This is a genomic window from Pseudomonas sp. IT-93MI4, from assembly GCF_949767635.1.
In the GTDB taxonomy this organism is placed as follows: Bacteria; Pseudomonadota; Gammaproteobacteria; order Pseudomonadales; family Pseudomonadaceae; genus Aquipseudomonas; species Aquipseudomonas putida_A.
This window is the reverse complement of record NZ_CATKPP010000022.1, coordinates 1-54,117: the sequence shown is the minus strand read 5'-3', so window position 1 is coordinate 54,117 and position 54,117 is coordinate 1. Positions and strand designations below refer to the sequence as shown.

Genomic DNA, 54,117 nt, shown 5'->3' with positions numbered 1-54,117 from the left:
TACCTGGAAGTAAGATTCCTGACTTTTTAATCGGCGCCGCTTGATCGCGGCGCCCGAACTGAGCAGTTTTTAACCATGTCTGTGTTCACCCCCCTGGCTCGGCCCGAGCTGGAAACCTTTCTCGCCCCTTACGGGCTCGGCCGTCTGCTTGATTTCCAGGGGATCGCCGCCGGCAGCGAAAACACCAATTTCTTTATCAGCCTGGAGCAGGGCGAATTCGTCCTGACCCTGGTCGAGCGCGGCCCGGTGCAGGAAATGCCGTTCTTCATCGACCTGCTCGACGTGCTGCACGAGGCCGATCTGCCGGTGCCCTACGCGCTGCGTACCACTGACGGCGTGGCCCTGCGTGAACTGAAGGGTAAACCGGCCTTGCTCCAGCCGCGGTTGTCCGGCAAGCACATCAAAGTCGCCAACGCTCAGCATTGCGCGCAGGTCGGTGAGTTGCAGGCGCATCTGCACCTGGCGACCCAGGGCGAGCGCATGATCAAGCGCAAGACTGATCGCGGCCTGGACTGGATGCTGGAGGAGGGCACGGAGTTTCTTTCGCATCTGGCGGACGAGCCGCGTGCGCTGCTGCGCAAGGCGCTGGATGAAATCACTGTGCAGAAAGAAAGAATTCTCGCGCTGCCACGAGCCAACATTCACGCCGATCTGTTCCGCGACAATGCGATGTTCGAAGGCACGCACCTGACCGGCTTGATCGACTTCTACAACGCCTGCTCGGGACCGATGCTCTATGACGTGGCGATTGCCTTGAACGACTGGTGTTCGGACGAGGAAGGCTTGATTGACGGGCCGCGTGCCCGCGCATTCCTCGGCGCCTATGCGGCGCTGCGTCCGTTCACTGCCGCTGAAGCGGAGCTATGGCCGACCCTGCTGCGTGTGGCGTGTGTGCGGTTCTGGCTGTCGCGGTTGATCGCCGCCGAGCAGTTTGCCGGGCAGGACGTGCTGATTCACGATCCGCGGGAGTTCGAGCAGCGCTTGGCGCAGCGGCAGCAGGTGCATACACCGCTGCCTTTCGCCCTTTAAAAGCTTCGCGAGCAGGCTCGCTCCCACAGGGTCTCGGCGATCCTGTGGGAGCGAGCCTGCTCGCGAATGGGGGCAACACCTATGCTGGGGATTACAGAGATTCCAGGCACCCGGCCAAATCGTTGCCCAGCTTCTCCAGCACCTGCTCATACCCCTGAGCTGTCGCCGGTGTATAGCCGCCCAACGCATCCAGCTCCGCCAGTTTCACCGGCAGGCCCGCCACCAGGGTTTCCGCCAGACGTGGACGCAGCGGCGGTTCGCTGAACACACAGGTCTTGCCCACTTCCTGCAGACGCTTGCGCATCGCAGCCACATGCTGCGCACCCGGCTGCACTTCGGCGGCAACGCTGAACACGCCAGTGTGTTTCAGGCCGTAAGCGTCTTCGAAGTAATCGAAGGCTTCGTGGAACACGAAGTAGGGTTTGCCTTCAATGCCGGCCAGACGGTTTTTCAGTCGTGCATCCAGCGCATCGAGGCGTTCGTCGAAGGCTTTTGCATTGCTCTGATAGCGTTCGGCGTTGGCTGGGTCGGCAGCGCTCAAATCAGTCGCCATTTTGGCGGCAATAACCCGCGCGTTGACCGGCGATAGCCACAAATGCGCATCGAGCGTGCCCGGGCGGTGATCGTGATCATGCTCGTCGGCGTCTTCGGCGTGGGAATGGCTGTCTTCGGCAAAGCGGCGCAGTTTCATGCCGGGCAGATCCTGCACGGCAACGCTTGGCAGCGTACGACCGTTGAGCACGCGCGGCAGGAAACCTTCCATGTCCGGGCCGATCCAGTACAGCAGGTCCACCGATTGCACCTTGCGCACGTCGGACGGGCGCAACGCGTAGTTGTGCGGCGACGCGCCCGGCGGCAGCAGCACTTCCGGGATGGCCACGCCGTCCTGCACCGCGGCGGCAATCAACTGCAGCGGTTTGATGCTGGTGAGAACCCTGACCTCGGCCTGAGCCGAACCGATCAGCAGAAAACTGGCGATAAACGCCACAAAAACAGAAAAAAGTCGGGACACGATGACCACTCAAGGAGGCGAGAACGGGTAACATAATAACGTCTCTATCAAAACGCGTCGCCGCCCATGCCTATTACACCGATTGCCAGCCGTCCCCACGACCACTCTCATTGCGTGCACAGCGCACTGACCGAGGCCGATACCTTGTGCGCCCAGAAAGGCCTGCGCCTGACTGCGTTGCGCCGGCGGGTGCTGGAACTGGTGTGGCAGAGCCACAAGCCACTGGGCGCCTACGACATTCTGGCGGTGCTCAGCGAGCAGGACGGCCGCCGCGCCGCGCCGCCGACCGTGTACCGTGCGCTGGATTTCCTTCTGGAAAACGGCTTGGTGCACCGCATCTCCTCGCTCAACGCTTTCGTCGGTTGTGTGCATCCCGAGCATGCGCATCAGGGCCAGTTCCTGATCTGCCGCGAGTGCCACGCCGCGATCGAGCTGGAACAGAAAGCCATCAGCGACGCGATCATCCACAGCGCCAGGGATGTCGGGTTCATCGTCGAAGCGCAGACCGTCGAAGTGGTCGGCCTGTGCTCCGGTTGCCAGGGGGCTTGATGAGCAACCCGTTGATCCGTCTTGAGCAGGTCGCCGTCACTTTTGCCGGGCAGACCGTGTTGGACAACATCGAGCTGAGCGTCGAACCGGGGCAGATCGTCACCCTGATCGGCCCCAACGGCGCCGGCAAGACCACCCTGGTGCGCGCCGTGCTTGGCCTGCTGAAGCCTGACAGCGGCAGCGTCTGGCGCAAGCCAAAACTGCGCGTCGGCTACATGCCGCAAAAGCTGCACGTCGATCCGACCTTGCCGCTGTCGGTACTGCGCTTCCTGCGCCTGGTGCCCGGCGTAGACCGTCCGCGTGCATTGGCGGCGCTCAAGGAAGTCGGCGCCGAACATGTCATCGACAGCCCGGTGCAAAGTGTTTCCGGCGGTGAAATGCAGCGCGTGCTGCTGGCTCGGGCGCTTTTGCGCGAGCCTGAGCTGCTGGTGCTGGATGAGCCGGTGCAGGGCGTCGACGTCGCCGGGCAGGCCGAGCTATACAGCCTGATTACCCGCCTGCGCGACCGTCACGGTTGCGGCGTGCTGATGGTGTCCCACGATTTGCATCTGGTGATGAGTACCACTGATCAGGTGGTTTGTCTGAATCGCCACGTCTGCTGCTCCGGGCACCCCGAGCAGGTCAGCGGCGATCCGGCGTTCGTCGAACTGTTCGGCAAGAATGCGCCGAGCCTGGCGATCTATCACCACCATCACGACCACGCCCACGACCTGCACGGTTCGGTGGTCAAGGCGCCCGGTGCGGGCCACACCCACGTTCACGGAGACCACTGCAAGCATGGCTGATTTTCTGTTGTATGCCCTGCTTGCAGGTCTGGCGCTGGCGCTGGTCGCCGGGCCGTTGGGTTCGTTCGTGGTCTGGCGGCGCATGGCCTACTTCGGCGACACCCTGTCCCACGCCGCGCTGCTCGGCGTGGCCCTGGGCTTTCTGCTGGATGTCAGCCCAACGGTCGCGGTGACCGTCGGCTGCCTGCTGCTGGCGGTGCTGCTGGTGACCTTGCAACAGCGTCAGCCGCTGGCCTCCGACACGCTTTTGGGAATTCTCGCACCGAGCACGCTCTCTCTCGGGCTGGTGGTACTAAGCTTCATGCATGAAGTGCGGATCGACCTGATGGCCTATCTGTTCGGCGACCTGCTGGCGATCAGCCCGACCGATCTGGCGTGGATCCTCGGCGGCAGCGCGGCGGTGCTGGTGTTGCTGGTGACGCTGTGGCGGCCGCTGCTGGCGATCACCGTGCATGAGGAATTGGCCAAGGTCGAAGGCCTGCCGGTGGCGGGCCTGCGCATGGCGCTGATGCTGTTGATTGCGGTGGTGATCGCGGTGGCGATGAAAATCGTCGGTGTGTTGCTGATTACTTCGCTGCTGATCATTCCGGCGGCTGCGGCACAGCGTCACGCCCGTTCGCCGGAGCAGATGGCCGTGGGCGCGAGCCTGCTGGGCATGTTTGCCGTGTGTGGCGGGCTGGCGCTGTCATGGTTCAAGGACACCCCGGCGGGGCCGTCGATCGTTGTGACGGCGGCCGCACTGTTTCTGCTGAGTTTTGTTCTGCCCCGTCGAGGGGTGTAGACTTGCTCGCTTTTTGCGCAATTAGAGAGTCGCAGGAATGAAGCCGTTCGCCTCCCGTTATCTGCTCCTTGTCGCATTTTCCGTGCTGCTGGGCGCCTGCCAAAGCACGCCGCCGGTGGCCGAAGCCCCCGACGCGCGGGCCACGGCCATCGCACAGCTGGAGCAAAGCCTGGCCAGCAGCGAACTGGCCACCGCCGAAGACCAACTGGCCGCCTTGCAGGCACAAATCCCCAACGATCAGTCCCTGGAGCAATACCAGCGCCAGTTGGCTGAGGCCTACCTGCGCCGCAGCCAGATCGTATTGCAAAAGGGTGATGTGAACGCCGCAGCCACTGCGCTGAGCCGTGCCCGTGCCCTGATGCCGAAAGCCCCGGCGCTGACCGGTGGCGTCAATGGTGCCATCACCGAAGCGCGCAAAGCCGAGCTGGAGAAAGCCGAAGCGGCGCTGCTGGCGGCCGAAGCCAAACCGAAAGCCAAGGTCATCGATCCGACTGCCGAAAGCACCACGGTGGCGCTGAACATCAACGATAGCCGCAAACTTCGCCGGCAACTCGACGCGATCGCCGCCGATGTGGTGAATTACAAGTGTGCCGTGAGCATCCAGGCGCCGCGCACCCAGGATTACCCATGGCTGGCGACGTTGCTGAGCAAGCGCGTGAAGAAACTCAATCCGGATTTTGAGCTGAAGATTGAAAAACAGATCCTGCGCACGGTGCCGGCGCAGATGGTTCTGATTCCAGCCAAACCCTAAAGCTTCGCGAGCAGGCTCGCTCCCACAGGTACAGCGTGAACCCGTGGGAGCGAGCCTGCTCGCGAAAGCGTCCTCTCAGCCAGCCAAGAACTTAAGCTGGAATGGCCTTGGCCTTAGGCTCCCGCGCCCAGACCCGATGCTGCCCGATCGCCGCGAAGAACGGCTTGGTCAACCCCGGCACATCCTTGCCCTGCAACAGTCCTGCATCCGCTTCCAGCTTAAGTAGATCCTGCAACTGCTTGGCCTCGCCGTGCAGCGCAATCGCCTTGAGGTGCTTGTAGGCTTCCAGCAGGTAATGCAGCGCCACGCCGTCGCCACTCAACGCCTTGATCGACGCCGCACCACCCGGCACGAACACCGCATCGAAGATCACTGAAGGCATACCTTCCATGGATGCGTCCACCGGCAGGGCTTTGCCGTCGGCAGTCTTCACTGGTGCCGAAGTCGGGCCGAGCAGCTTGGCGTGCGCACCTTCTGCTTCCAAGGCCTTTTTCATCGCGTCAATCGCTGCACCATCGACGCCGTTAGCGGCAAGAATCGCCACTTTGCGGGTTTTGATGTCCTCTGGCAGCAGATTCGCCTGACTCAGCGCTGGCGAATGATCGAACGAGGTTTTACGCACCTCGACCGTGCCTTTGCCTGGCGCTGGCAATCCGAGGTTGGCCGCCACACGTTTGGCCAATTCCAGGTCAATGTTGGCGAGAATCTCGTTCACCTGCCGTGCACGGATGAACTCGCGTTCGACCTTGCCCAGCTCGAAGCTGTAGGCAGCGATGATGTGCTCCTTCTCGTGCTCACTCATGCTGTTGAAGAACAGCCGCGCCTGCGAGAAGTGATCGCTGAACGACTCGCTGCGCTGGCGGATCTTGTTCGCATCGATGCGTTCCGGGTAGCTCTCGAAGCCGCCGTCCTGCGCGGCTGGCGGAGTCTCTTTCGGCCAGCCGCCATCAATCGAGTTCGGCTCGTAGGACGCGCGCCCCTTGTCGATCACTGTACGGTGCTGCGCGTCGCGCTGGCCGTTGTGGAACGGTGCGACCGGGCGGTTAATCGGCAGCTCATGAAAGTTCGGCCCACCCAGTCGGCTGATTTGCGTGTCGGTGTAGGAAAACAGCCGGCCTTGCAGCAGCGGGTCATTGGAGAAGTCGATGCCGGGCACGATGTGGCCGGGGCAGAATGCGACCTGCTCGGTCTCGGCAAAGAAGTTGTCCGGGTTGCGGTTCAGGGTCATCTTGCCCAGCGGGGTGATCGGCACGATTTCTTCGGGGATCAGCTTGGTCGGGTCGAGGATGTCGAAATCGAAGTCGTGTTCGTTTTCCTCCTCGATGATCTGCACACCCAGCTCCCATTCCGGGTAGTCGCCCATCTCGATGGCTTCCCAGAGATCGCGACGGTGGTAGTCGGTGTCTTTACCGGCGAGCTTCTGCGCTTCGTCCCACACCAGCGAACAGGTGCCGGCAGTCGGGCGCCAGTGGAATTTGACGAAGCGCGATTTGCCCTCGGCGTTGACCAGGCGGAAGGTGTGCACGCCAAAGCCCTGCATGCTGCGCAGGCTTTTCGGGATTGCCCGGTCGGACATCGCCCAGATCACCATGTGCGCCGATTCCGGCACCAGCGAGACGAAGTCCCAGAACGTGTCGTGGGCCGAGCCGCCGGTTGGGATCTCATTGTGCGGCTCGGGTTTCACCGCGTGGACAAAGTCGGGGAACTTGATCGCGTCCTGGATGAAGAACACTGGCATGTTGTTGCCGACCAGATCGAAGTTGCCCTCGTCGGTGAAGAACTTCACCGCGAAACCGCGCACGTCGCGCACGGTGTCACCGGAACCGCGCGGCCCCTGCACCGTGGAAAAACGTACGAACACCGGAGTCTTTTTCCCCGGATCCTGCAGGAAGCCGGCCTTGGTCAGCGTCGAATGGTTCTCATAGGCCTGGAAGAAACCATGCGCGCCAGTGCCGCGCGCGTGAACAATGCGCTCCGGAATGCGTTCGTGGTCAAAGTGCGTGATTTTCTCACGCATGATGAAGTCTTCCAGCAACGACGGCCCGCGTGGGCCGGCCTTGAGGGTGTTCTGGTTATCGGCGACCTTCACCCCTTGGTTGGTACGCAGGGCCTGGCCGGTAGCGTCGGAGCGAAATTTCTCCAGGCTGTCGAGTTTGGCGTTGGTGTTGGCGCGATCCTTGGTATCGGTTCCGGCCAGCTGGCTTTTGTCGGTCGTAGGTTTCTTGCTGCTCATCAGACGTAAACTCCTCGGTTGACCCCGTTTCAACGGGGACTCTTGAGCGTTTCCGGGCACGGTTACCCAGGGTTTCAAGTCGCTTAACTAGTGACCAATGAGCGGGAACGGGCGTTCCTTTTTTATGACCTTTGATCTTGTTATTGCCAAATCGAAGGTTAATTGCGAAATAAATGCTAAGAACCTCTATACGGACAGGCTAAAATGCGCGCCCGGCTAACCGCTGATCCTTTTCTAACGCGCCCCACAAGGTTCGCTACGTGATCGAGTTTCAAAACGTCCACAAAACTTACCGCGTCGCCGGTAAGGACATCCCCGCCCTGCACCCGACCAGTCTTTCGATTGAAAACGGTCAGGTCTTCGGCCTGATCGGCCATTCCGGTGCGGGAAAAAGTACCCTGCTGCGTCTGATCAATCGCCTGGAAGATTCCAGCGGCGGCAAGATCATCGTCGACGGCGAAGAAGTCACCGCGCTGGACGCCAACGGCCTGCGTCGTTTCCGCCAGCAGGTCGGGATGATCTTCCAGCACTTCAACCTGCTCGCCTCCAAGACCGTGGCCGACAACGTTGCGCTGCCGCTGACCCTGGCCGGCGAACTGTCGAGCAGTGAAATCAATCAACGCGTCGCCGAGTTGCTGGCCCGGGTCGGTCTGTCCGATCACGCCAAAAAGTACCCGGCACAATTGTCCGGCGGCCAGAAACAGCGCGTCGGCATCGCCCGCGCCCTGGCGACCAAGCCGAAAATTCTGCTGTGCGACGAGGCCACCAGCGCCCTCGACCCGCAGACCACCGCGTCGGTTCTGCAACTGCTGGCCGAGATCAATCGTGAACTGAAGCTGACCATCGTCCTGATCACCCACGAGATGGACGTGATCCGTCGCGTTTGCGATCAGGTGGCAGTGATGGATGCCGGGGTGATCGTCGAGCAAGGTTCGGTGGCCGATGTGTTCCTGCATCCGCAGCACCCGACCACCAAGCGTTTCGTTCAGGAAAGCGAGCAGATCGACGAAAGCGAACAGCGCGATGACTTCGCTCACGTACCGGGTCGCATCGTGCGTCTGACCTTCCAGGGCGAAGCGACCTACGCGCCGTTGCTCGGTACCGTGGCCCGGGAAACCGGGGTCGACTACAGCATCCTCGCCGGCCGCATCGACCGCATCAAAGACATTCCTTACGGGCAGTTGACCCTCGCCGTCACCGGTGGCGACATGGAAGCGGCCTTCGCCCGCTTCACCGCCGCTGACGTTCATATGGAGGTGCTGCGTTAATGGAAATGCTCAAGGCTTTCTTCGAAAACATCGATTGGCTGGAAATCTGGCTGGCCACTGGCGACACCATGTTGATGCTCGGTGGTTCGCTGCTGTTCACCGTATTGCTCGGCCTGCCGCTGGGTGTGCTGCTGTTCCTCTGCAGCCCGCGTCAGTTGCTGGAAAACCGTGGCCTCTACGCCTTCATGTCGTTGGCGGTGAACATCCTGCGTTCGTTGCCGTTCATCATTCTGCTGATCGTGATGATTCCGTTCACCGTGCTGATCACCGGCACCTCGCTGGGCGTGGCCGGTGCGATTCCGCCGTTGGTGGTGGGTGCGACGCCGTTCTTCGCGCGTCTGGTGGAAACCGCGCTGCGTGAAGTCGATCGCGGCATCATCGAAGCCACCCAGTCGATGGGCGCGACCACCCGGCAGATCATCATGAACGCCTTGCTGCCGGAGGCCCGTCCGGGCATCTTCGCAGCGATTACGGTGACCGCGATTACTCTGGTGTCCTACACGGCAATGGCCGGTGTGGTCGGCGCCGGTGGTCTGGGTGACCTGGCGATCCGTTTCGGCTACCAGCGTTTCCAGACTGACGTGATGATCGTCACCGTGGTGTTGCTGCTGATACTGGTACAAGTGCTGCAAATGGTGGGCGATCGACTGGTCGTGCATTTCTCGCGCAAATAACCGGTTTTTGTAATCAAGAGATGAGCCGGCCATTCGCTGGCAGGCGCCAGACGGGCGCCTCATAAGGAGTTAGCTGAATGAAAAAACTGATCGCTGCTTTCGCTGCCGTAGCCGCTTTTTCGGCCCACGCTGAAACCCTGACCGTTGCCGCTACCCCGGTGCCGCACGCGGAAATCCTCGAATTCGTGAAGCCGGCCCTGGCCAAAGAAGGCGTGGATCTGAAGGTCAAGGTCTTCACCGACTACATTCAGCCGAACGTGCAGGTGGCTGAAAAGCGCCTGGACGCCAACTTCTTCCAGCACCAGCCATACCTTGATGAGTTCAACAAGGCCAAGGGCACCAGCCTGGTGGCGGTGACCGGCGTGCATCTGGAGCCGCTGGGCGCCTACTCGAACAAGATCAAGGATCTGAAGGATCTGCCAAGCGGCGCCAACGTGGTGATCCCGAACGACGCCACCAACGGCGGCCGTGCGCTGTTGCTGCTGGCCAAGGCTGGCCTGATCACCCTGAAGGATCCGACCAACATTCTGTCGACCCCGAAAGACATCGCGCAGAACCCGAAAGACCTGAAAATCCGTGAACTGGAAGCCGCGACCATCCCGCGCGTGCTGACCCAGGTCGATCTGGCGCTGATCAACACCAACTACGCGCTGGAAGCCAAACTCGACCCGTCCAAGGATGCGCTGGTGATCGAAGGCAACGACTCGCCATACGTTAACATCCTGGTGTCCCGTGCGGACAACAAGGACAGCGCCGCGATGCAGAAACTGGCGGCTGCGCTGCACAGCCCGGAAGTGAAGAAATTCATTACCGAGAAGTACAAAGGCGCGGTATTGCCGGCGTTCTGATTTAGATTGCTGCAACGAAAAGGGGGCGCCATGAGCGCCCCCTTTTTTGTGCCCGGAACACCGTCCCTGTGGGAGCGGGCTTGCTCGCGAATGCGTTGTGTCAGCCAACATTTCTTTATCTGACCCATTGCATTCGCGAGCAAGCCCGCTCCCACAATGGTTCAGTGTTGTTGCTACTTGCGGTTAAGCATTACCGGGAGCTGCGCAACCAGTTTGGCGTTGTTCAGCGGCGCCCGGATGAACCCACGCTGCGTCCCGTCCGGGCCGATCACCGCCAGGTTGCCACTGTGATCCACCGTGTAATTCGGTTTGCTGGTATCGGCCGGAATGAACGGAATACTCACCGCATTCGCGACCTTCTGCAGTTCTTCGATCGACTTCGGCGTCAGGCCCACGAACTGTGGATCGAAGTAGCCCAGGTACTGCTTCAACTGCTGCGGATTATCGCGGTTCGGGTCGACGCTGACCAGCACGATCTGCAACTTATCCACCGCGTCTTTGGGCAATTCGCTCTTGATCTGGCGCAGTTGGGCGAGGGTGGTCGGGCAGATGTCCGGGCAGAAGGTGTAGCCGAAGAACAGCAGGCTCCACTTGCCTTTCAACTCGTCGATTGCGACCGGTTGGCCGTCCTGATTGGTCATGGTCACGCCCGGCAGGGTGCGGCTCTGCGGCAGCAGGATGATGCCGGCGTCGATCAGCGCGGTGGGGTCGCCCTGGCCTTTGCCACTCAGGACTTTGTTGACGGTCAGTCCCAGGATCAGCGCGATCACGGCGACGAGGATGAAGACGGTTTTCTGGGTTCGAGTCATAGGTTCAACAGTAAGTAGTGGTCTACGAGCAGGGCGATGAACAACAGGAACAAGTAATAAATAGAGTACTTGAAGGTGTTGATCGCCGCGTGCGGCCGAGTGCCACGGTACAGCACCACGGCCCATTGCAGAAACCTTGCGCCCAGCGCGAGGGCGCAGATCAGGTAGAGCACGCCGCTCATGTGGATCACGTACGGCAGCAGACTCACCGCGAGCAGGGCGAAGGTGTACAGCAGAATATGCACCTTGGTGTAGTGCTCGCCGTGGGTTACCGGCAGCATCGGGATGTCGGCCTTGGCGTATTCCTCCTTGCGATGGATCGCCAGCGCCCAGAAGTGCGGCGGGGTCCAGGCGAAGATGATCAGCACCAGCAGCAACGGTTCGGCGCTGACATGGCCGGTAGCGGCGGTCCAGCCGAGCAGCGGAGGGGCGGCGCCGGCAAGACCGCCGATGACGATGTTCTGTGGCGTCGCGCGTTTGAGGAAGCCGGTGTAGATCACCGCGTAGCCGAGTAACGAAGCGAGGGTCAGCCACGCGGTCAGCGCATTGGTGAACGTCAGCAGCATCGCCTGCCCGAGCAGCGCCAGCACCAGCGCAAAGGTCAGCGCCGCTGCCGGCGAAACCCGGCCCTCGGCCAATGGCCGTTTGTGCGTGCGCGCCATCACCGCGTCGATACGCCGATCCACCACATGATTGACCGCCGCCGCGCCGCCGGCACACAACGCAATCCCCAGATTGCCGAACACCAGTACCGTCCACGGCACCCCGGCGCGGGTCGCGAGGAACATGCCGACCAGCGAGGTGATCAGCATCAGCACCACCACTTTCGGCTTGGTCAGCTCCAGATAGTCACGCCACAGCGCTTGCGCGGGACGTTCGCCGATCAGAAGCGCCATGGCGTTTCTCCTTTTATCGTGATGGGCGCAGCCGAATGTTTACGCGGGCTCAGACGCCAGCGCGCCAGCATCGGCTGCTTGACCCGAACCAGACTGGTGCGCGCGTGGTAATTGACCAGCACCATGGTCAGCAGTAGCGCGGCGCCACCGGCGTTGTGGGCCACGGCCACCGGCAGCGGCAGATGGAACAACACGTTGCTGATGCCGAGGGTGATCTGTGCGCCGAGGGCAATGACGACTAGCCCGGCCAAACGCGCCATGCCGACAGCCCTGAGTTGCCAGGCCAGACCGAGCAGGACGATCGTCACCAACAGCGCGCCGATGCGATGAGTCAGGTGAATCGCCGTGCGCGCGTCGCTGTCGAGCTGACCGCCGAGGTAATTGGGGCCGATGTGTTGGGTCAGGTGAAAGCCGTTGGCAAAGTCCGCCGGTGGCAGCCATTGACCGTGGCAGGTCGGGAAGTCGATGCAGGCCACCGCCGCGTAGTTGGAACTGACCCAACCACCCAGTGCGATCTGGCCGATCACCAGCAACAGCCCCGCCGTCGCCCAATACTGCAAGCGCTTGGGCACGGTCAGTGCCGGCAGCACCCCGGACAATCTCAAGGTCAGCAAAAACAGCAGACTCAAGGTCGCAAAACCGCCGAGCAGATGCCCGGTGACCACTTGCGGCCAGAGCTTGAGCGTCACCGTCCACATGCCGAACGCCGCCTGGGCGAACACCACCGCCAGCAGAAACAGCGGCAACTTCAGTGGTTGACCCGGATGATGCCGGTTAACCCAGGCGCGCCCGGCCAGAAGCGAAATCAGCAGGCCGAGGGTGCCGGCGAAGTAACGGTGGATCATCTCGTTCCAGCCCTTGTGCGCCACCACCGGCGAGTCGGGGTAATGCAGTTCGGCATGGGCCAGTTGGGCTTCGCTTTTCGGCACGCTGATAAAGCCATAGCAGCCCGGCCAGTCCGGGCAGCCGAGACCGGCGTGGGTCAGGCGAGTGTAGGCGCCGAGCAGCACGACGAGCAGTGCCAGCAGGGTGGCAAACAGCGCGAGGCGAAATCCAGGTTTGGCCATGACGATGCCCTTATCCGATGTTCGACAGTTTCAGCAGGTGGCGCAGGTCGTTGAGCAGATCCTTGCCTTTGACACTCGGGTCGTAGCGCAGCACCAGGTTGCCGTGGGGGTCGATGATCCACAGCTGCGGCGTGGCCTTGTCGCCGGTGGCCTTGCTCAACGCTGCGCTGTCCAGCGGGTAGCGTTGCAGCTGCGGGTATTCGCGGCTCAGCTTGGCTTCGTAGTCGGCGCTCAGCGGCTGTGCAGCGGCGAGGGCGTGGCTGGCGCGCCCGGCATCGCGGCCGAGGCCGATCTGGATCTGCCGGGCGAGGTACACCAGTTGCTGACAGTCCACCGCGCAATCCTTCGGCGCGGTCACCAGCATCTGCCAGCGCTGTTCATCGGCTTTTACGCCGAGGTCGGCACGGGTCTGGCCGTTGCCGATCAGTTCGCCGTGGTAGCTGCGACCTTCCGGTACCCAGAACTGCAATTTGTACATGCCGGTGGCGAGAATCATCGGGCCGACTACGCCGAGCACAATCAGCAACAGCTGGATCCGCCCACGGCGGCGGGTGGCCGGGGTTTTCGCCTCAGACATGCTGGGTGGATTCATGGCCGTTCCCATGGTGTTTCTCCTTTGCGTTGTGCAATCCAAGGTAGAGGTAGAGGCCGAGCAGGGCGGTGGCCATGGCGAACCACTGCACGGCGTATCCAAGGTGTTTTTCCGGGCCCATGGCGACGACCGGCCAGTCGGCCTCATAGCTGGCGGGGCCGGGTTCGGCACGAAGTTCGTAGGCGAAGCCGTCGCGTTCGAGGGTTTTCCACAGCTTCGCCGGCTCGACGGCGGTGATCGTTTGCGGCCAGCTGCTGCTGGCCGGGTCGGCGTGCAACTGGAAGGTCGCGCCGGGGGCGACGTAGACCCAGGCATCCAGGTTGACCGCGTCGGTGGGGGTTGCGAATTGCGGCGTCACCCGGCGATCCGGCCATGGCAACCAGCCGCGATTGACCAGCAGCCACTGGCCGCTGGCCCGATCCTGAAACGGTTGCAGCAGCTCGATACCGACCTTGCCGTTGCGCTGGCGGTTGTCCAGCAGCAGGCTGTGGGCGCCATCGAACTGGCCGTACAGATGCACACGGCGAAAGGCCGGGTCGGCGCTGTGCAGCAATTCGCTGCTGGCCATCGGATCAGCCGCGCGGCGCTCGGCGTAAGTGGCGAGCAGGGCGGTTTTCTCCGCGCCCCGACCGAGCTGCCAGAAACCCAGCGACACCAGCAGCGGCAGCAACAGCGCCACCACCACGGTCGGTATCACGCCCGGCCGGAAGCGCTTCATGGCCGTGCCACAAAGTCAGTCGTCGCGATCGCTATACTCAACTGCATCGCCTGTCCCCCGGAGTCTTCCCATGCTCAAAGCAGCCATCGTCCTGCTGCTGATTGCCACGGTGATCAGCCTGTTCAGCGGCCTGTTTTTCCTGGTCAAGGACGACAGCAGCTCCAATCGCCTGGTGATCGCCTTGAGTGTTCGGGTGGCACTGGCCGCTGCCACCGTCGGCTTGATCGCCTGGGGCTTCTACAGCGGCCAACTGGTGTCGCACGCGCCTTGGTGATCAGTGCTCAGAGCACGTAAACGAAGATGAACAGGCCGATCCACACCACATCGACGAAGTGCCAGTACCAGCTCGCCGCTTCGAAGCCGAACTGATGCTCGGCATCGAAATGGCCCTTCATGATGCGCATCAGCATCACGAACAGAATGATCGTGCCGATGGTCACGTGGGCGCCGTGGAAACCGGTGAGCATGAAGAACGTCGCGCCGTAAATACCCGAACCCAGGGTCAGGCCCAGTTCGTGGTAGGCGTGCATGTATTCCTCGGCCTGCAAGGCGAGGAAGCCGCAGCCCAATAGAACGGTGATCGCCAGCCAGATTTTCAGTGCGCCGCGATGGCCCTTTTTCAAGGCGTGGTGGGCGATGGTGATGGTCACGCTGGAGCTGACCAGCAGGATCGTGTTGATCAGCGGCAGGCCCCACGGGCTGATGACTTCCTTGGGTGGCGGGAACAGTTTCGGGTCCGGGGTGTGCAGCAGCGGCCAGGTGAACTGGAAGTTCGGCCAGAGCATGTGGGCAATGCCTTTCGGGCCTTCGCCACCCAGCGCGGGCCCCGAGACGTGGCGCACGTAAAACAGCGCACCGAAGAAGGCGACGAAGAACATCACCTCGGAAAAGATGAACCAGCTCATGCCCCAGCGGAACGAGCGATCGAGCTGCGGGCTGTACAGCCCGGCGCGACTTTCCTTGATCACCGCCCCGAACCAGCCGAACAGCATGTACGCCAGCAACAGCCCACCGACGAAGAAGATGTACGGGCCGTGGGATTCCGGGCGCGCTGCCTTCAGATCGTTGAACCAGGTCGCCAGGCCGTACACGGTGATTGCCATGCCGAAGGTGGCGATGATCGGCCATTTGCTCTGGGCCGGGACGTAATAGTGCTCATGAGTTGCCATTTATTGTTCTCCTTATCGGGCACGCTTAACCGCCAGTGTTTGCAGCCACCGGAGGATGTCGGGCGGTGATATCGAACAGCGTGTAGGACAGCGTCAGGTGCTTCACGTCCTTGGGCATGTCGCGGTCAACGATGAAACGCACCGGCATCTCGATCTGCTGACCCGGCTGCAGCACCTGCTGGGTAAAGCAAAAGCATTCGGTCTTGTGGAAATACGCCGCCGCGTTGCTCGGCGCGATGCTCGGCACAGCTTGCGCACTCATCGGTTTGTCGGTGGGGTTGCGCGCCACGAAAATCATCTCGTTGACCGCGCCGGGGTTGGCGGTCAACTCGTCGTGTTTGGGGTAAAACTCCCAGGGCATGTCGATGTTGTTGGTCGAGAGAAACTGCACGCGCACCTGGCGCGAGCTGTCCACCATTTGCTCGCCCTCGTACTGCCCGGCGGTTTTGCCATTGATGCCGAAGGCCTTGCACATCACGTCGTAGATCGGCACCAGGGCAAAACCGAAGACAAACATTGCCACCACCACGCCGAGCAGGCGGGTGACCAGTTTTTTCAGCGAGATCGAGTCAGCCATGATTTTTGCCCTCGGCCGAGAACCCTGTGGGAGCTGGCTTGCCAGCGATGCAGCCGACGCGGTGTTTCAGGCAGGCCGCCATCGCGGGCAAGCCCGCTCCCACAGGAGTTTCCACAAGGCAGAAAGTGTTCATTTCACTTCCGGCGGCGTGGTAAAGGTGTGATACGGCGCCGGTGACGGCACGCTCCACTCCAGGCCTTCGGCGCCATCCCACGGTTTCGCCGGGGCTGGCGCGCCACCGCGAATGGTCTTGATCACGATGAACAGGAAGAAGATCTGCGTAGCGCCGAACATGAACGCGCCGATCGAGGAAACCATGTTGAAGTCGGCGAACTGCAGGTTGTAGTCCGGAATCCGCCGCGGCATTCCCGCCAGCCCCACAAAGTGCATCGGGAAGAAGGTCAGGTTCATGCCGACGAACGACAGCCAGAAGTGCAGCTTGCCGAGGGTTTCGTCGTACATGTGCCCGGTCCACTTCGGCAGCCAGTAATAGGCCGAAGCGAAGATCCCGAAGATCGCCCCCGGCACCAGCACGTAGTGGAAGTGCGCGACCACGAAGTAGGTGTCCTGGTATTGGAAGTCCGCCGGGGCGATGGCCAGCATCAGCCCGGAGAAACCGCCGATCGAGAACAGAATCACGAACGCCACGGCGAACAGCATCGGTGTTTCGAAAGTCAGCGAGCCTTGCCACATGGTGCTGGCCCAGTTGAACACCTTCACCCCGGTCGGCACTGCGATGAGCATGGTTGCGTACATGAAGAACAACTCGCCCACCAGCGGGATGCCGACCACGAACATGTGGTGCGCCCAGACGATGAACGACAGGAACGCGATGCTCGCCGTGGCGTAGACCATCGAGGTGTAGCCGAACAGCGGCTTGCGCGAGAAGGTCGGGATGATCTGGCTGACGGCGCCGAAGGCCGGCAGGATCATGATATACACCTCGGGGTGGCCGAAGAACCAGAATACGTGCTGGAACAGCACCGGGTCACCGCCACCGGCGGCACTGAAGAAACTGGTGCCGAAGTGGATGTCCATCAGCATCATCGTCACGCACCCGGCCAGCACCGGCATCACCGCGATCAGCAGGAACGCGGTGATCAGCCAGGTCCAGACGAACAGCGGCATTTTCATCAGGGTCATGCCGGGGGCGCGCAGGTTGAGGATGGTCGCGACCACGTTGATCGCGCCCATGATCGAACTGATCCCCATCAAGTGGATGGCGAAGATGAAGTAGGTGACGCTTTCCGGTGCGTAGGTGGTGGACAGCGGGGCGTAGAACGTCCAGCCGAAGTTCGGCCCGCCACCGGCGGTGAACAGGGTCGAGACCAGCAGCAGGAACGCCGCCGGCAGCAGCCAGAAGCTGAAATTGTTCATCCGTGGCAGGGCCATGTCCGGCGCGCCGATCATCAACGGGATCATCCAGTTGGCGAGGCCGACGAACGCCGGCATCACCGCGCCGAAGACCATCACCAGGCCGTGCATGGTGGTCATCTGGTTGAAGAACGCCGGTTCGACGATCTGCAGCCCGGGCTGGAACAGCTCGGCACGGATCACCATGGCGAACGTGCCGCCGAGCAGGAACATGCAGAACGCGAACCACAGGTACAGCGTGCCGATGTCCTTGTGGTTGGTGGTCAGCACCCAGCGCATCAGGCCTTTGGCGGGGCCGTGGGCGTGGTCGGCATGACCGTGGTCATCGATTACAGCGCTCATGGCCGGTCTCCTTTACGTGAGTGGACGGGGCTGGCCGGGGCGCGCTGCCCCGGCCGGTTCACGAAGTACGCGATACACCGGCTCATTTGCTTTCCGCCTGTTTGAGCTCAAGCACTTCTTTTGGCGTGACCATGTCGCCCTTGTTGTTGCCCCAGGCGTTACGTTCGTAGGTCACCACCGCTGCGATATCGACTTCCGACAACTGCTTGCCGAACGCTGCCATGGCGGTGCCGGGTTTGCCGAAGTACACGCGGTGCAGGTGGTCGGCTTTCGGCCCGGTGGCAATCGGAGAGCCCTTGAGCGCCGGGAACATCGGCGGCAGGCCCTGGCCTTCGGCCTGGTGACAGGCCACGCAAGTGGTGTGATAAATCTTGTCGCCGCGTTCCTTGAGTTCGTCGAGGGTCCATTCCTTGCTGGTCAGCTCCTTGAGCTGCGCGGCTTCGGCTTTGCGGTCGGCAAGCCACTTGTCGTAGTCGGCCTTCTCTTTGACGTCGACCACGATCGGCATGAAGCCGTGATCCTTGCCGCACAACTCGGCGCACTGGCCACGGTAGAGGCCGGGCTTGTCGATGCGCGTCCAGGCTTCGTTGACGAACCCGGGGATCGCATCGCGCTTGACCGCGAAGGCCGGCACCCACCAGGAGTGGATAACGTCGGCGGAGGTCACGAGGAAGCGCACCTTGGCGCCGACCGGCAGCACCAGCGGCTTGTCGACTTCGAGCAGGTAGTGCTCGCCCTTGGCTTCCTTGTTGTGGATCTGTTCGGCGGGGGTGGCCAGGTTGCTGAAGAACTCGACATCCTGACCCAGGTATTTGTAGTGCCACTTCCACTGATAGCCGGTGATCTGGATATCGATATCCGGCTCACTGGTGTCGTACATGCGGATCAGGGTGGCGGTCGCCGGAACCGCCATCGCCACCAGGATCAGCAGCGGCACGACCGTCCAGAGAATCTCGACGGTGGTACTTTCGTGGAATTTTGCGGCGACCTGCCCGGTCGAGCGGCGATGCACGATCATCGACCAGAACATGGCGCCGAAGACGATGATCCCGATCACCACACAGATCCAGAAAATGGTCATGTGCAGGTCGAATACTGCGTGACTGATTTCAGTCGCTCCAGGCGCCATATTCACAGTCCAGGCCGCTTGAGCCGGGCTGAAAATCGACCACAACAGGAGGCCCATCCAGACGTGTGGATGTCGCATCATTGCGGGTTCCCCTTATCGTTCTTGTTATCCCGTAGGCGCAACGCCTTCGGCAAGGGAGCGGCTGCATCAGACTACGAACTTGAATCGCCGGGCCTTGCTGCGTGGGCAGTCGGGCGTCATCAGCTAACTCCATTCAATGGCGAGTATAGACAGCCATCGGGAATTGCAATGTCGACGCGTAAATGATCTGAAACAGCCGGGGCTTGCGCTCAAGGGTACGAATGGAGAAGGATGCAGACGAGTGGTGGCGAACCGATATAACGCTGCTGCATCAAGGATGAAATAATTATGACAAATGCGTCTTAGCATTTTTCGTAAGCCAGCTAAGTTATGTCTTCCCTATTTCATTGCCTTGTTCCCTGGAGTTTTCATGAACACCGCCGCATTGCGCGAGCAGATCCAAAAAGCCCGACAGACCGAAAACGAAACCGGACGGCTCAAGCGTCAGCTGGAAGCCAAGTTGCCTCATCTGCATTCGGCCATTCAGTTGCCGGACGCTAACCGCGAAGACGCGTTGACGAGTTTTGTCACCGCCTATATCGATGAAGTACCAGACATGCTGGACGCAGCCAATGAAGTTGCCAGGGAAGCGGGAATCGAGTCGCAGATCAAGCCGGTGCTGAAAATCGCCGAGCAGTACTTCCTCCAGCCGCCGGTCGGTCTGGACAGCCTGCTGGACGAAGCCTATCTGGCGCACCGCTTTGTCGAAGAGGTCAACGACCTGTACATCAAACACCTCGGCCAGCCACTGATCCCCTTGGACATGACGGTCGCCAACCTGATTGCTCACCAATTGCTCGGTGAGGAATTTGCCAATCAACTGGACGAAGTGGTGCATCACACTATCGACGAGATGCTCGACGACGAGAGTTTTGCCCTGGAATCGGTAGAGGCCTACCGCGACAAACTGAGCAGCCCGGATACCGGTGCCGCGTGGAAGCGCTGGCCATGCATGGGCCGTCGCCTGGGTGTGGGACTGGAGCTGGACCAGCCTGCCGCGTAATCCTCATACGCCATAGATCCAATGTGGGAGCGAGCCTGCTCGCGAATGCGGTCGATCATTCAACATCTTCTGTTGGCTGATACATCGCTTTCGCGAGCAGGCTCGCTCCCACAGGGTTTGTATGCACAACGGGTTTTTTAGCCGGCCGCACCGATCCCGGTATTGGTCCGTACCCGCCCCTCCAACCGTCGCTTCAACCCACGCGACTCGATCAGCAGCTTCGAGCCCTTCGCCGCATTCGCCCGGCCCCATTCCTCCAGCAACTCCAGACACGAATGGTCTATGTAGCTCAGGTTATTGAGCGGCACATGCACCGTCGTGCCTTGCGGAATACTGCCCAGCACTTGCGTCAACGCCGGCACTTTGAGGAATGTCGCCGCACCGATCAGACGCAACTCCATCTCGCCGTCCTGCGGCAGGTCGATCAGGCTGATCTTCAGGCGCGATGCCTTGAACGCCAGTTTCAACATCGTCAGGCCGAAACCGATCAACACACCGGTCAGCAGGTCGGTGAAGATGATCGCCAGCGCCGTGGCGGCGTAGGTGAACATCGGCATCCGCCCGTAACGGCTCAGACCGCGAAACGCTTTGAGATCCACCAGTTTGAACCCGGTGTACACCAACACGCCTGCCAGACTCGCCACCGGAATGCTTTGCAGCACGCTCGACAGCAACAGCACGAACGCCAGCAGCCACAGACCATGGAAGATCGTCGAGCAACGGGTGGTTGCACCGGCCTGGACGTTGGCCGAGCTGCGCACGATCACCCCGGTCATCGGCAGCGCCCCGAGCAGACCGCAGAGCATGTTGCCGACACCTTGCGCCGACAGCTCACGGTCGAAGTCCGAGCGCACGCCGTTGTGCATGCGATCCACCGCTGCGGCGGACAGCAGCGTTTCGGCGCTGGCGATGAACGCCACGGCAAATGCCGCAATCAGCAGGGTTGGATCAGCGAGGCTGAGCAAGTCCGCCGGCTTCAGCCAGTCAATGGCTTCGGCCAGATTCTCCGGCACCTCGACCCGTTTAACCTGCAACGCCAACAGCAGGCTTGCGCCCGTAGCCAGACCGACGCCGAGCAGCGCACCGGGAATGAAGCGCAGCGAATGCGGGCGAAATTTCTCCCACAGCCACATCACCGCAATGGTCGCCAGGCCGAGCAAGCCGGCCTGCCAGCCGAACGACGGCAAGGCTTGCGCCACTGCGCCGGGGAAGGCCGTGAGGTTATCCAGCCCGGACGGTTGTGGCTTGGCATCGAGCATCACATGCACTTGCGAGAGCACGATCAGCACGCCGATCCCGGCGAGCATGCCGTAGACCACCGCTGGCGCCGTGACCCGAAACCAGCACCCGAGCTTCAGGCGCCCGGCCACCAGTTGCAGGAAACCCGCAAGCAACAGAATCGGCCCGAGCATCTCGATCCCGTGCTGGCGCACCAGCTCGAACACCAACACCGCCAGACCGGCCGCCGGCCCGCTGACCTGCAACGGCGAGCCTGCCAGCCAACCCACCACCAGACCGCCGATGATCCCGGTGATCAGACCTTTGGCCGGCGGCAACCCGGAAGCGATCGCAATGCCCATGCACAACGGCAGCGCGACCAGAAACACCACCACCGAAGCCAGCAGCTCCCGTGGCAACACCGCTTTCAATTGAGCAGCACGCATGATGACTCTCCCGAAGTTTTCTTCAGGCATGGCTTCGCCGAACCGCTGAAACAGCGGCCGGCATCAAACCACACAGATTTTTAGGAGGATTTAGAAGCGCGCTTTGGGCGTCGCCACCGGAATCGGATGGCTGCCGTCGAGCGGCAGGAAGCGTCCCTGATCCGCGTCGTAAGCCTTGATTTCGCTGGTTTCGATGTTGTAGACCCAGCCATGGATGAACAGTTGACCGTTCGCCATGCGTGAGGCTACCGAAGGATGGGTACGCAAGTGCTGCAGTTGGGCGATGACGTTCTCCTCGGTGAGGATCGGCATGCTTTCTTTTTCGTCGGTGCAATTACAGTTTTCGTGCACCATGGTTTTTGCCACTTCGGCGTGGCGCAACCAGGCTTTGACCGTCGGCATTTTTTCCAGGCTGTCCGGGTTGAGCACTGCGCGCATGGCACCGCAATCGGAGTGGCCGCAGATGATGATGTGTTGCACGCCCAGCGCCAGTACCGCGTATTCGATGGCAGTGGAAACGCCACCGTTCATCTGGCCGTAAGGCGGCACGACGTTGCCGACGTTACGGGTCACGAACAGATCGCCTGGCGAACTCTGGGTGATCAGCTCGGGCACGATGCGCGAGTCGGCGCAGGTGATGAACATTGCCCGTGGCGATTGCGCCGTGGCGAGTTTCTTGAAGAGTTCTTCCTGCTGCGGGAAGACCTCATGATGAAAATGCAAAAAGCCGTCAACGATCGTACGCAGCGCTGCATCGGCGGATTCCGCCCCAGAGACGGCTTGCGCCGACGCAGCCAACGGCTGTTTATCCTTGTCACTCATGATTCATCCTCTTTGGCGGATTCGGGGAGTCGTTCCCGTGTATTCCGGTATGAAGCCAGTGGCTGTTTAAAACATCCGGGCCATCCCGACCCGTCAGTCACTCGATGAACAAGGTAGCCGCCGAAACTTAACTCAAACTGAATCAAGCGCTCTAGAACGTGTGTTCCAGGTCACAAAAAACGTGACTGAGGTATTTCGACGGAAGGACTCCAACCCGGCAACCATAGGCAATTGTCGCTAAATCAACGACATCTGGCGACCCGGCGGACAGAAGGCCGTGCAGTCCAGGTTATAGCCCTCACGGTGGTTTAAACCGAGACGTTTAATGGCTTTGGCGAAACGTTGCGCGAGCAGGTCGGCGAACGGCCCCTCGCCGCGCATCCGCGCACCGAACCGGCTGTCGTAGAGCTCACCGCCTCGGCTCTGGCGGATCAGGCTCAGGACATGGGCCGCACGCTGCGGATAGTGCGCCTGTAACCACTCCTCGAACAACGGCGCCACTTCCAGCGGCAGGCGCAGCATCATATAGGCGGCACTTTGTGCACCGGCGGCATGCGCCTCGGTCAGCAGGCTTTCGATTTCGCTGTCGTTGATCATCGGGATCATCGGCGAACACAGCACCCCCACCGGAATGCCTGCTTCGCGCATCACCCGGATCGCCCGCAGCCGTGCTTTCGGTGCAGCGGCACGGGGTTCGAGGATGCGTTTGAGTTCATCGTCCAGCGTGGTCAGGCTGATCATGACCGCCACAAGCCGTTGCTGCGCCAGCTCGGTGAGCAGGTCGAGGTCGCGCAGAATTAGCGAACCTTTGGTGACAATGGTCACCGGGTGCCGGTAGCGCAGCAGCACTTCAAGGGTCTGCCGGGTGATCCTGTGCTCGCGCTCGATGGGCTGATACGGATCGGTGTTGGAGCCAAGATTGATCGGCGCGCATTGGTAACCGCGTTTGCTCAACTGTTCCTCAAGCACCTGGGCGGCGTTGGTCTTGGCGATCAGCCGAGTTTCGAAATCCAGCCCCGGCGACATGTCCCAATAGGCGTGGCTGGGTCGCGCGTAGCAATAGATGCAACCGTGCTCGCAGCCGCGATAGGGGTTGATTGAGCGATCGAAGGGCAGGTCTGGCGAGGTGTTGCGGGTGATGATGGTTTTCGCGGTCTCGATCATCACCTCGGTGTTCTGCGTTTCGGGCACTTCCTGATACCAGCCGTCGTCCTCGGCCACCGAACGGTTCGGCGCAAAGCGGTTGTGCGGGTTGGTCGCGGTGCCGCGGCCGCGCGGTGGCAATGGAGTAGACATGAAAACGCCCAGATACTGTGTGCATATACAGTATCTGGGCGTTGCTCATCTGGCTAGTGCCGTCGGGCGACTGGTCAGTTGTGTTGCGTGACCTGACCGAGGTCATCGCCGGAGGTGTGCTTCATATCCTCCTTACGCAACTCGGCGACGTCAGCGGCTTTCACCGGCGCACCTTTGTTGCCCCAGCTGCCACGGATGAAACTCACCACATCCGCCACTTCCTGATCCGACAACCGCCAGGCGAAACCCGGCATGGTGAAGGTCGAGGGTGCCGTGTGCGTCGCCGGCAAGGTACCGCCCTTGAGCACGATGTGGATCAGCGAGGTCGGGTCTTCCGATTGCAGCACCGGATTGCCCGCCAGCGCTGGGAACACCCGGGTGTAGCCATGGCCGTCGGTACGGTGGCAGGCCGCGCAGTTGTCGATGTACACCGCTGCGCCGCGCTGACTGTCGTCGCCGTTCCACAGGGCTTTGGCCGCTTTCTCATCGTACTGATGCGGCTGATCGTTTGGATCAACTGCCGGCAGCGACTTGAGGTAGCGGGCGATCGCGGTCAGGTCGGCATCGGTCATGTATTGCATGCTGTGGGTGACCACATCGCTCATGCCGCCGAACACTGCACTGCGGTCGCTGCGGCCGGTCTTGAGGAACTGCACCAGCTGCTCTTCGCTCCAGCTGCCCAGGCCATCCTTGTGATCACCGCGCAGACTTTTGGCGATCCAGCCTTCCAGCGGCGCACTGCCGGCGAGGAAGTTGTTGCCGTCCGCCGCGCTCAGGGATTTTTCCTGCATGGTCAGCGCCCGTGGCGTATGGCAGGCGCCGCAATGGCCGAGGCCTTCGACCAGATAGGCGCCGCGATCGATCACCGGATCATCCGAGGTGGTCTTGTAGTCCTCGACTTTCGGCGCAAACAGCCAGCGCCAGCCCATCAGCGGCCAGCGCATGCTCAGCGGCCATGGAATGTCGCTGGCCTTGTTCTCCTGCGCCACCGGTTCGACACCGTGCATGAAGTAGGCGTACAGCGCCTGCATGTCGGTTTCGCTGACACGGGCGTAGGACGGATACGGCATTGCCGGGTACAAGGTACTGCCGTTTTTCGCCACGCCATGGCGCACGGCTTTGTCGAAGTCCTCAAAGCTGTAATCGCCGACACCGGTTTTGTCCGGGGTGATGTTGGTCGAGTAGATCGTGCCGATCGGCGTTTCCATCGGCAGGCCGCCGGCGAACGGCTTGCCGCCCTTGGCGGTGTGGCAGGCCACGCAGTCACCGGCGCGGGCGAGGTATTCGCCTTGTTTGATCAACGCCTGATCAACGTCGGCGGCGTGTACAGCCGTGCTGCCGAGCAGGGCCAGGGTGGCGATAACGAGATTTTTCATGGTCATCGCTCCTTATGCCTGAACCAGCGGGCCGGGGTTTTTCAGGTATTGCTCACGAATCGCCTTGGCCGACCAGTAGGTCAACGCCGCCACCAGCCCGGTCGGGTTGTAACCCAAGCCTTGCGGAAACGCCGACGCACCTGGCACGAACACGTTGTGCACGTCCCAGCTCTGCAGGTAACGGTTCAGGGCGCTCTTCTTCGGATCGGTGCCCATGATTGCGCCACCGTTGAGGTGGGTGGTCTGGTAGGCCGCAGTGTTGAAATGATCACCGACCTGCTTGCCGATCACCGCGATGGCTTTCGGGCCCATGGCTTGAGCGACCTTGCCCATTTTCTCGACCATGAAGCGGTTCATTTTGATGTCGTTTTCCTGCCAGTCGAAGGTCATGCGCAGCAGCGGCAAGCCGTAGGCATCGCGGTACACCGGATCCAGATCGAGGTAGTTGCCACGGTAGGACTGATGCGCGCCGTGGGCATCCATCGACACCTGGTGGGTGTAGTAATCGGCGGTCGCGCGTTTCCACTGGCTGCCCCAGGCCGGAGTGCCGGGTGGGTTTGAGGTGCCGGCAATCGGGCGGCTGCCCGCCTGGTTGACCCACATTGGCGAGCCGCCGACGAAGCCATGCGGGCCGTGGTCGAAGTTGTCGGCGTTGAAATCATCCAGCGCCACACCGTTGCCGCCGGCACCGATGAAGTTGTTGGTGTGGGTGTCCTTGTCGAAGAACGCCTTGATGGTCGCCATGTTCTGGTAGGCGAAGTTACGCCCGACCACGCCTTCGCCGCTGATCGGGTCGTACGGCTTGCCGATGCCCGAGAGCAGCATCAGGCGCACGTTGTGCAGCTGGAAGGCGCCGAGGATCACCAGATCCGCCGGTTGCTCGATCTCGCGGCCCTGGCCGTCGATGTAAGTCACGCCGGTGGCCTTGGACTTGGTGCTGTCGAGGTTGACCCGCAGCACATGCGAGTTGGGCCGCAGCTCGAAATTCGGCAGGGGCTTGAGCGCCGGCAGAATGTTTACGTTCGGCGAGGCCTTGGAGTACATGTAGCAAACGTAACCGCTGCAGAACCCGCAGAAGTTGCACGGGCCCATCTGCGCGCCGTAGGGATTGGTGTACGGGCCTGAAGTATTTGCCGACGGCAGGTTGTAGGGTTTGTAACCAACTTCTGTCGCCGCTTTGCCGAACAGTTGTGCGGAAACGGTGTTCTTCTGCGCTTGCAGCGGGAACGGATTGGAGCGATCCGGTGCGTAAGGGTTACCGCCCTTGCCCTGACCGACCAGTTGGCCCTTCACGGTCCAGGCCTGGCCGGAGGTGCCGAAGACCTTTTCGGCGAAATCGAAGAACGGCTCCAGCTCTTCATAGCTGACGCCGAAGTCCTGGATGGTCATGTCCTTGGGGATAAAACTTTTGCCGTAACGCTCTTCGTAGTGGCTGCGCATGCGTAGCTCGATCGGATCGACGCGAAAGTGCACGCCCGACCAGTGCAGACCGGCGCCGCCGACGCCATTGCCCGGCAGGAACGCACCCAACTGGCGATTCGGCAGGGCGATGTCGTTGACGCTGTGGCGGATGGTGACGGTTTCTTTCGAGATGTCCTGAAAGAGTTTTTTCCGCACGCTGTAGGTGAGTTCGTCGATCACCTGTGGATAGTTGCCGTCGGGGTAGGTGTCCTGCATCGGCCCGCGCTCCAGCGCCAGCACGTTGAGCCCGGCTTCGGTCAGCTCCTTGGCCATGATCGCGCCAGTCCAGCCGAAACCGACGATCACTGCGTCGACCTTCTTCATTACGGTTGCCATGCTCAAGCCCTCTCGCCGCGAATCGAAACTGCCGGGAAGGGGTATTGCTCGTTGCGTTCCACCCAATCCATGAAATCGGCGCGGGCGCCGGGAAAGCCGATCATGGTCCAGCCGACCATGCCTTTATTGCCACCGTGGATCGGGTCGCAGAAGAACCCTTCCTTGGTGTTTTGCAGCAGCAGGCTGAAGAAAATCTTCGCTGGAACCGCATCGAACTGCGGTTTGCCGGCTTCGAGCTGCTTGAGCAAATCTTCTCGGGTAGCGCTGTCTTGCTCAGCAAATGTTTTACCGTTGAGGGATTTTGCCCACTGATCCGTGGCAGCGATGCCCAAGCGATAGATCTCTTTTGGCACCAGTTTGCTCTGCCAGCCCATCTCCGGCGCAGCGTCGGCGTTGAACGGGCCTTGCATGTACCAAAGGGCACCGGCGGCGTACGGGGTGTTCATCTGGCGGTCGATGTATTCCGGCACGCCGGCTTCCACGGCACCCGGGCCTTGCTCGTCGTTGGGGATCAGGTGCGCCACGGCGGCGTTGATGAAGGCCCATTCCTCGGCGGTGAAATAGCTCGGCTGATAAGCGCTGGCGTCAGCTTTGGCCGGTGTTGCTGCGGGCGTCGACGGGGCCGCTTCAGGCGCCGCTTGCAACACGCTGCTGCCCAGACCGCTACCGGCGAGGGTGACCACGGGAATCAGGGTCAGGGATTTGCGCAAGAACTCACGCCGCGGGTTGTCTCGATCTGCGTCAGACATGGGGGTGCACCTCATCAGGCATTGATGGTTGTCCGCCGTTTCTGCGAACGGCGTGAGCATTTTTTCGTCGCGGCGTGGCCCGGTGGTTGACCGGGAAAAGGGGGGACGCCTGCAACATCGTGTGACAAATGGTAGCAGGCTATGCATCGGGTTGAACCGATTCAGCGGAAAAAGCTGCGGTTTTTTTACCTGAGTGCTCAATGAAATCGCACGGATTCACGATTCTTTGACAAGTGCCTCACAGGGCTTTGACCGTCAGACGTGGAAGCTGCGAGGCCTTTCATTGATGAATTCCGATACGGTCAGCCCAGCATGTCTCGAGTGCGCCTTTTCCTTGCTTTGTGTTTGTCGCTTGTTGCCTTGTTGCACTTGATGCCGGCCCAGGCTGACGCCGCTGCAACATCGCGTCCCCCTGAATGGGCGCAACCGGTTGAAGTGCAGTACAACCTGTTCCAGATGTCGCCAACCCTCTACCGCAGCGCCTTGCCGGATGGCGGCGCAGTGCCGTTGCTGAAGAACCTGAAAGTGGCGACGGTGATCAACTTCCTGCCGGAAGCTGACAGCAGCTGGCTGTCTGAGCCGGGCATCAATCAAGTGCAACTGCCTTATCGCACCAACCATGTCGATGACGCCGATGTGCTCAAGACGCTGCGCGCGATTCAGGCTGCCGAAGCCAATGGCCCGGTGCTGATGCATTGCAAACATGGCTCCGACCGCACCGGCCTGATGGCGGCGATGTACCGGATCGTGGTGCAGGGCTGGAGCAAGGAAGACGCGCTGAATGAAATGACGCAGGGCGGTTTTGGTGAAAGCGGCCATTTCAAGGATGGCGTGCGCTACGTGATGCAGGCCGATGTCGACAAGCTGCGCACCGCGCTGGCCAACGGCGACTGCAGCACCAGTGCCTTTGCCACCTGCTCGATGAAGAGCTGGTTCCAGTCGGTCAACCTCAAGTAAGCCGCACCCTCCACGGCATTGCACCGTGGAGGGTCATGCGCCGGCTCAGTCTTCGGACTTTTTCTTCAGCTTCGGATTCGGAAAGAACTGCACGGCCTGGACGGTCTTGTCCGGCGCCGGCTTGAGCGCGCTGGTATTGACCCGCGTGCCCAGTTCCTTCGGAACCGACAGCCCTTGCTCGTTCAATGTATCCGAGTAACCGCAGGCCACACACTCACGGTGCGGCACGCTGTCCTCGTTCCACATCATCAGTTTGTCCGGCTCGCTGCACGCCGGGCAGACAGCCCCGGCGATAAAGCGCTTCTTGGTAATCACAGGTGCCTCACTCATGCTGCTGCGTCCTCACTCAGGCCGCTATGGCGCAAGAGTGCGTCAATCGATGGCTCACGGCCACGGAAGTCGACGAACAGCACCATCGGGGCCTGCGAACCGCCACGCGCGAGAATCGCTTCGCGGAAGGCGCGACCGGTTTCGGCGTTGAGCACGCCATCCTCTTCGAATTTGGAGAAGGCATCCGCCGACAGCACTTCCGCCCACTTGTAGCTGTAATAGCCCGCCGCGTAACCGCCGGCGAAGATGTGCGCGAAGCTGTTGGGGAAGCGGTTGTACGCCGGTGGACGCATCACCGACACCTCGTCGCGCACGCCTTCCAGCACTTGCGCCACGCTGCGGCCGTCACCATGGGTGGCGTGCAGTTCGAAGTCGAACAGCGAGAATTCCAGCTGCCGCACCATCATCAGGCCGGACTGGAAGTTCTTCGCTGCGAGCATTTTCTCCAACAGGTCTTGCGGCAGCGGCTCGCCGGTTTCGTAGTGACCGGAAATCAGCGCCAGGCCTTCCGGCTCCCAGCACCAGTTTTCCATGAACTGGCTTGGCAGCTCGACCGCATCCCACGCCACGCCGTTGATCCCGGAAACACCGGCGTGATCAACGCGGGTCAGCAGGTGATGCAGGCCGTGACCGAATTCGTGGAACAGGGTGGTCACTTCATCGTGGGTCAGCAGCGCAGGCTTGCCGCTGTCGGCCGGGATGAAGTTGCACACCAGGTTGGCGACCGGGCTTTGCAGCACGCCATCGATTGTGCGACGACGGTCGCGGGCGCCGTCCATCCACGCACCGCCACGCTTGTTGGCGCGGGCGTAGAGGTCGAAGAAGAAGCGCCCGACGTGCTGGCCGTTTTCCTTGATCTCGAACAGACGCACGTCCGGGTGCCAGGTGTCGAAGCCTTTCAGTTCGGCGATTTCGATGCCGTACAGACGCTGAACGATAGCGAACAGACCGCCGAGGACTTTATCGATCGGGAAGTAGGCGCGCAGGGTTTCCTGAGCGACGCTGTAGCGTTGCTCGCGCAGTTTTTCCCCGTAGAAACCACTGTCCCAGCTTTGCAGATCGGCGCAGCCCTGTTCGGCGGCGTAAGCGCGCAGCTGCTGCAGATCCTGCGCAGCGAACGGCTTGCTGCGTTTGGCCAGGTCGCGCAGGAAGCTCAGCACCTGATCGCTGGACTCGGCCATTTTCGTGGCCAGGCTCAGCTCGGCGAAACTGGCGAAGCCCAACAGCTTGGCCAGTTCCTGACGCAGGTCGAGGATCTCTTCCATGACCGGGCCGTTGTCGTTCTGCCCGGCGTTCGGACCTTGATCCGACGCACGGGTGCAGTAGGCGGCGTAGACTTCTTCGCGCAGCTTGCGGTCCTGGGCGTAGGTCATCACCGCGTAGTAGCTCGGGAATTCCAGGGTGATCAGCCAGCCATCAAGGCCTTTGGCCTGGGCGGCGGCGGCCATTTGCGCTTTGGCCGAATCGGTCAGGCCGGCGAGGGCGGCTTCGTCGGTGATGTGCTTGGTCCAGGCTTGCGTGGCGTCGAGCAACTGGTTGGAGAAGCGGCTGCCCAGCTCGGACAGTTTGCTCTGCACTTCGGCGTAGCGCTTCTGTTCGGCTTCCGGCAGGTCGATACCCGACAGACGGAAATCGCGCAGGGCGTGTTCCAGAATGGTTTTTTGCGCCACGTCGAAACCGGCGGCTTCCGGGCTGTTGGCCAGCGCTTCATAGGCCTGGAACAGCTCGCGGTTCTGGCCCATCTCGGTGGAGTAGGCGCTCAGGGCCGGCAGGCACGACTCGTAGGCTTCGCGCAGTTCGGCGCTGTTGCACACGGCGTTGAGGTGGCTGACCGGGCTCCAGGCAGCACCGAGGCGATCGTTGAGTTCGTCCATCGCCAGCACCAGGCCGGCCCAGGTCGGGTTTTGAACCTGGGTCTTGAGGATTTCGGCGATGGCGGCGCGGTTGTCGGCCAGGATCGTTTCGATGGCTGGCAGCACGTGTTCGGCACGGATCGTGGAGAACGGCGGCAGGTCGTAGGACTGCAGAAGAGGGTTGTTCACGCTCACGGTTGGCACCTTGGCTGGAAGAAACATGCGCCCATCTTAATTACAATCGACACTCACCGCAGCTATCGGCGACAGAGAGAGAACTTATCGTGCCCGTTCGCAAGTACCAGAATCACACCCCGCAACTCGGCAAGGGCGCGTTTGTCGACGCCTCCGCGGTGGTGATCGGCGACGTCGAAATCGGCGAAGACAGCTCCGTGTGGCCGCTGACCGTGATCCGTGGCGACATGCACCGCATCCGTATCGGCGCGCGCACCAGCGTGCAGGACGGCTGCGTGCTGCACATCACCCACGCCGGCCCGTTCAACCCCGATGGTTTCCCGCTGCTGATCGGCGATGACGTGACCATCGCCCACAAGGTCATGCTGCATGGCTGCAGCGTTGGCAGTCGCGTGTTGATCGGCATGGGCAGCATCGTCATGGACGGCGCGGTGGTCGAGGACGATGTGATCATCGGCGCCGGCAGCCTGGTGCCGCCGGGCAAGCGCCTGGAAAGTGGCTTCCTCTACGTGGGCAGCCCGGTGAAGCAGATCCGCCCGCTGACCGACAAGGAACAAGCCTTCTTCACCTACAGCGCGGCGAACTACGTGAAGCTCAAGGACCTGCATCTGGCCGAAGGCTACGACCAGCTCTGAAACGACTTACACCTGCTCAGGATTTCTCATGCATTACCAGACCGTACTGTTCGACCTCGATGGCACCCTGACTGACCCGCGTGAGGGCATCACCCGTTCCATCCAGTTCGCTTTGAGCAAACTCGGCATCGACGAGCCGGACCTGAGCAAACTCGAACACTTCATCGGCCCGCCGCTGTTGCAGGCGTACATGCAGTTTTATGGCTTCGACGAGGCCAAGGCCTGGGAGGCGGTGAATTTCTATCGTGAGCGCTTCAAGGTCACCGGCCTTTACGAAAACCGTGTGTTCGATGGCGTCACACCGTTGCTCGAGACCCTGAGCGGGCAAGGGCGACAGCTGTACATCGCGACCTCCAAACCTTGGGAGTTCGCCCGGGAAATCGCCCGGCACTTCGACTTCGCCAAACACTTCAAGGTGATCTACGGCAGTGAGCTGGATGGCACGCGGACCAACAAGGTCGAGCTGATTGCGCACCTGATCGCCGAAGAAGGGCTGGATCCGGCCAATACGCTGATGATCGGCGACCGCAAGCATGATCTGATCGGCGCGCGCAGCAACGGCGTGGACGCGGCGGCAGTGGGCTATGGGTTTGGCAGTTTTGAAGAGTTGAGTGCCGAAGCGCCGGCTTATCACTTTGAGACTTTGGCTGAGTTGCATCAGGCATTTTTGCGGCGCTGATGAAATTGCTTTCGCGAGCAGGCTCGCTCCCACGGGGGATTTTTGTTGCACCCCGCTTCAATGTGGGAGCGAGCCTGCTCGCGAAGAGGCCAGTTCAGCCAATGCGAAATCAGGATTCTGCCAGCGCTCTTAGTGCCGCCTTACGCTCCGCGACAGGTAGCCCGCCCAGCTTCTCAACCTCAACATAAAACCGCACCCAATCCCCCCCAACCTGCCTGAACAGTGCCGCAAACGCCGGCACCCACTGGTCATACAGGCCAAACGGCAACAACCGCGCATTGTTCAGCGGCATATTCACCCACGCGTCATAGCGCTTGTCCCCGGCCCACTGGCTGTCGCGCGTCACCCGGTAATCGCGCCGAAACCGCTCGAATTGCGCTGCTTTACGCTCGCGCATCTGCTCGGCCGACAGCGGCTGGGCGTAAAGCGCTTCAAGCCGCGACCGCGTTTCGAGCACCAGTTCGATGAACTGATCGCGCTGCTTGAGCCTGGCATCGGTGTCCGGCGGCAGGCCACGAAACGCCCGCCACTGGCGGGTGCCTTCCTGCTCGACAAACGTGGCAAACGACTCATTGAACTCGGTGTCGTCTTTCACATAGAAACGCTGATGCGCCAGTTCATGAAAGATCAACGTGGCCAGACGCTCATCGCCCCAGCCCATCATCGAATTGAGGATCGGGTCATTGAACCAGCCGAGGGTTGAATAGGCCTCAACACCGCCAATCGCCACGTCCATGCCTTGCAGGCGCTGAATTGCCGCTTCGCCCCGGGCAGCGCTCTGGCTGTAGTAGCCGCGATAGGCCACGCAACCGGCGATCGGGAAGCAATGGTTCTGCGGGGTCAGGGAAAACTCCGGGGTGGCGAACACGTTCCACACCACATACGGCCGGCCGATGTCGGCGTACAGCCGATAGCTCTGGTTGTCCGGCAGGTGCAGCTGTTCGCTGGCGAAGTCCCGGGCCTTTTGCGACTGGGTCAGGTGCGTGCGCAGGGTTGCATCGCGGCTTGGGTCGGCAATCACCTTGGCCACCGGCTCACGCGCGCGCAACAACTGCAACTGACCGCTGGCCAACTGGCTGTAATAGCTGACGCTGGAACAACCGTTGAGCAACAAAAACATCACCCCCGGAAACAAAATCCGAAAAACGCGATCAAGTAACCCATGGCTTGGAAGCGGCCTGCTCAAAATAAAAATCCTTTGGAAAGTCTGCCCGCAAGACTATCCCGCCATTTGGAGCTTCGCTATGCGCATGTTGTTGCTGACAGGAGGCCTGCTGACGCTGGCCGGTTGTGCCGGATTCGGAATGCCCGATCCTGACCCCTCGCAAGCCTGGATTGATCTCGATGCCCGGCAACAGGACACGGCGTTGCAAGCGCTGAAAGTCGATGACAAGGCAACTGTCGACAAACGTTATTTCGAAGTGCAGCCCGGCAGCCATGAGTTGAAGGTGCGTTATCAGTTTCCGGTCGAAGCCACCAACATCGGCCCCGACGCCGAACCGCTGTGGCGCGATTGTCAGTTGAAGCTGACATTCAAGGACTTCAACGCCGGTCAGCGCTATCAGTTGCAAGCCGGCAGTATCGGTTTTCGGCCATGGGCCAGGCTTTATGATGAACAGCGCAAAGTCGTAGGGCAGGGCACACTCGCAGGCTGCCAGAAAACCTGATCGGGATTATGCTGGATGTCCAAATCACGGGACATTGATCATGCACAGGTTGACGTTGTTGCTCGCTGCAAGTCTGCTTGCTGGCTGCCAGAGCCCGATGCCGGCAGCCGATCCCGGCAAGGCCTGGGTCGACTTTTCGATGCCGACACCCGGCGGTAAGGTGCTGATGGCTGAACGGCTGGACAACGTGCGCCTGCGGGACGGGCGCTTTTTCCAGGTCGCGCCGGGCAGTCATGAGCTGACGGTGCGCTTCGATTTCGAGATCTTCGGTGGCAGCCAGGGCTTGGACACCGACCCGCAGGAACGCCTGTGTTACATGACCGTGCGCTACGATCATTTCGAAGCCGGGCAACGTTACCGACTTGAAGCCCGGTCGCTGGCGTTCACGCCGAGTGCTCGGTTGATCAATCGCCAAGGGCAGAGAGTTGCCGAAGAACGCCAGATCAACTGCTTGCCTTGAGCGGACTGTCAGATGTCGTTTTTCTGGTAGACGATCGCTTTTGTGCCGTTTTCGCAGGTGCCGACAACCATCGCCACGTCGTGCTTGTCGGCCTCTTCCTTGCTGACAATTTCCAGTGTGTAAGACGGCACTGCATTCGCCTGGATCTTTACTTCGATCTCTTTCTTCAATTCTTCGCAGTCTTTCGGTGCGGCGAGAACCGTTGTGGCCAGTGCACTGCAAAGAATCGCCAAGCCAATACGTTTCATAGATGAAGCTCCCTGATGCAGCGCGCACGGGCGTGCGCTGAAGCTGCTGTCACTTATTCGACCATATTTTTGCGGGGCAGGTTCTGACTTCGCTCACATCTTCAATAACTGCGCTGATTTGTGGATTACATTCGCGAGCAGGCTCGCTCCCACATTTGAAGTGCATTCCAATGTGGGAGCGAGCCTGCTCGCGAGTGGGTCAGTCAGCGCCGATTCAGCTAACCAGCGAAGCCTCAAGGGTAATCTTCGCATTCAGTACCTTGGACACCGGGCACCCTTCCTTGGCCTTGTTGCTCAGTTCCTCGAACTGCGCCTGAGTAGCGCCCGGGATCTTCGCCTTGAGGATCAGCTTGATCGCGGTGATGGCAAAGCCACCCTCGACCTGATCCAAGGTGACTTCAGCCTGGGTGTCGATGCTCTCGGCCTTCAGGCCCGCATCACCGAGAATCATCGAAAACGCCATGGAAAAACAGCCGGCATGCGCGGCGCCGATCAGTTCTTCCGGGTTGGTGCCCTGGCCGCCCTCGAAGCGGGCCTTGAAGCCGTAGGGGGCTTCTCTGAGGACACCGGTTTCAGTGGAGATCGAGCCGATGCCGGTTTTCAGATCGCCTGCCCAATGTGCGGATGCTTTCTTCACGATAGCCATGTCTGCCTCCTCAAGATCTGGCGCGGAACGCCGCGCCGTCGTGGTTTTTGCTTGCAAGGCTTCTGAGGATAGACGTCGGGACAAAGTTCAGCCCGGCTGAATCCTTGACTTTTTTAGTAGGAAATTTCATCGCGGCTATTGAAACTCGGGTATATGCCCTCATTGCATAAAACACGCTTATGGATTGGGCAGGTTTTCGTTCGCAAGAAAAACCTGCCTCCTCATTCGGAGACGCAGGTTTATGAAGCAACTGTCCGACGTAAAGTTTTCCACCCTCGATCTGGTGCCGGTGCGCGAGAACGGTAGCCCGGCGCAATCGCTGCGCAACTCGCTGGATCTGGCACAGCATGTCGAGAAACTCGGCTATACCCGCTTCTGGGTGGCCGAACACCACAACATGGACGGCATCGCCAGTTCTGCCACCTCGGTGTTGCTGGGATACCTGGCCGGCGGTACCTCGACGATTCGCGTCGGCTCCGGCGGGGTGATGCTGCCCAACCACGCGCCGCTGGTGATCGCCGAACAGTTCGGCACTCTCGAAAGCCTGTACCCGGGACGCATCGATCTGGGTTTGGGCCGCGCGCCCGGCTCCGACCAGATGACCGCCCGCGCCCTGCGCCGCGAACGCTCCGGCAGTGCCGATGACTTCCCGGAAGACGTTGCCGAGCTGGCGCGCTTCCTCGGCCCGCGCACCCCGGATCAACGGGTGATCGCCATGCCCGGCACCGGCACCAACGTGCCGATCTGGTTGCTCGGTTCCAGCCTGTTCAGCGCGCAGCTGGCCGGTGAGCGCGGGTTGCCCTACGCCTTCGCCTCGCACTTCGCCCCGCGCTTCATGCACGAGGCGATTCGCGTCTACCGCAACCACTTTAAGCCGTCGGCAGTGCTCGATAAACCGTACGTGATGCTCGGGGTGCCGTTGGTGGCGGCCGATACCGATGAGCAGGCCGACTACCTGGCGACCTCGGTGTACCAGCGAATTCTCGCGCTGATGCGTGGGCAGAGTCTGGTGCAGCGTCCGCCGGTGAAAACCATGGACGGCCTGTGGCTGCCCCATGAGCGCGAGGCGGTGGGGGATTTCCTCGGTCTGGCGATGGTCGGCAGCCCGCAGAAGATCCGCGCGAAGCTGGAGGTGCTGGTCGAGCAGACCCAGGCCGATGAGCTGATCTTCACCTGCGATCTGTATGAGCATGCCGATCGCCTGCATTCCTATGAGTTGCTGGCCCAAGTCATGAAGGGCTGACTCTGGAATACGGCTTCTGTGGGAGCGGGCTTGCTCGCGAAGACGGAGTGTCAGACACCCTGGATGTCGGCTGACATAACGCTTTCGCGAGCAAGCCCGCTCCCACATTGGGAACCAGTGGCCCACAAAAAAGCCGACGCCTTCGCGTCGGCTTTTGCATTTCAATCGCGATCACCCGCGTTTGTAGACGATTTCCTTGGTGCCGCCTTCACAGGTGCCCACAACTTTTCCGCCATTGGCTCCCTTGTCGACAACCTCCAGCGAATACCCTGCAACGCCCTTGGCATCCAGCTTCGCTGCAATCTCGCCTTTCAGCTCTTCACAAGGCTTGCCAGCAGCAAACGCGCCACCCGCAAGGCTCAACAAACCTACTGCCAATATGAACTTCTTCATCGGTCGCACTCCCTGGTCGGATTAAAAGAGGCGGGCATCAGGTCTCCCGATGCACTCACCTTGTAGCGCTTTGCCATTCCTATGGCACTCGGCCAGCGCGCAAGTTCAGAAGCGTAGCCCAAACTCAGCTGCTGGCAATGCGGAAGCCGACTTTGAGGGTTACCTGGAAATGCGCAGCCTTGCCGTCCTTGATGTGGCCACGGGTCTCGACCACTTCAAACCATTCCAGATGTTTGATGCTCTTGTTCGCTTCAGCCAGCGCATTGTTGATGGCGTCTTCGATGCTGCTGGTGGACGAGCCGACCAGCTCGACTTTCTTGTACGTGTGATGGTCACTCATGGCGATCTCCTGGATGTGTGGATTTGAGACTAGCAGTGAATCTGCACTGTTGATTTCGGCGGCTCAATGCAAGCGAAGTTCAGATTTTCTGCACTTTCTCAAACCGCTGAAGTCCCAACCAACACACGCCACTCATCACCAATGCAGGAGAGCCACCATGGCCAACACCTCTTTACGTAAAGCCTCGTTGCAAAGCATGGAAGCCGAGATCGAGAGTCTGCTCAAATCGTTGGAAAGCCTGAAGGACGACGCATCCGACGAGTCGCGCAAGACCCTGAAGGCGCTCAAAAGCAACGCCGAAAGCGCGCTGAAACATTCGCGCAGCCTGCTCAGCGATGCCTATGAAGAAGTTAAAGTGAAAACCCGCGAGACCGGCATCGCCACCCGCGATTACGCTCAGGAACACCCTTGGACCACCGCCGGTGTGGCGGTCGGTGCAATTGGTCTGCTGGCTGCTTATTTGCTGTTCAAGCGCGGCGAGTGATCCGTCTGGCGCAGCTCGTTCTTGAGCCACTGCGCCAGTTGCCGGGCGCGTCCATCTGCGGCGCGCTTGGGTAGCCACAACGCCAGTTGCGCCGGGGTTTCGCAAAAGCCCCACGGCGCAACCAGGCGACCGGCCTTCAAGTCTTCGGCCACCAGCGGCTCTGGCGCGATTGCCACGCCGAGTCCGGCCACTGCGGCTTCCAGCAGATAATACAAATGCTCAAAACCTTGCCCCAACTTCAACGCCTTGGCGTCGAGGTGATTTTGCTGTGCCCAACTCGGCCAGGCTTGCGGGCGCGATGTGGTGTGCAGCAGCGGCTCGCTGAGCAAGGCTGACGCCGGCGCCGCTTGCAGGCGTTGGTAGCCACTGAACAGCGGGCTCATCACCGGGCCGATGCGTTCTGCGGCCAGTTCGTAGACCTGCATGTCTGCCGGCCATGGCGGCTCGGCGAACAACAGCAACGCATCGAGTCCAGGGCGCCGCGGGTCGAGATCACCTTCACCGGCTGACAAGTGCAGACGCAAGTCCGGCAGATCGGCGTTGAGCCGCCCCAGGCGTGGGATGAACCAGCGCGCCAACAGACTGCCGGAGCAGCCGAGCACGAACGGCGCATCAGCGGTGTTTTGCGTCAGCTCGGCACACACACTGCGCAACCGATCAAAGGCCTCACCGCTGGCATCTCGCAAACGAACACCGGCATCTGTGAGTTTCAAGCCGCGACCATCCTTGACGAACAGGCTCACGCCCAGATGCTCTTCGAGCACTTTGAGCTGACGGCTGACTGCACCATGAGTGACGTGCAGCTGTTCGGCCGCCTGGCTGACGCTGTTCAGCCGGGCTGTGGCTTCGAACGCGCGCAAGGCGTTCAACGGGGGAAGGTCGTGGCTCATGGTATCTGTGAGTTTTCCTGACAGGTTGTGGCGATCTTATCGGTTTTCAGCCTGGAAGGTCAGGGGTAGAGTGGACGCCATTGTCTTCTCACCCGAATTCACCTGGAGCACATCATGACCCAGACTTCGAACACCTCCAACCTGCGCAGCGGCCCTGACGATAACGGCCTGTTCGGCGCGTTCGGCGGCCGCTACGTGGCGGAAACCCTGATGCCGTTGATCCTCGATCTGGCCCGCGAATACGAAGCGGCCAAGGAAGATCCGGCGTTCAAGGAAGAGCTGGCCTACTTCCAGCGTGACTATGTCGGTCGTCCGAGCCCGCTGTACTTCGCCGAGCGTCTGACCGAGTTCTGCGGCGGCGCGAAGATCTACCTCAAACGCGAAGAGCTGAACCACACCGGCGCGCACAAGATCAACAATTGCATCGGCCAGATCCTGCTGGCGCGGCGCATGGGCAAGAAACGCATCATCGCCGAGACCGGTGCCGGCATGCACGGCGTTGCGACTGCCACCGTGGCCGCACGTTTCGGTCTGGACTGCGTGATCTACATGGGCACCACGGACATCGAACGTCAGCAGGCCAACGTGTTCCGCATGAAGCTGCTGGGCGCCGAAGTGATTCCGGTGGTGGCCGGCACCGGCACCCTGAAAGACGCGATGAACGAAGCGCTGCGTGACTGGGTGACAAACGTCGACAGCACCTTCTACCTGATCGGCACCGTGGCCGGCCCGCACCCGTACCCAGCCATGGTGCGCGACTTCCAGGCGGTGATCGGCAAGGAGACCCGCGAGCAGCTGCAAGCTCAGGAAGGTCGTCTGCCGGACAGCCTGGTGGCGTGCATCGGTGGCGGTTCCAACGCCATGGGCTTGTTCCACCCGTTCCTTGACGACCAGAGCGTCGAGATCATCGGCGTCGAAGCGGCCGGTTACGGCATCGAAACCGGCAAGCACGCGGCGAGCCTCAATGGCGGCGTACCGGGTGTGCTGCACGGCAACCGTACCTTCCTGCTGCAGGACGACGATGGCCAGATCATCGACGCCCACTCGATTTCCGCCGGCCTCGACTATCCCGGCATCGGCCCTGAGCACGCCTGGTTGCATGACATCGGCCGCGTCCAGTACACCTCGGTCACCGACGACGAAGCCCTCGCTGCGTTCCACCAGTGCTGCCGCCTCGAAGGCATCATCCCGGCGCTGGAAAGCGCCCATGCGTTGGCTGAAGTGTTCAAACGCGCACCGAAACTGCCGAAGGATCACCTGATGGTGGTCAACCTCTCCGGCCGTGGCGACAAAGACATGCAGACCGTCATGCACCATATGGAACAGTCCAAGCAGGAGAAACACTGATGAGCCGCCTGCAAACCCGTTTTGCCGACCTCAAGCAACAGAATCGCGCCGCGCTGGTGACCTTCGTCACCGCCGGTGATCCGGACTACGACACTTCGCTGGCGATCCTCAAAGGTTTGCCCGGCGCTGGCGCCGACGTGATCGAGTTGGGCATGCCGTTCACCGACCCGATGGCCGATGGTCCGGCGATTCAACTGGCGAACATCCGTGCCTTGGGCGCCAAGCAGAATCTGGCGAAAACCCTGCAAATGGTTCGCGAGTTCCGCGAAGGCAACAGCGACACGCCGCTGGTGCTGATGGGCTACTTCAACCCGATTCACATGTATGGCGTTGGGCGTTTTATCGCTGATGCCAAGGAAGCGGGCGTCGACGGTCTGATCGTGGTCGACATGCCGCCAGAGCACAATAATGAACTGTGCGACCCGGCACAGGCTGCAGGTCTGGACTTCATCCGCCTGACCACCCCGACCACTGATGATGCGCGTCTGCCGAAAGTGCTCAATGGCAGCTCGGGCTTCGTTTACTACGTGTCGGTGGCCGGTGTGACCGGTGCCGGTGCGGCGACTCTGGAACACGTCGAAGAGGCGGTCACCCGTTTGCGTCGCCACACTGACCTGCCGATCAGCATCGGTTTCGGTATTCGTACTCCGGAGCAGGCGGCGTCCATCGCTCGTTTGGCGGACGGGGTGGTGGTGGGTTCGGCACTGATCGATCACATCGCCAATGCGACCACGCCGGCCCAGGCTGTCGATGGCGTGCTGGGTCTGTGCAAGGCGCTGTCCGAGGGCGTGCGTCAGGCCCGCGTCAGCTGAAGGTAAAGTTCCTGATACAGAGGAATTAGCGCCTCACATCACGGCCTAATTGAGCAAGACCGAGGGATTCAGAGCCACGTTCTGAATCCCTTTTTGCTGTTGGTGCAGTGAGGAAGACTTGATGAAAATGCCGAAACGTCTGATTGCCGGACTGGGCGTGCTGATGCTCAGCGCGACGCCGCTGCTGGCCAGCGCCGATCCACGCGATGATCATGACCACGGCGGCCCGCAGCAGGGCCACTACGACAATCGTGGTGACGATCACCGTGGCCCGCAGAACGACCACCGTGGCGGCCCGCCACACGACTTCGGCCCGGTACGCCAGACCATTCGCGACAATCACGGCTACTTCGTGCGGGGCGCACCGCCACCTCCGGGAATCCATTTGGAACGCGGCCGGCCGTTACCGCATGGTTACTACGGCGAGCGGCTGGACGGTCGGGCGCTGAGTCGTCTGCCAGTGTATCCGGGTTATGAGTGGCGCCGCGCCGGGGGCGATATCGTGCTGATCGCAGTGGGTACCGGGATCGTTTACGAAATTCTGGATGGTGTTTTGTACTGATTTACAGGCAATAAAAAGATCGCAGCCTGCGGCAGCTCCTACATTTATCTCTGTAGGAGCTGCCGCAGGCTGCGATCTTTTGCTTTCAGGGCAATTCCAGTCCGCCGGACGCCTTGTGCAGTTTGCGTAGATGCTCGCCGATCTGCTTCACGTTGGCTTCGCTGGCGGCAATTTCGGCCGCTCGCTTGGGTTCCAGCAACTTGCGCACTTCCTTGTCCAGATCGCCGCTCAGCGCCAGCAGTTGTTTCTGGCGTTGGGCGCTTTCGTCTTGCAGGCGCTTGAACTCGCTCGGTTGCGGCAGCCCGTAGCCGCGGCTGTCGAGCAGTTCCGCCGGACGACTGAGGAAGCCGCTGTTGGCGAGAATTTCCTGCAGGGTGGCGTTGGCCTTGTCCATGCCGCCGTTTTCCAGCTCCCGAGCGCCGAGGTAACGCTGCTTGACCTCGTCCTGGGCCAGCAGCAACTGACGGCGATAGCTCGCCTGTTCCAGCAGGAGCAATGCAGCGCTGGTGCGCAGGTCTGCACGTTCGAACCACTGGCGACGTTCCTCGGCAGACAGCGATAGCCAATCTTCGACGCTGGTTTGCTTGATCGGCAGCTGCTTTTTCAACACATCGAACATCGCCTGATAGCGATCGCGGAACGAGTCGAAGCGATAACCCAGGCGCAGCGCTTCCTTGGGATTGTCGAGCACGCTGGTGTCGGCCAGGCCACGGCCTTTGAGCACTTCCAGCAAACCGTTGGGCATGATGCTGTCCAGGCCAATCAGTTGCTTGTTATTGCTGCCGCTGCGCAACAGCTTGAGGCTTTCCACGGCGCAGTTGTTGGACAGGAAGAAGTAGTTGCCGTCGTAACTCCAGTGCATCTCGGCGGCGTGTTCGACCACCTCTTCAATCTCCGTGCGCGACAGATTCAGCGGCACTGAAGCGAGGCTGCGCAGTTCGGTCTTGGTGTATTCGTCGATCACTTGGGCCAGTGGCAGCACGAACAACCGCGACGGGTACTTGCCGACCAGGCCGTCCCAACTCGACAGCTGCACATCACCGACAAAGGCGCGGTAGGACAGCACCAGATGCTGGTCCAGATCGAGCCGGCAATCCGGGCCACGTGGTCGGCCCGGCGCACAGATCACCAGACGCAACATGCTGTGGCCCCAGCGGCTGACCCAGTTCTGGTTGGCTTCTGCCAGCAGATAATCGACGGCGTACACCCGCTCCGGGTCGACCTGGCCCAAGGGCTGTTTGGCGAAGTCGTTGCCGGCGTTGAGAAAGGCGAAGGTATTGCTGCAGGTGTCCTTGGCCGGTGGTGCCCAGCCGAAGCGCGCCTTGTAGTAGCGATAGAGCGCCGGACGGCGACACGCGTAGCTCGGGTCGAGGAGGAAATACTCCATGTTGACCGCGACAAACTCTTTCGGACTGGAGATCTCATACAGGTCCGGACTGCGGGCCACCTGACGGTTGTGCTGTTCACGCTCGCCGCGGCGCCCGACGTACTGTTGCCAGCCGGCGAGATCTAGCAGACGTGGATCATCGCTGAGGGTAAAGCGGCGCTCGGTCTGGCCTCGGCACTCGTCGGGAATGCCGACCAGGCCGGCGCTGTTGCTGCGGCGAGTGCAGCGCTGGATCAGCGTGCGTTCGGCGGCGGGCCACAGACGCGCGCGATCGTAAATGTGGGTGAGTTCGTGCAGCACCGTTGCCAGCAGTTCCTGACGCACAGTGCCATGGGGGCGATTGGTTTTCTCTGTGGCCGCGCTGCCGTCGGTGAGACCGGCGAGCAGTTTGCGGTTCAGGTCGAGCTCGGCAACCAGGGTCGCCTGGCCGTAGGCGTTACCGGGCATGTCGTCGGTCCAGCCGACATCGATGCGCCGGTCCAGTTGTTCGACGAAGCTGGGCGGCAACTTGTGCATGGCTTCATCGAGCAGCGCCTGGCTGGCCTGCTGCTGGGCGGGGCTCAGGCCGTCGGTCTTGAGCCGCAATTGCAGGCTGGCGTGGGCGCTGTTGCCAAGCAGCAACAACGCCCCGGCCAGTAGCCAGGCGCCGAGTGACTTCACAGGGCGAGGATGGCTTCGGCGAGCACCTGATCACTGGCGTCGCGGGCTGCCGGCACGCGCGTGCGCAAGGTGTTGAGGGCGGCTTCCAGGTGCGCACCGCGGATATCGCCGTTGGTGGCAACGAAGCTGGCCGCATCGTCGTGGGCTTCGCGGATGATTTTCGAATCGCGAATCGACGTCGTGGTATCGGAGGTGAAATCGATGGTGCGCTGGGAGGCACGAACGATGATGTTACTGGTGGCTACCAGGGTGTGTGCCTGGGCCACATCGGCCAACAAAAACAGGCCAAGGGCGGCAGCAATCAGCGGGCTACGCATGGAACGACTCCGGAGGGCAATGTTAACGAGGGATCATGATAACTATTGGACGAGAATTGCCTGTGCCAGTTCAAGGTCGCTGACATGAAGTTTTGGTCGGGATTTGCGCAAGTAATGCAGGGCGGATTCGAGCTGCGCGCCGCGCAATTGACCGTCACTGGCAACAAACGCCGCCGCGTCATCGTGAGCGGCGATGATCAGTTTACGGTCGAACGGTGCGGAAGACACCATTCCGGTCGCCCAAACGCTGACCACGGTGTTTTGTGTGGAGACATCAAAGGCATCGACCGAGGTCGCCCAGAAGGCGCTGACCAATACGCAAGGGAAAAGCAGTCTGAATAAACGCATGAGACTCGGTAACGGTTAACGAGCTTCAAGGCTAGCGCAAATGCCCGGGCCAGAGCCAGCGGCGAAACATCGGGACACGACTGGCGTGCCCCGTGCTGCAACGGCGGATCAGATCGCGAGGATGGCTTGCGCCAGTTGGAAGTCGGTCGCGTTCAGTTGCGGTGCCTGATGGCGGATCAGGTCGAGGGCGCTTTCCAGTTTCACGCCACGGATCTGGCCTTCACTGGCGACGAAGCTGGCAGCGTCGTCACGGGCGGCGATCACGACTTTGTTGTCACGCAGCGAAGAGCTGACGTCGGAAGTGGCGTCCGAGGAGGACTTCAGCGCGCCAACTACGGCATCGGTGGTCACGATGAAGCTGGAGGCACTGGCGTTGGCAGCCACGGCCAGCAAGGCGGCAGCGCTGAGCAGGCGAAGACGGGACATGGTGGATCTCCTGATAGTAAACCGTATTGAGAGGTGGCTTGTGTCTGATGAGTCAGACGCGGGTTACAGAAGATTCGCCACGTTCTGGCGTGGATATTAGGCTTGCGCGCGAGGTTCGGACAGTGGGCAGAATGCTAGCGCCAGAAGGGTTTCTCCAGTTCTCTGAGCCGATCGGCATGGCTGAGGCCCAGATCCGCGAAGTCGCGCTGGGCTAGTTGAGCCAGCAGGCGCCGCGTCCTGGCGCGTTCCAGTCCTTGCCACAGGGGTCGAAACAAGCGCCGCAGCAGGTGCGAGTGAGCGCGGGGTAGAGTCGAAGCTGTCGAAACATCCTGTAAGCCTTTCATGGCGTTTTCCTTAATCCGAGGAGGGTTAAGGACATGCTGCGCCCGATGCAGTTTGGCGAGCAGATACACTCATGAAAAATTGTACTGGTTCAGATTTTGTTTATTGAGAACTGTACCTGTACTTTGATTATTCTGCTGTACGGGCATTTTCGAACCCTGAAACGACAAAACCCGTCGCGGTTTCCCGCGACGGGTCTTGTGTGTTCAATTCGGGTTGCTGGCGGTGGGTCTGACGACCAGAGCCAGCGACGCTACTTAGCGCCAGAACGGCTTGCTCAGCTCTTCGTAGCGTTGTGCTTCGCTGATACCGGCGTCAGCCAGCAGACGCGAATCCAGGCGAGCCAGTTGGTGGCGGCTGGAGATGCGTCGCTGCCACAACATCAGGTTGGCGATAACGCGCAGAGGCAGGGAAGCCTGGTTTTTTGCAGCTTTGTCTTCGAAGAACAGTTCGGAACTGAGTGTACGTTCCATGGTTGACATCCTTCCGCTTGTGGCGGGATCAGGTAGTGGTTTAACTGGTGCCCATGATCCTCTCGTTTGCCTAGTCTCTCTAGATACAGTTCAACTGTATTGTGAGTGACCAGTTAACTGTTTATAGGGGGTGTACGGGTCGAAATTGAGCAAACTGTACCTGTCAGCACTAATGTGGTGCTTTTTTGCTCCATTCGAGGAAGGAGGTAGGCAAAATCTGTAGGAAATAACCGGTACAGCAGTACAGTTTTTGCCAGATGTGGCGGGTTAAAAAATCCGCTGACACAAACTGTGTTTGCATCAGCGGTTTGACTGTGTGATTACACCGCGAGCATGCGTCCGGTTTCTTCCAGGTTGATGTGCCAGCTCAGGGCTTCTCGCAGGATGTGTGGGGTATGGCCGCCGATGGCGCACGCTGCGGTGAAGTAGTCGTTCAGCGCCTGGCGATAGTCCGGGTGTACACAGTTGTCGATGATCACCCGGGCGCGCTCGCGCGGGGCCAGGCCGCGCAGGTCGGCCAGGCCGATTTCGGTCACCAGGATGTCGACGTCATGCTCGGTGTGGTCAACGTGGCTGACCATCGGCACCACGCTGGAAATGGCGCCGCCCTTGGCGATCGACTTGGTCACGAACACCGCGAGGTGTGCGTTGCGCGCGAAGTCGCCCGAGCCACCAATGCCGTTCATCATCCGCGTACCGCAGACATGGGTGGAGTTGACATTGCCGTAGATGTCGAACTCCAGCGCAGTGTTGATACCGATGATACCCAGACGACGCACCACTTCCGGGTGGTTGGAGATTTCCTGCGGGCGCAGCACCAGTTTGTCCTTGTACTTCTCCAGGTTGCCGAACACGTCGCTGTTGCGCCGCTCCGACAAAGTGATCGAGCTGCCCGACGCAAAGCTCAGCTTGCCGGCGTCGATCAGGTCGAAGGTCGAGTCCTGCAGCACTTCGGAGTACATGGTCAGGTCTTCGAACGGCGAATCGATCAGGCCGCACATCACCGCGTTGGCGATGTTGCCGATCCCGGCCTGCAACGGGCCGAGCTTGTTGGTCATGCGCCCGGCATTGACTTCCTGCTTGAAGAAGGTGATCAGGTGCTCGGCGATGGCATTGGTGTCGACATCCGGGGTCGACACCGTGGACGGCGAATCCGCCTGCTGAGTGATGACGATGGCGACAATCTTCTCCGGCGGGATCGGGATCGCGGTGCTGCCGATGCGATCGTCGACTTTCACCAGCGGGATCGGCGTGCGCGTCGGGCGATAGGTCGGGATATAGATGTCATGCAGGCCTTCGAGGTTGGCGTTGTGCGCCAGGTTGATCTCGACAATCACCTGCTTGGCGAAAATCGCGAAGCTCGCCGAGTTGCCCACCGAGGTGGTCGGCACGATGTGGCCTTGCTCGGTGATGGCCACGGCTTCGATCACCGCGATGTCCGGCAGCTTCAGTTGCTGGTTGCGCAGTTGCTCGACGGTTTCCGACAGGTGCTGGTCGATGAACATCACTTCGCCGGCGTTGATTGCCTTGCGCAAGGTGCTATCGACCTGGAACGGCATGCGCCGCGACAACACGCCGGCCTCGGTCAGTTGCTTGTCGAGGTCGTTGCCCAGGCTCGCGCCGGTCATCAGGCTGATCTTCAGCGGCGTGACCTTGGCTCGCTCGGCCAGTGCGTGAGGGACAGCTTTGGCTTCGCCCGCGCGGGTGAAGCCGCTCATGCCGACGGTCATGCCGTCTTCAATCAGCGCGGCGGCGTCGGCGGCGCTCATCACTTTATCCAACAACGAAGGCAGGCGAATACGGTCACGGTACATGGATTATTTTCTCGGGAAGCGAGTAGCAGGATGCGCAGTCTAGTGAATTTCGCGGGCGCCTGTCCCGCTACCAAGGTCGCAAACGAGGCGTCTATTTAGCGGGTTTGAAGTAAAACACCGTTACCGGATCTGCAACAACGTGGCAAATTGTCCGACGGTTTGCGCAAACAAAAACGCCCCGACAAGTCGGGGCGTCCGGTGCAACTGCGGAGGATTACTCCACCGCTTTGACCATGTCTTCGATGACTTTCTTCGCGTCGCCGAACACCATCATGGTCTTGTCCAGGTAGAACAGTTCGTTGTCCAGACCGGCATAACCGCTGGCCATCGAGCGCTTGTTGACGATGATGGTCTTGGCCTTGAACGCTTCGAGAATCGGCATACCGGCAATCGGCGATTTCGGATCGTTCTTGGCGGCCGGGTTGACCACGTCGTTGGCGCCGAGTACCAGCACCACGTCGGCCTGGCCGAACTCGGAGTTGATGTCTTCCATCTCGAACACCTGGTCGTAAGGCACTTCGGCCTCGGCGAGCAGGACGTTCATGTGCCCGGGCATGCGACCGGCCACCGGGTGAATCGCGTACTTCACCGTCACGCCGCGATGGGTCAGTTTCTCGGTCAGCTCTTTCAATGCATGCTGCGCACGGGCCACCGCCAGGCCGTAACCCGGGACGATGATCACGGTGTCGGCGTTGGTCAGCAGGAAGGTCGCGTCGTCGGCCGAACCGGATTTCACCGGACGGGCTTCTTTCGCACCGGCAGGTCCGGCGTCGGCCGTGTTGCCGAAACCGCCAAGCAGTACATTAAAGAAGGAACGGTTCATCGCCTTGCACATGATGTACGAGAGGATCGCGCCGCTCGAACCCACCAGTGAGCCGGCGATGATCAGCATCGAGTTGTTCAGCGAGAAGCCGATACCCGCTGCCGCCCAGCCCGAATAGCTGTTGAGCATCGACACCACCACCGGCATGTCGGCGCCGCCAATCGGGATGATGATCAGCACGCCCATCACGAACGCCAGGGCCAGCATCAGCGCGAACGCTGCGAGGTTGCCGGTGAGCATGAAGGTCACGCCCAGCACCAGTGTCGCCAGACCGAGTACCGCGTTCAGCTTGTGCTGACCGGCAAACTGTACTGGCGCGCCCTGGAACAGGCGGAACTTGTACTTGCCCGACAGCTTGCCGAAGGCGATCACCGAACCGGAGAAGGTGATTGCACCAATCGCCGCGCCGAGGAACAGCTCCAGACGGTTGCCCGCCGGGATCGAATCGCCCAGATGTTTGACGATGCCCAGCGATTGCGGCTCGACCACCGCGGCAATGGCGATGAACACCGCCGCCAGACCGATCATGCTGTGCATGAACGCGACCAGCTCCGGCATCTTGGTCATTTCAACGCGCTTGGCCATGATCGAACCGGCGGTGCCGCCGATCAGCAGGCCGACGATCACGTAACCGATACCCGCAGTCGCCAGTTCCGCACCGAGCTTATAGATGAGGCCGATGGTGGTGAGGATGGCCAGCGCCATGCCGAGCATGCCGAACAGGTTGCCGCGCCGCGAGGTGGTCGGGTGCGACAGGCCTTTAAGGGCCTGGATAAAGCAGATCGACGCGATCAGGTAGAGCGTCGTGACGAGATTCATGCTCATTACTTCGGCGCCTCTTCTTTTGCTTTCGGGGCTTTCTTCTTGAACATCTCAAGCATGCGGCGGGTGACCAGGAAGCCACCAAACACGTTGACCGCAGCCAGTGCCACGGCGAGGGTGCCCATGGTCTTGCCCAGCGGCGTGACGGTCAGCGCAGCAGCGAGCATGGCGCCGACGATCACGATTGCCGAAATGGCATTGGTCACCGCCATCAACGGCGTGTGCAGCGCAGGTGTAACGTTCCAGACCACGTGGTAACCGACATAAATCGCCAGCACGAAGATGATCAGGTTGTAGATACCGGGGGAGATAAGCTCTTCCATCGTCTGAATCCCTGCTTAGGCGTTTTTGCGGATGACTTGGCCGTCGCGGCACATCAGGCACGCGGCGACGATGTCGTCTTCGAGGTTGACGTCGAACTGGCCTTCTTTGGTGAACACCAGCTTGAGGAAGTCCAGCAGGTTGCGGGCGTACAGCGCCGAGGCGTCTGCAGCGACTTCACCGGCCAGGTTGGTCGGGCCGACGATGGTCACGCCGTTCTCGACCACGACCTGATCGGCGACGGTCAGCGGGCAGTTGCCGCCCTGAGCTGCCGCGAGGTCGATGACCACCGAGCCCGGCTTCATCTGCGCCACGGTGTCTGCGCTCAACAGTGTCGGCGCCTTGCGGCCCGGGATCAGTGCGGTGGTGATGACGATGTCGGCCTGCTTGGCGCGTTCGTGCACAGCCTGGGCCTGACGTTGCATCCAGCTCGCCGGCATCGGGCGAGCGTAACCGCCGACACCGACCGCGCATTCACGCTCTTCGTCAGTCTCGTAAGGCACATCGACGAACTTGGCGCCGAGGGATTCGATCTGTTCCTTAACCGCCGGACGCACGTCAGACGCTTCGATCACCGCACCCAGACGTTTCGCCGTGGCAATCGCCTGCAACCCGGCCACGCCGGCACCCAGAATCAGCACGCGCGCCGCTTTCACGGTGCCCGCAGCGGTCATCAGCATCGGCATGAAGCGCGGATAGTAGTGCGCGGCCAGCAACACCGCCTTGTAGCCGGCGATGTTTGCCTGCGACGACAACACATCGAGACTCTGCGCCCGAGAGGTACGTGGCGCTGCTTCGAGGGCGAACGCGGTGATCCCGCACTCGGCCATTTTGGCGATGGTGTCGTTATTGAAGGGGTTGAGCATGCCCACCAGCACCGTGCCGCGCTTGATCAGCGCCAGTTCGGCGTCGCTGGGGGCGACCACTTTGAGAATCAGCTCGGCGCCGAACGCATCGTTGGCACTGCCAATGGTTGCGCCCGCCGCTTCATAGGCACTGTCGACAACGCTGGCTTTAACGCCGGCGCCGGTTTGCACAGTGACCTTATGACCTTGGCTGATCAGCTTTTTAATGGTTTCCGGGGTTGCAGCAACCCGTGTTTCACCGGTCTGGGTTTCGAGAGGAACACCAATGTGCACGTCAAATCTCCTGCGTGATCTTATTGAGTAAACCCAGGCACTGCGGATGGTGCGACTGGGGCGGCCGATCAGCACGATCCCGCCAAATCAGGGCGGGGCGCGGCATTTTGCAGGCGAACTTTATGCCCTTCAAGGGATTATGACGGGTGACGGAAAATTAACTACAAGTCATCCCGTGACCGAATGTCGCAGATGGCCAGTTGAATCCCTTGCAGGCCGTGCCTTGCAAGGATTCTGGCTGAATTTGAAAAAATTTCTCATCGGCGGCGTGAATAGGCCGTAATGAGTCGTGGATGGAGGCTCAAAGCCACGTCTTCAGGCGCTTGTGGGACGTCTGTACGACTTTCGGATACAGTCCGTGATTTTGCGACAAATACTTATATCTGTAGGGCTTTGATTTTCCTGACTACCGGGTTAGTAATCGCTGTAAGCCTTTATCCTTCTAGGCTGTAGCTGTTTGCCTGATTGACCAGCCAATCGCGAAAAGCCTTGAGTGATGCCGATTCGACCTTTCGCTCCGGAATCATCAGGTAATACGCCTTGATGCTGGAAAGCGCATTCGGGTTGGCGACCACCAGGCGTTTCTCGGCCAGTTCGCGCTGAATCAGAAACGGTGGAATCAGCGCGATGCCCATGTCGTGCATGGCCGCTTGGGCCAGCATGGAGAATAGCTCGTAGCGCGGACCTGTCATGTCGCGTGGGATGTTCAGGTGCTGCGAATTGAACCATTGGCGCCAGGCGTAGGGGCGAGTGGTTTGCTGCAACAGAGGCAGCTCGGCAATCTCGTTGGGTGTCAGATGTTTCTTGCTGCCGAGGAGAGCGGGGCTGCATACCGGCATCGGATTTTCGCCCATCAGCCTGTGGGATTCGGTACCCGACCAATCGGCGTCGCCAAAGTAGATCGCTGCGTCGAAATCGGTGTCGGCAAACAGGAACGGACGAGTGCGGTTGGTCAGGTTGACGGTGACCTCGGGGTGCTTGAGCTGGAAGTCCTTGAGCCGTGGCAGCAGCCATTGCGTGCCGAAGGTCGGCACCACCGCCAGTTCGATCACGTTGGTGCCTTGCTGGCCCATCACCGAGAGCGTGTCGCGCTCGACGGCGTCCAGTTGCGTGGCCACCCGACGGCTGTAGGAAAGTCCCGCTTCCGTCAGCTTCACTCCACGTCGCGAGCGCCGGAAAAGCTCCACACTGAGGAACTCCTCAAGGCTGGCGATCTGTCGGCAAATGGCGCCTTGGGTGAGGGAAAGTTCTTCGGCAGCCTTGGTAAAGCTTTCGTGGCGAGCGGCGGCTTCGAAGCTGATCAGGGCGGTGGTGCTGGGGATCTTTCTGCGCATGTACGTCAACCTCACTAATGCGCCGCATAAAAGGCATTCAGCGACGTTTCGGAGTGAGAAATTAGCACAACAGGATGCGAAATCCTCGTTTGCCGCGCTGGCGAACCGGGCCTAGGATCAATGCCACGTTAATTCACCGATTTGCGAGGACACACTCATGGGCGGTAAAGCTAGCTTCAATTGGATCGATCCCCTGCTGCTGGATCAACAGCTCACCGAAGAAGAGCGCATGATCCGTGACACCGCCGCCCAATTCGCTCAGCAGAGCCTGGCGCCCCGCGTGCTTGAAGCTTTCCGCCATGAGAAAACCGACCCGGCGATCTTTCGCGAAATGGGCGAAGTCGGCCTGCTCGGCGCGACCATCCCTGAGCAGTACGGCGGCAGCGGCCTGAACTATGTCAGCTACGGCCTGATTGCTCGCGAAGTGGAGCGTGTCGACTCCGGCTACCGCTCGATGATGAGTGTGCAATCGTCGCTGGTAATGGTGCCAATCAACGAATTCGGCACAGAAGCCCAGAAACAGAAATACCTGCCGAAACTGGCCTCCGGTGAATGGATCGGCTGCTTCGGTCTGACCGAGCCAAACCACGGTTCCGACCCGGGTGCGATGATCACCCGTGCGCGCAAAGTCGACGGCGGCTACAGCCTGACCGGCGCCAAGATGTGGATCACCAACAGCCCCATCGCCGACGTATTTGTAGTCTGGGCCAAAGACGATGCCGGCGACATCCGTGGCTTCGTACTGGAAAAAGGCTGGAAGGGCCTGAGCGCACCGGCGATTCACGGCAAGGTCGGCCTGCGCGCCTCGATCACCGGCGAAATCGTCATGGACAACGTGTTTGTCCCGGAAGAGAACATCTTCCCGGATGTGCGCGGTCTGAAAGGCCCGTTCACCTGCCTGAACTCCGCACGCTACGGCATCTCTTGGGGAGCCTTGGGAGCTGCCGAGTTCTGCTGGCACACCGCTCGCCAGTACACCCTCGATCGTCAGCAGTTCGGGCGTCCATTGGCCGCTACCCAACTGATCCAGAAGAAGCTGGCCGACATGCAGACCGAGATCACTCTGGCGCTGCAAGGCTGTCTGCGTCTGGGGCGCATGAAGGATGAGGGCACTGCGGCGGTCGAAATCACTTCGATCATGAAGCGCAACTCCTGTGGCAAGTCGCTGGATATCGCTCGCATGGCCCGTGACATGCTGGGTGGCAACGGTATCTCTGACGAGTTCGGTGTGGCCCGTCATCTGGTCAACCTGGAAGTGGTGAATACCTATGAAGGCACCCATGACGTTCACGCGCTGATCCTCGGTCGCGCGCAAACCGGCCTGCAGGCGTTCTATTAACAGGAGAGCGACCATGGGCGCACTGTCGCATCTGCGAGTACTGGATTTATCACGCGTGCTGGCCGGGCCGTGGGCCGGACAGATTCTCGCCGACCTTGGCGCCGAGGTGATCAAGGTCGAGCGCCCGGGCAATGGCGACGACACGCGCGCCTGGGGGCCGCCCTTCCTTAAGGACGCTTATGGTGAGAACACCAGCGAGGCGGCTTATTACCTGTCGGCCAACCGCAACAAGCAATCGGTGACGATCGACTTCACTCGCCCCGAGGGGCAGCAGCTTGTGCGGGACCTCGCGGCCAAGTCGGACATTCTGATCGAGAACTTCAAGGTCGGTGGGCTGGCTGCCTATGGGCTGGACTACGAGTCGCTGAAGGCGATCAATCCGGACCTGATCTATTGCTCGATCACTGGCTTCGGTCAAACCGGGCCGTATGCCAAGCGTGCCGGTTATGACTTTATGATCCAGGGGCTGGGCGGGCTGATGAGCCTGACCGGTCGTCCTGAAGGTGATGAAGGCGCCGGGCCGGTGAAGGTGGGAGTGGCGCTGACGGACATTCTTACGGGGCTATATTCGACCGTGGCGATTCTGGCGGCGCTGGCTCATCGTGATCACGACGGTGGCGGGCAGCACATCGATATGGCTTTGCTGGATGTGCAGGTCGCATGCCTGGCGAACCAGGCAATGAACTACCTGACTACTGGCAATGCGCCGAAACGACTGGGTAATGCACACCCGAACATCGTGCCTTATCAGGACTTCCCGACGGCCGACGGTGATTTCATTCTTACCGTCGGCAATGACGGCCAGTTCCGCAAGTTTGCCGAGGTGGCGGGCCAGCCGCAGTGGGCGGACGATCCGCGATTCGCGACTAACAAGCTGCGGGTGGCTAACCGCGCGGTGTTGATTCCCCTGATCCGCCAGGCGACGGTATTCAAGACCACCGCCGAATGGGTGGCGCAGTTGGAGCAGGCGGGCGTGCCGTGTGGGCCGATCAATGATCTGTCCCAGGTGTTTGAGGATCCGCAGGTGAAGGCGCGGGGGCTGGCGATGGAGCTGCCGCATGCACTGGCGGGGATGGTCCCGCAGGTGGCGAGTCCGATCCGGCTGTCGCAGACACCGGTCGAGTACCTTCGCGCGCCTCCTTTATTGGGCGAGCATACGTTGGAGGTTTTGCAGCGAGTGCTGGGTCTGGGCGCTGGCGCGGTAGAGGCACTCAAGGCTGATGGAGTGCTTTGAGTATCGCTTCTATATAGAAGAAGGCTGTTTCCTGCCTATATATAGATGGATTTGTGCGTTTTTTAACCGATCTGTAAGTTGTTGAAAGAAAACTGAAATTAACGGTTGACGGCAGATTCAGGAAGTCTATAATTCGCCCCACTTCCGGCGCAGTCGAAACGGAAAACTCCTTGAGATTCAATGAGTTACGCAGTTTTCGGCAGCGA

59 protein-coding genes (1 of these 59 only partly in view) are annotated in these 54,117 nt (G+C 60.9%); 23 read left to right on the top strand and 36 right to left on the bottom strand.

Annotated elements, in window-relative coordinates; all coding sequences use genetic code 11:
- Positions 1 to 13: the 3' end of a DUF2782 domain-containing protein gene (locus ACM6I7_RS12065; RefSeq protein WP_007962757.1), read on the top strand. The gene continues 284 nt to the left of window position 1, outside the view; 13 of the gene's 297 nt are visible here — the last part of the coding sequence; the start codon falls outside the window, past its left edge; the stop codon is at positions 11 to 13.
- Positions 14 to 75: 62 nt separating this feature from the next.
- On the top strand, positions 76 to 1,029 hold the full coding sequence (locus ACM6I7_RS12060) for a homoserine kinase (RefSeq protein ID WP_150369917.1): 954 nt from the start codon (positions 76 to 78) through the stop codon (positions 1,027 to 1,029).
- A 91-nt stretch (positions 1,030 to 1,120) separates the two neighbouring features.
- Here ACM6I7_RS12060 and ACM6I7_RS12055 read toward each other — a convergent pair whose 3' ends face one another.
- Positions 1,121 to 2,041: a zinc ABC transporter substrate-binding protein ZnuA gene (locus tag ACM6I7_RS12055; RefSeq protein ID WP_027610235.1), complete on the bottom strand. Its 921-nt coding sequence runs from the start codon at positions 2,039 to 2,041 to the stop codon at positions 1,121 to 1,123.
- Positions 2,042 to 2,107: 66 nt separating this feature from the next.
- Between ACM6I7_RS12055 and ACM6I7_RS12050 the strand changes: the two genes are divergently transcribed.
- The 4 genes from ACM6I7_RS12050 to ACM6I7_RS12035 are packed head-to-tail and all read left to right on the top strand — an operon-like array spanning position 2,108 to position 4,907.
- Complete coding sequence (locus ACM6I7_RS12050) at positions 2,108 to 2,590, top strand: Fur family transcriptional regulator (protein WP_097090199.1); 483 nt, start codon at positions 2,108 to 2,110, stop codon at positions 2,588 to 2,590.
- Positions 2,590 to 3,375 (top strand): zinc ABC transporter ATP-binding protein ZnuC, encoded by a 786-nt coding sequence (gene znuC, locus ACM6I7_RS12045; RefSeq protein ID WP_027610233.1) that lies wholly within the window; start codon positions 2,590 to 2,592, stop codon positions 3,373 to 3,375. The genes ACM6I7_RS12050 and znuC overlap by 1 nt, the downstream gene beginning before the upstream one ends.
- Positions 3,368 to 4,156 carry a zinc ABC transporter permease subunit ZnuB gene (gene znuB / locus ACM6I7_RS12040; RefSeq protein ID WP_414888646.1) on the top strand — a complete coding sequence of 263 codons (789 nt, stop codon included), beginning with the start codon at positions 3,368 to 3,370 and terminating at the stop codon, positions 4,154 to 4,156. The genes znuC and znuB overlap by 8 nt, the downstream gene beginning before the upstream one ends.
- Before the next feature lie 37 nt (positions 4,157 to 4,193).
- The gene (locus tag ACM6I7_RS12035; RefSeq protein WP_414888645.1) at positions 4,194 to 4,907 is read left to right on the top strand and encodes a PA5502 family lipoprotein; all 714 of its coding nucleotides are present in this window, start codon (positions 4,194 to 4,196) and stop codon (positions 4,905 to 4,907) included.
- 91 nt (positions 4,908 to 4,998) lie between these two features.
- On the opposite strand, the gene katE is transcribed toward ACM6I7_RS12035, so the two are convergent.
- Positions 4,999 to 7,140, bottom strand: a complete 2,142-nt coding sequence (gene katE, locus ACM6I7_RS12030) for a catalase HPII (protein ID WP_135294665.1) — start codon at positions 7,138 to 7,140, stop codon at positions 4,999 to 5,001.
- Between the two features lie 260 nt (positions 7,141 to 7,400).
- Here katE and ACM6I7_RS12025 point away from each other — a divergent pair, with 260 nt between their 5' ends.
- The 3 genes from ACM6I7_RS12025 to ACM6I7_RS12015 all read left to right on the top strand — a co-directional run bounded on the left by ACM6I7_RS12025 (position 7,401) and on the right by ACM6I7_RS12015 (position 9,930).
- Positions 7,401 to 8,408 carry a methionine ABC transporter ATP-binding protein gene (locus tag ACM6I7_RS12025; RefSeq protein ID WP_027610230.1) on the top strand — a complete coding sequence of 336 codons (1,008 nt, stop codon included), beginning with the start codon at positions 7,401 to 7,403 and terminating at the stop codon, positions 8,406 to 8,408.
- Complete coding sequence (locus ACM6I7_RS12020) at positions 8,408 to 9,082, top strand: methionine ABC transporter permease (protein ID WP_027610229.1); 675 nt, start codon at positions 8,408 to 8,410, stop codon at positions 9,080 to 9,082. Before ACM6I7_RS12025 ends, ACM6I7_RS12020 begins: the two co-directional genes overlap by 1 nt.
- A gap of 77 nt (positions 9,083 to 9,159) precedes the next feature.
- Positions 9,160 to 9,930, top strand: a complete 771-nt coding sequence (locus ACM6I7_RS12015) for a MetQ/NlpA family ABC transporter substrate-binding protein (protein ID WP_027610228.1) — start codon at positions 9,160 to 9,162, stop codon at positions 9,928 to 9,930.
- Between the two features lie 173 nt (positions 9,931 to 10,103).
- On the opposite strand, the gene ACM6I7_RS12010 is transcribed toward ACM6I7_RS12015, so the two are convergent.
- The 5 genes from ACM6I7_RS12010 to ACM6I7_RS11990 are packed head-to-tail and all read right to left on the bottom strand — an operon-like array spanning position 10,104 to position 14,012.
- Positions 10,104 to 10,739, bottom strand: coding sequence for an SCO family protein (locus ACM6I7_RS12010; RefSeq protein WP_007962772.1), 636 nt, complete (start codon positions 10,737 to 10,739; stop codon positions 10,104 to 10,106).
- Positions 10,736 to 11,635 (bottom strand): heme o synthase, encoded by a 900-nt coding sequence (gene cyoE, locus ACM6I7_RS12005; protein WP_003220336.1) that lies wholly within the window; start codon positions 11,633 to 11,635, stop codon positions 10,736 to 10,738. The genes ACM6I7_RS12010 and cyoE overlap by 4 nt, the downstream gene beginning before the upstream one ends.
- A complete protein-coding gene (locus ACM6I7_RS12000) occupies positions 11,623 to 12,702 on the bottom strand; it encodes a COX15/CtaA family protein (protein WP_414888644.1) in 1,080 nt (359 codons plus the stop codon). The genes cyoE and ACM6I7_RS12000 overlap by 13 nt, the downstream gene beginning before the upstream one ends.
- A 10-nt stretch (positions 12,703 to 12,712) precedes the next feature.
- Entirely contained in the window at positions 12,713 to 13,306 is a 594-nt protein-coding gene (locus ACM6I7_RS11995) for a hypothetical protein (protein WP_414888643.1), read from the bottom strand.
- The gene (locus ACM6I7_RS11990) at positions 13,272 to 14,012 is read right to left on the bottom strand and encodes an SURF1 family protein (RefSeq protein ID WP_027610224.1); all 741 of its coding nucleotides are present in this window, start codon (positions 14,010 to 14,012) and stop codon (positions 13,272 to 13,274) included. Before ACM6I7_RS11990 ends, ACM6I7_RS11995 begins: the two co-directional genes overlap by 35 nt.
- A 70-nt stretch (positions 14,013 to 14,082) precedes the next feature.
- Between ACM6I7_RS11990 and ACM6I7_RS11985 the strand changes: the two genes are divergently transcribed.
- Positions 14,083 to 14,286, top strand: a complete 204-nt coding sequence (locus ACM6I7_RS11985) for a twin transmembrane helix small protein (protein WP_003220344.1) — start codon at positions 14,083 to 14,085, stop codon at positions 14,284 to 14,286.
- Positions 14,287 to 14,293: 7 nt separating this feature from the next.
- Here ACM6I7_RS11985 and ACM6I7_RS11980 read toward each other — a convergent pair whose 3' ends face one another.
- The 4 genes from ACM6I7_RS11980 to coxB form a co-directional block, all read right to left on the bottom strand.
- Positions 14,294 to 15,181, bottom strand: a complete 888-nt coding sequence (locus tag ACM6I7_RS11980) for a cytochrome c oxidase subunit 3 (protein WP_123586029.1) — start codon at positions 15,179 to 15,181, stop codon at positions 14,294 to 14,296.
- Positions 15,182 to 15,206: 25 nt separating this feature from the next.
- Complete coding sequence (locus ACM6I7_RS11975; RefSeq protein WP_103367999.1) at positions 15,207 to 15,758, bottom strand: cytochrome c oxidase assembly protein; 552 nt, start codon at positions 15,756 to 15,758, stop codon at positions 15,207 to 15,209.
- Positions 15,759 to 15,887: 129 nt separating this feature from the next.
- Positions 15,888 to 17,474 carry a cytochrome c oxidase subunit I gene (gene ctaD, locus ACM6I7_RS11970; protein WP_027610221.1) on the bottom strand — a complete coding sequence of 529 codons (1,587 nt, stop codon included), beginning with the start codon at positions 17,472 to 17,474 and terminating at the stop codon, positions 15,888 to 15,890.
- An 82-nt stretch (positions 17,475 to 17,556) separates the two neighbouring features.
- Complete coding sequence (gene coxB, locus ACM6I7_RS11965) at positions 17,557 to 18,684, bottom strand: cytochrome c oxidase subunit II (protein ID WP_027610220.1); 1,128 nt, start codon at positions 18,682 to 18,684, stop codon at positions 17,557 to 17,559.
- A 370-nt stretch (positions 18,685 to 19,054) separates the two neighbouring features.
- Here coxB and ACM6I7_RS11960 point away from each other — a divergent pair, with 370 nt between their 5' ends.
- Positions 19,055 to 19,687, top strand: a complete 633-nt coding sequence (locus ACM6I7_RS11960) for a hypothetical protein (RefSeq protein ID WP_027610219.1) — start codon at positions 19,055 to 19,057, stop codon at positions 19,685 to 19,687.
- A gap of 137 nt (positions 19,688 to 19,824) precedes the next feature.
- On the opposite strand, the gene ACM6I7_RS11955 is transcribed toward ACM6I7_RS11960, so the two are convergent.
- The 6 genes from ACM6I7_RS11955 to ACM6I7_RS11930 all read right to left on the bottom strand — a co-directional run bounded on the left by ACM6I7_RS11955 (position 19,825) and on the right by ACM6I7_RS11930 (position 27,391).
- Positions 19,825 to 21,351 (bottom strand): SulP family inorganic anion transporter, encoded by a 1,527-nt coding sequence (locus tag ACM6I7_RS11955; protein WP_414888642.1) that lies wholly within the window; start codon positions 21,349 to 21,351, stop codon positions 19,825 to 19,827.
- Positions 21,352 to 21,441: 90 nt separating this feature from the next.
- Positions 21,442 to 22,173, bottom strand: a complete 732-nt coding sequence (locus tag ACM6I7_RS11950; protein WP_150369908.1) for a carbonic anhydrase — start codon at positions 22,171 to 22,173, stop codon at positions 21,442 to 21,444.
- A gap of 237 nt (positions 22,174 to 22,410) precedes the next feature.
- Positions 22,411 to 23,469: a PA0069 family radical SAM protein gene (locus tag ACM6I7_RS11945; protein WP_027610216.1), complete on the bottom strand. Its 1,059-nt coding sequence runs from the start codon at positions 23,467 to 23,469 to the stop codon at positions 22,411 to 22,413.
- 74 nt (positions 23,470 to 23,543) lie between these two features.
- Entirely contained in the window at positions 23,544 to 24,845 is a 1,302-nt protein-coding gene (locus tag ACM6I7_RS11940; RefSeq protein ID WP_414888641.1) for a c-type cytochrome, read from the bottom strand.
- A 12-nt stretch (positions 24,846 to 24,857) separates the two neighbouring features.
- Positions 24,858 to 26,642 carry a GMC family oxidoreductase gene (locus ACM6I7_RS11935; RefSeq protein ID WP_096797309.1) on the bottom strand — a complete coding sequence of 595 codons (1,785 nt, stop codon included), beginning with the start codon at positions 26,640 to 26,642 and terminating at the stop codon, positions 24,858 to 24,860.
- A 2-nt stretch (positions 26,643 to 26,644) separates the two neighbouring features.
- A complete protein-coding gene (locus ACM6I7_RS11930; protein WP_414888640.1) occupies positions 26,645 to 27,391 on the bottom strand; it encodes a gluconate 2-dehydrogenase subunit 3 family protein in 747 nt (248 codons plus the stop codon).
- 312 nt (positions 27,392 to 27,703) lie between these two features.
- Between ACM6I7_RS11930 and ACM6I7_RS11925 the strand changes: the two genes are divergently transcribed.
- Entirely contained in the window at positions 27,704 to 28,348 is a 645-nt protein-coding gene (locus tag ACM6I7_RS11925) for a dual specificity protein phosphatase family protein (protein ID WP_096797308.1), read from the top strand.
- A gap of 45 nt (positions 28,349 to 28,393) precedes the next feature.
- Here ACM6I7_RS11925 and ACM6I7_RS11920 read toward each other — a convergent pair whose 3' ends face one another.
- A complete protein-coding gene (locus ACM6I7_RS11920; RefSeq protein WP_007962808.1) occupies positions 28,394 to 28,678 on the bottom strand; it encodes a YheV family putative zinc ribbon protein in 285 nt (94 codons plus the stop codon).
- Complete coding sequence (gene prlC / locus ACM6I7_RS11915) at positions 28,675 to 30,753, bottom strand: oligopeptidase A (RefSeq protein WP_414888639.1); 2,079 nt, start codon at positions 30,751 to 30,753, stop codon at positions 28,675 to 28,677. The genes ACM6I7_RS11920 and prlC overlap by 4 nt, the downstream gene beginning before the upstream one ends.
- A gap of 62 nt (positions 30,754 to 30,815) precedes the next feature.
- Between prlC and ACM6I7_RS11910 the strand changes: the two genes are divergently transcribed.
- Positions 30,816 to 31,361: a gamma carbonic anhydrase family protein gene (locus ACM6I7_RS11910; RefSeq protein WP_003220373.1), complete on the top strand. Its 546-nt coding sequence runs from the start codon at positions 30,816 to 30,818 to the stop codon at positions 31,359 to 31,361.
- 28 nt (positions 31,362 to 31,389) lie between these two features.
- The gene (locus ACM6I7_RS11905) at positions 31,390 to 32,040 is read left to right on the top strand and encodes an HAD family hydrolase (protein WP_027610209.1); all 651 of its coding nucleotides are present in this window, start codon (positions 31,390 to 31,392) and stop codon (positions 32,038 to 32,040) included.
- A gap of 109 nt (positions 32,041 to 32,149) precedes the next feature.
- Here the strand turns inward: ACM6I7_RS11905 and ACM6I7_RS11900 are convergent, their stop codons facing one another.
- Positions 32,150 to 33,226 (bottom strand): aminopeptidase, encoded by a 1,077-nt coding sequence (locus ACM6I7_RS11900; RefSeq protein ID WP_049827794.1) that lies wholly within the window; start codon positions 33,224 to 33,226, stop codon positions 32,150 to 32,152.
- Positions 33,227 to 33,284: 58 nt separating this feature from the next.
- On the opposite strand from ACM6I7_RS11900, the gene ACM6I7_RS11895 reads away from it, so the two are divergent.
- Together ACM6I7_RS11895 and ACM6I7_RS11890 are read left to right on the top strand one after the other, a co-directional pair.
- Positions 33,285 to 33,707 carry a hypothetical protein gene (locus ACM6I7_RS11895; RefSeq protein WP_414888638.1) on the top strand — a complete coding sequence of 141 codons (423 nt, stop codon included), beginning with the start codon at positions 33,285 to 33,287 and terminating at the stop codon, positions 33,705 to 33,707.
- 40 nt (positions 33,708 to 33,747) lie between these two features.
- Complete coding sequence (locus ACM6I7_RS11890) at positions 33,748 to 34,167, top strand: hypothetical protein (protein WP_414888637.1); 420 nt, start codon at positions 33,748 to 33,750, stop codon at positions 34,165 to 34,167.
- 8 nt (positions 34,168 to 34,175) lie between these two features.
- On the opposite strand, the gene ACM6I7_RS11885 is transcribed toward ACM6I7_RS11890, so the two are convergent.
- Positions 34,176 to 34,415, bottom strand: a complete 240-nt coding sequence (locus ACM6I7_RS11885; RefSeq protein ID WP_027610205.1) for a DUF1161 domain-containing protein — start codon at positions 34,413 to 34,415, stop codon at positions 34,176 to 34,178.
- A 214-nt stretch (positions 34,416 to 34,629) separates the two neighbouring features.
- Positions 34,630 to 35,061 carry an OsmC family protein gene (locus tag ACM6I7_RS11880; protein ID WP_115988513.1) on the bottom strand — a complete coding sequence of 144 codons (432 nt, stop codon included), beginning with the start codon at positions 35,059 to 35,061 and terminating at the stop codon, positions 34,630 to 34,632.
- A gap of 241 nt (positions 35,062 to 35,302) precedes the next feature.
- Between ACM6I7_RS11880 and ACM6I7_RS11875 the strand changes: the two genes are divergently transcribed.
- Positions 35,303 to 36,304 carry an LLM class flavin-dependent oxidoreductase gene (locus ACM6I7_RS11875; RefSeq protein ID WP_027610203.1) on the top strand — a complete coding sequence of 334 codons (1,002 nt, stop codon included), beginning with the start codon at positions 35,303 to 35,305 and terminating at the stop codon, positions 36,302 to 36,304.
- A gap of 171 nt (positions 36,305 to 36,475) precedes the next feature.
- On the opposite strand, the gene ACM6I7_RS11870 is transcribed toward ACM6I7_RS11875, so the two are convergent.
- Together ACM6I7_RS11870 and ACM6I7_RS11865 are read right to left on the bottom strand one after the other, a co-directional pair.
- Positions 36,476 to 36,697 carry a DUF1161 domain-containing protein gene (locus ACM6I7_RS11870; protein WP_027610202.1) on the bottom strand — a complete coding sequence of 74 codons (222 nt, stop codon included), beginning with the start codon at positions 36,695 to 36,697 and terminating at the stop codon, positions 36,476 to 36,478.
- A gap of 124 nt (positions 36,698 to 36,821) precedes the next feature.
- Complete coding sequence (locus tag ACM6I7_RS11865) at positions 36,822 to 37,037, bottom strand: dodecin (RefSeq protein WP_027610201.1); 216 nt, start codon at positions 37,035 to 37,037, stop codon at positions 36,822 to 36,824.
- 157 nt (positions 37,038 to 37,194) lie between these two features.
- Between ACM6I7_RS11865 and ACM6I7_RS11860 the strand changes: the two genes are divergently transcribed.
- Complete coding sequence (locus ACM6I7_RS11860) at positions 37,195 to 37,521, top strand: DUF883 family protein (protein WP_003220391.1); 327 nt, start codon at positions 37,195 to 37,197, stop codon at positions 37,519 to 37,521.
- Here the strand turns inward: ACM6I7_RS11860 and ACM6I7_RS11855 are convergent.
- A complete protein-coding gene (locus ACM6I7_RS11855) occupies positions 37,494 to 38,411 on the bottom strand; it encodes a LysR family transcriptional regulator (RefSeq protein WP_096797305.1) in 918 nt (305 codons plus the stop codon). The genes ACM6I7_RS11860 and ACM6I7_RS11855 overlap by 28 nt on opposite strands.
- A gap of 114 nt (positions 38,412 to 38,525) precedes the next feature.
- Here ACM6I7_RS11855 and trpB point away from each other — a divergent pair, with 114 nt between their 5' ends.
- From trpB to ACM6I7_RS11840, 3 genes are all read left to right on the top strand, one after another.
- Positions 38,526 to 39,758: a tryptophan synthase subunit beta gene (gene trpB, locus ACM6I7_RS11850; RefSeq protein ID WP_041074734.1), complete on the top strand. Its 1,233-nt coding sequence runs from the start codon at positions 38,526 to 38,528 to the stop codon at positions 39,756 to 39,758.
- A complete protein-coding gene (gene trpA / locus ACM6I7_RS11845; protein WP_096797304.1) occupies positions 39,758 to 40,570 on the top strand; it encodes a tryptophan synthase subunit alpha in 813 nt (270 codons plus the stop codon). Before trpB ends, trpA begins: the two co-directional genes overlap by 1 nt.
- A 121-nt stretch (positions 40,571 to 40,691) precedes the next feature.
- Positions 40,692 to 41,132: an anti-virulence regulator CigR family protein gene (locus ACM6I7_RS11840; RefSeq protein ID WP_027610197.1), complete on the top strand. Its 441-nt coding sequence runs from the start codon at positions 40,692 to 40,694 to the stop codon at positions 41,130 to 41,132.
- Between the two features lie 85 nt (positions 41,133 to 41,217).
- Here ACM6I7_RS11840 and ACM6I7_RS11835 read toward each other — a convergent pair whose 3' ends face one another.
- From ACM6I7_RS11835 to ACM6I7_RS11790, 10 genes are all read right to left on the bottom strand, one after another.
- The gene (locus ACM6I7_RS11835; RefSeq protein ID WP_027610196.1) at positions 41,218 to 43,179 is read right to left on the bottom strand and encodes a DUF4105 domain-containing protein; all 1,962 of its coding nucleotides are present in this window, start codon (positions 43,177 to 43,179) and stop codon (positions 41,218 to 41,220) included.
- Positions 43,176 to 43,496 carry a DUF2388 domain-containing protein gene (locus ACM6I7_RS11830; RefSeq protein WP_414888636.1) on the bottom strand — a complete coding sequence of 107 codons (321 nt, stop codon included), beginning with the start codon at positions 43,494 to 43,496 and terminating at the stop codon, positions 43,176 to 43,178. The genes ACM6I7_RS11835 and ACM6I7_RS11830 overlap by 4 nt, the downstream gene beginning before the upstream one ends.
- Positions 43,497 to 43,538: 42 nt before the next feature.
- Positions 43,539 to 43,844 carry a DUF2388 domain-containing protein gene (locus ACM6I7_RS11825; RefSeq protein ID WP_027610195.1) on the bottom strand — a complete coding sequence of 102 codons (306 nt, stop codon included), beginning with the start codon at positions 43,842 to 43,844 and terminating at the stop codon, positions 43,539 to 43,541.
- A gap of 108 nt (positions 43,845 to 43,952) precedes the next feature.
- Positions 43,953 to 44,270: a DUF2388 domain-containing protein gene (locus ACM6I7_RS11820; RefSeq protein ID WP_007962831.1), complete on the bottom strand. Its 318-nt coding sequence runs from the start codon at positions 44,268 to 44,270 to the stop codon at positions 43,953 to 43,955.
- A gap of 599 nt (positions 44,271 to 44,869) precedes the next feature.
- The gene (locus ACM6I7_RS11815) at positions 44,870 to 45,085 is read right to left on the bottom strand and encodes a DUF1127 domain-containing protein (protein ID WP_007962833.1); all 216 of its coding nucleotides are present in this window, start codon (positions 45,083 to 45,085) and stop codon (positions 44,870 to 44,872) included.
- 320 nt (positions 45,086 to 45,405) lie between these two features.
- Positions 45,406 to 46,899: an acetyl-CoA hydrolase/transferase family protein gene (locus ACM6I7_RS11810; RefSeq protein ID WP_027610193.1), complete on the bottom strand. Its 1,494-nt coding sequence runs from the start codon at positions 46,897 to 46,899 to the stop codon at positions 45,406 to 45,408.
- Positions 46,900 to 47,113: 214 nt separating this feature from the next.
- Positions 47,114 to 48,547 carry an NAD(P)(+) transhydrogenase (Re/Si-specific) subunit beta gene (locus ACM6I7_RS11805; protein ID WP_027610192.1) on the bottom strand — a complete coding sequence of 478 codons (1,434 nt, stop codon included), beginning with the start codon at positions 48,545 to 48,547 and terminating at the stop codon, positions 47,114 to 47,116.
- On the bottom strand, positions 48,547 to 48,867 hold the full coding sequence (locus ACM6I7_RS11800; RefSeq protein WP_003220416.1) for an NAD(P) transhydrogenase subunit alpha: 321 nt from the start codon (positions 48,865 to 48,867) through the stop codon (positions 48,547 to 48,549). The genes ACM6I7_RS11805 and ACM6I7_RS11800 overlap by 1 nt, the downstream gene beginning before the upstream one ends.
- 15 nt (positions 48,868 to 48,882) lie before the next feature.
- Entirely contained in the window at positions 48,883 to 50,004 is a 1,122-nt protein-coding gene (locus ACM6I7_RS11795; RefSeq protein WP_007962844.1) for a Re/Si-specific NAD(P)(+) transhydrogenase subunit alpha, read from the bottom strand.
- A 434-nt stretch (positions 50,005 to 50,438) separates the two neighbouring features.
- Positions 50,439 to 51,338 carry a LysR family transcriptional regulator gene (locus ACM6I7_RS11790; protein ID WP_097090188.1) on the bottom strand — a complete coding sequence of 300 codons (900 nt, stop codon included), beginning with the start codon at positions 51,336 to 51,338 and terminating at the stop codon, positions 50,439 to 50,441.
- Between the two features lie 157 nt (positions 51,339 to 51,495).
- Between ACM6I7_RS11790 and ACM6I7_RS11785 the strand changes: the two genes are divergently transcribed.
- Together ACM6I7_RS11785 and ACM6I7_RS11780 are read left to right on the top strand one after the other, a co-directional pair.
- Positions 51,496 to 52,677 carry an acyl-CoA dehydrogenase gene (locus ACM6I7_RS11785; RefSeq protein ID WP_003220420.1) on the top strand — a complete coding sequence of 394 codons (1,182 nt, stop codon included), beginning with the start codon at positions 51,496 to 51,498 and terminating at the stop codon, positions 52,675 to 52,677.
- A 13-nt stretch (positions 52,678 to 52,690) separates the two neighbouring features.
- The gene (locus ACM6I7_RS11780) at positions 52,691 to 53,911 is read left to right on the top strand and encodes a CaiB/BaiF CoA transferase family protein (protein ID WP_414888635.1); all 1,221 of its coding nucleotides are present in this window, start codon (positions 52,691 to 52,693) and stop codon (positions 53,909 to 53,911) included.
- Here the strand turns inward: ACM6I7_RS11780 and ACM6I7_RS11775 are convergent.
- The coding region (locus ACM6I7_RS11775) for a hypothetical protein (protein ID WP_414888634.1) at positions 53,889 to 54,117 on the bottom strand (229 nt) is incomplete at its 5' end. The two genes, ACM6I7_RS11780 and ACM6I7_RS11775, sit on opposite strands and share 23 nt — an antisense overlap.

Bases quoted from the DNA above. Each gene is read 5' to 3' on its own strand.
- ACM6I7_RS11865 (WP_027610201.1), bottom strand. From the start codon at position 37,037: ATGAGTGACCATCACACGTACAAGAAAGTCGAGCTGGTCGGCTCGTCC.
- ACM6I7_RS12050 (WP_097090199.1), top strand. From the start codon at position 2,108: ATGCCTATTACACCGATTGCCAGCCGTCCCCACGACCACTCTCATTGC.
- ACM6I7_RS11885 (WP_027610205.1), bottom strand. From the start codon at position 34,415: ATGAAACGTATTGGCTTGGCGATTCTTTGCAGTGCACTGGCCACAACG.
- ACM6I7_RS11800 (WP_003220416.1), bottom strand. From the start codon at position 48,867: ATGGAAGAGCTTATCTCCCCCGGTATCTACAACCTGATCATCTTCGTG.
- ACM6I7_RS12060 (WP_150369917.1), top strand. From the start codon at position 76: ATGTCTGTGTTCACCCCCCTGGCTCGGCCCGAGCTGGAAACCTTTCTC.
- ACM6I7_RS11820 (WP_007962831.1), bottom strand. From the start codon at position 44,270: ATGTCCCGTCTTCGCCTGCTCAGCGCTGCCGCCTTGCTGGCCGTGGCT.
- trpB (WP_041074734.1), top strand. From the start codon at position 38,526: ATGACCCAGACTTCGAACACCTCCAACCTGCGCAGCGGCCCTGACGAT.
- znuC (WP_027610233.1), top strand. From the start codon at position 2,590: ATGAGCAACCCGTTGATCCGTCTTGAGCAGGTCGCCGTCACTTTTGCC.
- ACM6I7_RS11975 (WP_103367999.1), bottom strand. From the start codon at position 15,758: ATGGCTGACTCGATCTCGCTGAAAAAACTGGTCACCCGCCTGCTCGGC.
- ACM6I7_RS11810 (WP_027610193.1), bottom strand. From the start codon at position 46,899: ATGTACCGTGACCGTATTCGCCTGCCTTCGTTGTTGGATAAAGTGATG.
- ACM6I7_RS11880 (WP_115988513.1), bottom strand. From the start codon at position 35,061: ATGGCTATCGTGAAGAAAGCATCCGCACATTGGGCAGGCGATCTGAAA.
- ACM6I7_RS11935 (WP_096797309.1), bottom strand. From the start codon at position 26,642: ATGGCAACCGTAATGAAGAAGGTCGACGCAGTGATCGTCGGTTTCGGC.
- ACM6I7_RS11870 (WP_027610202.1), bottom strand. From the start codon at position 36,697: ATGAAGAAGTTCATATTGGCAGTAGGTTTGTTGAGCCTTGCGGGTGGC.
- ACM6I7_RS11895 (WP_414888638.1), top strand. From the start codon at position 33,285: ATGCGCATGTTGTTGCTGACAGGAGGCCTGCTGACGCTGGCCGGTTGT.
- ACM6I7_RS11790 (WP_097090188.1), bottom strand. From the start codon at position 51,338: ATGCGCAGAAAGATCCCCAGCACCACCGCCCTGATCAGCTTCGAAGCC.
- ACM6I7_RS11990 (WP_027610224.1), bottom strand. From the start codon at position 14,012: ATGAAGCGCTTCCGGCCGGGCGTGATACCGACCGTGGTGGTGGCGCTG.
- coxB (WP_027610220.1), bottom strand. From the start codon at position 18,684: ATGATGCGACATCCACACGTCTGGATGGGCCTCCTGTTGTGGTCGATT.
- ACM6I7_RS11805 (WP_027610192.1), bottom strand. From the start codon at position 48,547: ATGAGCATGAATCTCGTCACGACGCTCTACCTGATCGCGTCGATCTGC.
- ACM6I7_RS11780 (WP_414888635.1), top strand. From the start codon at position 52,691: ATGGGCGCACTGTCGCATCTGCGAGTACTGGATTTATCACGCGTGCTG.
- ACM6I7_RS11825 (WP_027610195.1), bottom strand. From the start codon at position 43,844: ATGCGTTTATTCAGACTGCTTTTCCCTTGCGTATTGGTCAGCGCCTTC.
- ctaD (WP_027610221.1), bottom strand. From the start codon at position 17,474: ATGAGCGCTGTAATCGATGACCACGGTCATGCCGACCACGCCCACGGC.
- ACM6I7_RS11950 (WP_150369908.1), bottom strand. From the start codon at position 22,173: ATGAGTGACAAGGATAAACAGCCGTTGGCTGCGTCGGCGCAAGCCGTC.
- katE (WP_135294665.1), bottom strand. From the start codon at position 7,140: ATGAGCAGCAAGAAACCTACGACCGACAAAAGCCAGCTGGCCGGAACC.
- znuB (WP_414888646.1), top strand. From the start codon at position 3,368: ATGGCTGATTTTCTGTTGTATGCCCTGCTTGCAGGTCTGGCGCTGGCG.
- ACM6I7_RS11855 (WP_096797305.1), bottom strand. From the start codon at position 38,411: ATGAGCCACGACCTTCCCCCGTTGAACGCCTTGCGCGCGTTCGAAGCC.
- ACM6I7_RS11785 (WP_003220420.1), top strand. From the start codon at position 51,496: ATGGGCGGTAAAGCTAGCTTCAATTGGATCGATCCCCTGCTGCTGGAT.
- ACM6I7_RS12010 (WP_007962772.1), bottom strand. From the start codon at position 10,739: ATGACTCGAACCCAGAAAACCGTCTTCATCCTCGTCGCCGTGATCGCG.
- ACM6I7_RS11945 (WP_027610216.1), bottom strand. From the start codon at position 23,469: ATGTCTACTCCATTGCCACCGCGCGGCCGCGGCACCGCGACCAACCCG.
- ACM6I7_RS11980 (WP_123586029.1), bottom strand. From the start codon at position 15,181: ATGGCAACTCATGAGCACTATTACGTCCCGGCCCAGAGCAAATGGCCG.
- ACM6I7_RS11955 (WP_414888642.1), bottom strand. From the start codon at position 21,351: ATGCGTGCTGCTCAATTGAAAGCGGTGTTGCCACGGGAGCTGCTGGCT.
- ACM6I7_RS11815 (WP_007962833.1), bottom strand. From the start codon at position 45,085: ATGGAACGTACACTCAGTTCCGAACTGTTCTTCGAAGACAAAGCTGCA.
- ACM6I7_RS11940 (WP_414888641.1), bottom strand. From the start codon at position 24,845: ATGAAAAATCTCGTTATCGCCACCCTGGCCCTGCTCGGCAGCACGGCT.
- ACM6I7_RS11920 (WP_007962808.1), bottom strand. From the start codon at position 28,678: ATGAGTGAGGCACCTGTGATTACCAAGAAGCGCTTTATCGCCGGGGCT.
- trpA (WP_096797304.1), top strand. From the start codon at position 39,758: ATGAGCCGCCTGCAAACCCGTTTTGCCGACCTCAAGCAACAGAATCGC.
- ACM6I7_RS11925 (WP_096797308.1), top strand. From the start codon at position 27,704: ATGTCTCGAGTGCGCCTTTTCCTTGCTTTGTGTTTGTCGCTTGTTGCC.
- ACM6I7_RS12015 (WP_027610228.1), top strand. From the start codon at position 9,160: ATGAAAAAACTGATCGCTGCTTTCGCTGCCGTAGCCGCTTTTTCGGCC.
- cyoE (WP_003220336.1), bottom strand. From the start codon at position 11,635: ATGGCGCTTCTGATCGGCGAACGTCCCGCGCAAGCGCTGTGGCGTGAC.
- ACM6I7_RS11890 (WP_414888637.1), top strand. From the start codon at position 33,748: ATGCACAGGTTGACGTTGTTGCTCGCTGCAAGTCTGCTTGCTGGCTGC.
- ACM6I7_RS11930 (WP_414888640.1), bottom strand. From the start codon at position 27,391: ATGTCTGACGCAGATCGAGACAACCCGCGGCGTGAGTTCTTGCGCAAA.
- prlC (WP_414888639.1), bottom strand. From the start codon at position 30,753: ATGTTTCTTCCAGCCAAGGTGCCAACCGTGAGCGTGAACAACCCTCTT.
- ACM6I7_RS11875 (WP_027610203.1), top strand. From the start codon at position 35,303: ATGAAGCAACTGTCCGACGTAAAGTTTTCCACCCTCGATCTGGTGCCG.
- ACM6I7_RS11860 (WP_003220391.1), top strand. From the start codon at position 37,195: ATGGCCAACACCTCTTTACGTAAAGCCTCGTTGCAAAGCATGGAAGCC.
- ACM6I7_RS11995 (WP_414888643.1), bottom strand. From the start codon at position 13,306: ATGGGAACGGCCATGAATCCACCCAGCATGTCTGAGGCGAAAACCCCG.
- ACM6I7_RS11905 (WP_027610209.1), top strand. From the start codon at position 31,390: ATGCATTACCAGACCGTACTGTTCGACCTCGATGGCACCCTGACTGAC.
- ACM6I7_RS11960 (WP_027610219.1), top strand. From the start codon at position 19,055: ATGAACACCGCCGCATTGCGCGAGCAGATCCAAAAAGCCCGACAGACC.
- ACM6I7_RS11840 (WP_027610197.1), top strand. From the start codon at position 40,692: ATGAAAATGCCGAAACGTCTGATTGCCGGACTGGGCGTGCTGATGCTC.
- ACM6I7_RS12000 (WP_414888644.1), bottom strand. From the start codon at position 12,702: ATGGCCAAACCTGGATTTCGCCTCGCGCTGTTTGCCACCCTGCTGGCA.
- ACM6I7_RS12020 (WP_027610229.1), top strand. From the start codon at position 8,408: ATGGAAATGCTCAAGGCTTTCTTCGAAAACATCGATTGGCTGGAAATC.
- ACM6I7_RS12035 (WP_414888645.1), top strand. From the start codon at position 4,194: ATGAAGCCGTTCGCCTCCCGTTATCTGCTCCTTGTCGCATTTTCCGTG.
- ACM6I7_RS11985 (WP_003220344.1), top strand. From the start codon at position 14,083: ATGCTCAAAGCAGCCATCGTCCTGCTGCTGATTGCCACGGTGATCAGC.
- ACM6I7_RS11830 (WP_414888636.1), bottom strand. From the start codon at position 43,496: ATGCGTAGCCCGCTGATTGCTGCCGCCCTTGGCCTGTTTTTGTTGGCC.